This is a genomic window from Methylophaga sp. F7 (genome assembly GCF_056863975.1).
In genome coordinates this window covers 687,672-745,342 of the sequence record NZ_CM166511.1, presented here as the reverse complement: position 1 = coordinate 745,342, position 57,671 = coordinate 687,672, and the positions used below count along the sequence as shown (strand labels likewise).

At 45.3% G+C, this 57,671-nt stretch carries 54 protein-coding genes and 1 pseudogene (2 of these 55 cut by a window edge); 23 read left to right on the top strand and 32 right to left on the bottom strand.

The annotated features are described in order from the left end of the window. The 6 genes and pseudogenes from xerD to ffh all read right to left on the bottom strand — a co-directional run. Positions 1 to 555, bottom strand: the 5' portion of a protein-coding gene (gene xerD / locus AC08OG_RS03840) for a site-specific tyrosine recombinase XerD (RefSeq protein WP_292357919.1). The gene continues 351 nt to the left of window position 1, outside the view; 555 of the gene's 906 nt are visible here — the first part of the coding sequence; the start codon lies at positions 553 to 555; the stop codon falls past the left edge of the window. Between the two features lie 115 nt (positions 556 to 670). Beyond that, positions 671 to 1,015, bottom strand: coding sequence for a 50S ribosomal protein L19 (gene rplS / locus AC08OG_RS03835; RefSeq protein ID WP_292357917.1), 345 nt, complete (start codon positions 1,013 to 1,015; stop codon positions 671 to 673). A 13-nt stretch (positions 1,016 to 1,028) separates the two neighbouring features. Then, on the bottom strand, positions 1,029 to 1,772 hold the full coding sequence (gene trmD / locus AC08OG_RS03830; RefSeq protein WP_292357915.1) for a tRNA (guanosine(37)-N1)-methyltransferase TrmD: 744 nt from the start codon (positions 1,770 to 1,772) through the stop codon (positions 1,029 to 1,031). 9 nt (positions 1,773 to 1,781) lie between these two features. Beyond that, positions 1,782 to 2,303 carry a ribosome maturation factor RimM gene (gene rimM, locus AC08OG_RS03825; RefSeq protein ID WP_104934432.1) on the bottom strand — a complete coding sequence of 174 codons (522 nt, stop codon included), beginning with the start codon at positions 2,301 to 2,303 and terminating at the stop codon, positions 1,782 to 1,784. Positions 2,304 to 2,324: 21 nt separating this feature from the next. After that, positions 2,325 to 2,573, bottom strand: a complete 249-nt coding sequence (gene rpsP, locus AC08OG_RS03820) for a 30S ribosomal protein S16 (protein WP_292357911.1) — start codon at positions 2,571 to 2,573, stop codon at positions 2,325 to 2,327. Between the two features lie 86 nt (positions 2,574 to 2,659). Next, positions 2,660 to 4,029: pseudogene (gene ffh, locus AC08OG_RS03815) on the bottom strand (signal recognition particle protein). 202 nt (positions 4,030 to 4,231) lie between these two features. Between ffh and AC08OG_RS03810 the strand changes: the two are divergent. The 11 genes from AC08OG_RS03810 to AC08OG_RS03760 all read left to right on the top strand — a co-directional run bounded on the left by AC08OG_RS03810 (position 4,232) and on the right by AC08OG_RS03760 (position 14,374). After that, on the top strand, positions 4,232 to 5,032 hold the full coding sequence (locus AC08OG_RS03810) for a cytochrome C assembly family protein (protein ID WP_292357907.1): 801 nt from the start codon (positions 4,232 to 4,234) through the stop codon (positions 5,030 to 5,032). Next, complete coding sequence (locus AC08OG_RS03805; protein WP_292358136.1) at positions 5,033 to 6,325, top strand: HlyC/CorC family transporter; 1,293 nt, start codon at positions 5,033 to 5,035, stop codon at positions 6,323 to 6,325. A 1-nt stretch (position 6,326) separates the two neighbouring features. Further along, a complete protein-coding gene (locus AC08OG_RS03800; RefSeq protein WP_482930044.1) occupies positions 6,327 to 7,178 on the top strand; it encodes a hypothetical protein in 852 nt (283 codons plus the stop codon). Further along, the gene (locus AC08OG_RS03795) at positions 7,175 to 8,254 is read left to right on the top strand and encodes a hypothetical protein (protein WP_482930043.1); all 1,080 of its coding nucleotides are present in this window, start codon (positions 7,175 to 7,177) and stop codon (positions 8,252 to 8,254) included. Before AC08OG_RS03800 ends, AC08OG_RS03795 begins: the two co-directional genes overlap by 4 nt. A gap of 59 nt (positions 8,255 to 8,313) precedes the next feature. Further along, positions 8,314 to 10,782 carry an AsmA family protein gene (locus AC08OG_RS03790; RefSeq protein ID WP_292357903.1) on the top strand — a complete coding sequence of 823 codons (2,469 nt, stop codon included), beginning with the start codon at positions 8,314 to 8,316 and terminating at the stop codon, positions 10,780 to 10,782. 35 nt (positions 10,783 to 10,817) lie between these two features. After that, the gene (gene mutY / locus AC08OG_RS03785; protein WP_482930042.1) at positions 10,818 to 11,609 is read left to right on the top strand and encodes an A/G-specific adenine glycosylase; all 792 of its coding nucleotides are present in this window, start codon (positions 10,818 to 10,820) and stop codon (positions 11,607 to 11,609) included. Next, on the top strand, positions 11,572 to 11,865 hold the full coding sequence (locus AC08OG_RS03780) for an NUDIX domain-containing protein (RefSeq protein WP_482930041.1): 294 nt from the start codon (positions 11,572 to 11,574) through the stop codon (positions 11,863 to 11,865). The genes mutY and AC08OG_RS03780 overlap by 38 nt, the downstream gene beginning before the upstream one ends. Then, on the top strand, positions 11,862 to 12,128 hold the full coding sequence (locus AC08OG_RS03775) for an oxidative damage protection protein (protein WP_292357899.1): 267 nt from the start codon (positions 11,862 to 11,864) through the stop codon (positions 12,126 to 12,128). The genes AC08OG_RS03780 and AC08OG_RS03775 overlap by 4 nt, the downstream gene beginning before the upstream one ends. A 307-nt stretch (positions 12,129 to 12,435) precedes the next feature. Further along, complete coding sequence (locus AC08OG_RS03770) at positions 12,436 to 12,645, top strand: cold-shock protein (RefSeq protein ID WP_014706264.1); 210 nt, start codon at positions 12,436 to 12,438, stop codon at positions 12,643 to 12,645. A gap of 145 nt (positions 12,646 to 12,790) precedes the next feature. Beyond that, positions 12,791 to 13,540 carry a DUF4197 domain-containing protein gene (locus tag AC08OG_RS03765; RefSeq protein ID WP_292357896.1) on the top strand — a complete coding sequence of 250 codons (750 nt, stop codon included), beginning with the start codon at positions 12,791 to 12,793 and terminating at the stop codon, positions 13,538 to 13,540. Between the two features lie 69 nt (positions 13,541 to 13,609). After that, positions 13,610 to 14,374 (top strand): elongation factor-1 alpha, encoded by a 765-nt coding sequence (locus tag AC08OG_RS03760; protein WP_292357894.1) that lies wholly within the window; start codon positions 13,610 to 13,612, stop codon positions 14,372 to 14,374. Between the two features lie 181 nt (positions 14,375 to 14,555). On the opposite strand, the gene uup is transcribed toward AC08OG_RS03760, so the two are convergent. The 3 genes from uup to ung all read right to left on the bottom strand — a co-directional run bounded on the left by uup (position 14,556) and on the right by ung (position 19,107). Further along, positions 14,556 to 16,448 carry an ATP-binding cassette ATPase Uup gene (gene uup / locus AC08OG_RS03755; RefSeq protein ID WP_292357892.1) on the bottom strand — a complete coding sequence of 631 codons (1,893 nt, stop codon included), beginning with the start codon at positions 16,446 to 16,448 and terminating at the stop codon, positions 14,556 to 14,558. 3 nt (positions 16,449 to 16,451) lie between these two features. Then, positions 16,452 to 18,347, bottom strand: a complete 1,896-nt coding sequence (locus tag AC08OG_RS03750; RefSeq protein ID WP_292357890.1) for an ATP-binding cassette domain-containing protein — start codon at positions 18,345 to 18,347, stop codon at positions 16,452 to 16,454. 76 nt (positions 18,348 to 18,423) lie between these two features. After that, positions 18,424 to 19,107 carry a uracil-DNA glycosylase gene (gene ung / locus AC08OG_RS03745; protein ID WP_292357889.1) on the bottom strand — a complete coding sequence of 228 codons (684 nt, stop codon included), beginning with the start codon at positions 19,105 to 19,107 and terminating at the stop codon, positions 18,424 to 18,426. Between the two features lie 233 nt (positions 19,108 to 19,340). Between ung and AC08OG_RS03740 the strand changes: the two genes are divergently transcribed. From AC08OG_RS03740 to AC08OG_RS03715, 6 genes are all read left to right on the top strand, one after another. Then, positions 19,341 to 20,390 (top strand): response regulator, encoded by a 1,050-nt coding sequence (locus AC08OG_RS03740; RefSeq protein WP_292357887.1) that lies wholly within the window; start codon positions 19,341 to 19,343, stop codon positions 20,388 to 20,390. Continuing rightward, positions 20,391 to 23,888 (top strand): transporter substrate-binding domain-containing protein, encoded by a 3,498-nt coding sequence (locus tag AC08OG_RS03735; RefSeq protein WP_482930519.1) that lies wholly within the window; start codon positions 20,391 to 20,393, stop codon positions 23,886 to 23,888. It abuts the gene before it with no gap. Positions 23,889 to 23,946: 58 nt separating this feature from the next. Next, positions 23,947 to 24,351, top strand: coding sequence for a peptide-methionine (R)-S-oxide reductase MsrB (gene msrB, locus AC08OG_RS03730; protein WP_292357884.1), 405 nt, complete (start codon positions 23,947 to 23,949; stop codon positions 24,349 to 24,351). Continuing rightward, on the top strand, positions 24,338 to 24,607 hold the full coding sequence (locus tag AC08OG_RS03725) for a GIY-YIG nuclease family protein (RefSeq protein ID WP_292357883.1): 270 nt from the start codon (positions 24,338 to 24,340) through the stop codon (positions 24,605 to 24,607). Before msrB ends, AC08OG_RS03725 begins: the two co-directional genes overlap by 14 nt. Positions 24,608 to 24,661: 54 nt before the next feature. After that, positions 24,662 to 26,260 carry an ABC-F family ATPase gene (locus AC08OG_RS03720; RefSeq protein ID WP_292357881.1) on the top strand — a complete coding sequence of 533 codons (1,599 nt, stop codon included), beginning with the start codon at positions 24,662 to 24,664 and terminating at the stop codon, positions 26,258 to 26,260. Between the two features lie 364 nt (positions 26,261 to 26,624). After that, positions 26,625 to 27,188 (top strand): BPSL1445 family SYLF domain-containing lipoprotein, encoded by a 564-nt coding sequence (locus tag AC08OG_RS03715; RefSeq protein WP_292357879.1) that lies wholly within the window; start codon positions 26,625 to 26,627, stop codon positions 27,186 to 27,188. Between the two features lie 16 nt (positions 27,189 to 27,204). Here the strand turns inward: AC08OG_RS03715 and AC08OG_RS03710 are convergent, their stop codons facing one another. Together AC08OG_RS03710 and AC08OG_RS03705 are read right to left on the bottom strand one after the other, a co-directional pair. Beyond that, positions 27,205 to 27,414 (bottom strand): dodecin, encoded by a 210-nt coding sequence (locus tag AC08OG_RS03710; RefSeq protein WP_292357877.1) that lies wholly within the window; start codon positions 27,412 to 27,414, stop codon positions 27,205 to 27,207. 12 nt (positions 27,415 to 27,426) lie between these two features. Continuing rightward, positions 27,427 to 28,245 carry a formate/nitrite transporter family protein gene (locus AC08OG_RS03705; protein ID WP_292357875.1) on the bottom strand — a complete coding sequence of 273 codons (819 nt, stop codon included), beginning with the start codon at positions 28,243 to 28,245 and terminating at the stop codon, positions 27,427 to 27,429. Between the two features lie 184 nt (positions 28,246 to 28,429). On the opposite strand from AC08OG_RS03705, the gene AC08OG_RS03700 reads away from it, so the two are divergent. The 5 genes from AC08OG_RS03700 to AC08OG_RS03680 all read left to right on the top strand — a co-directional run bounded on the left by AC08OG_RS03700 (position 28,430) and on the right by AC08OG_RS03680 (position 33,439). Further along, positions 28,430 to 30,238 (top strand): DEAD/DEAH box helicase, encoded by a 1,809-nt coding sequence (locus tag AC08OG_RS03700; protein WP_292357873.1) that lies wholly within the window; start codon positions 28,430 to 28,432, stop codon positions 30,236 to 30,238. Between the two features lie 72 nt (positions 30,239 to 30,310). Next, positions 30,311 to 31,540 (top strand): nucleoside recognition domain-containing protein, encoded by a 1,230-nt coding sequence (locus tag AC08OG_RS03695; protein ID WP_292357871.1) that lies wholly within the window; start codon positions 30,311 to 30,313, stop codon positions 31,538 to 31,540. Positions 31,541 to 31,702: 162 nt separating this feature from the next. Then, complete coding sequence (locus AC08OG_RS03690) at positions 31,703 to 32,344, top strand: 2OG-Fe(II) oxygenase (RefSeq protein WP_292357869.1); 642 nt, start codon at positions 31,703 to 31,705, stop codon at positions 32,342 to 32,344. Beyond that, on the top strand, positions 32,341 to 32,904 hold the full coding sequence (gene def, locus AC08OG_RS03685; protein WP_292357867.1) for a peptide deformylase: 564 nt from the start codon (positions 32,341 to 32,343) through the stop codon (positions 32,902 to 32,904). The genes AC08OG_RS03690 and def overlap by 4 nt, the downstream gene beginning before the upstream one ends. After that, the gene (locus AC08OG_RS03680) at positions 32,888 to 33,439 is read left to right on the top strand and encodes a pyridoxamine 5'-phosphate oxidase family protein (RefSeq protein ID WP_292357865.1); all 552 of its coding nucleotides are present in this window, start codon (positions 32,888 to 32,890) and stop codon (positions 33,437 to 33,439) included. Before def ends, AC08OG_RS03680 begins: the two co-directional genes overlap by 17 nt. Positions 33,440 to 33,441: 2 nt before the next feature. On the opposite strand, the gene AC08OG_RS03675 is transcribed toward AC08OG_RS03680, so the two are convergent. The 5 genes from AC08OG_RS03675 to AC08OG_RS03655 form a co-directional block, all read right to left on the bottom strand. Beyond that, positions 33,442 to 34,494 carry a DUF3549 family protein gene (locus AC08OG_RS03675; RefSeq protein WP_292357863.1) on the bottom strand — a complete coding sequence of 351 codons (1,053 nt, stop codon included), beginning with the start codon at positions 34,492 to 34,494 and terminating at the stop codon, positions 33,442 to 33,444. Positions 34,495 to 34,507: 13 nt separating this feature from the next. Then, positions 34,508 to 35,734, bottom strand: coding sequence for a bifunctional glutamate N-acetyltransferase/amino-acid acetyltransferase ArgJ (gene argJ, locus AC08OG_RS03670; RefSeq protein ID WP_292357861.1), 1,227 nt, complete (start codon positions 35,732 to 35,734; stop codon positions 34,508 to 34,510). Continuing rightward, positions 35,734 to 38,445, bottom strand: coding sequence for a preprotein translocase subunit SecA (gene secA, locus AC08OG_RS03665; RefSeq protein WP_292357859.1), 2,712 nt, complete (start codon positions 38,443 to 38,445; stop codon positions 35,734 to 35,736). Before secA ends, argJ begins: the two co-directional genes overlap by 1 nt. A 136-nt stretch (positions 38,446 to 38,581) precedes the next feature. Continuing rightward, positions 38,582 to 39,019 (bottom strand): M23 family metallopeptidase, encoded by a 438-nt coding sequence (locus tag AC08OG_RS03660; protein WP_482930040.1) that lies wholly within the window; start codon positions 39,017 to 39,019, stop codon positions 38,582 to 38,584. Further along, complete coding sequence (locus AC08OG_RS03655; protein ID WP_482930039.1) at positions 39,016 to 39,501, bottom strand: hypothetical protein; 486 nt, start codon at positions 39,499 to 39,501, stop codon at positions 39,016 to 39,018. The genes AC08OG_RS03660 and AC08OG_RS03655 overlap by 4 nt, the downstream gene beginning before the upstream one ends. Positions 39,502 to 39,526: 25 nt before the next feature. Between AC08OG_RS03655 and AC08OG_RS03650 the strand changes: the two genes are divergently transcribed. Continuing rightward, complete coding sequence (locus tag AC08OG_RS03650) at positions 39,527 to 39,979, top strand: DUF721 domain-containing protein (protein ID WP_292357855.1); 453 nt, start codon at positions 39,527 to 39,529, stop codon at positions 39,977 to 39,979. On the opposite strand, the gene lpxC is transcribed toward AC08OG_RS03650, so the two are convergent. From lpxC to rsmH, 16 genes are all read right to left on the bottom strand, one after another. Continuing rightward, complete coding sequence (lpxC, locus tag AC08OG_RS03645; RefSeq protein ID WP_292357853.1) at positions 39,976 to 40,893, bottom strand: UDP-3-O-acyl-N-acetylglucosamine deacetylase; 918 nt, start codon at positions 40,891 to 40,893, stop codon at positions 39,976 to 39,978. The genes AC08OG_RS03650 and lpxC overlap by 4 nt on opposite strands. Before the next feature lie 73 nt (positions 40,894 to 40,966). Beyond that, positions 40,967 to 42,127 carry a cell division protein FtsZ gene (gene ftsZ / locus AC08OG_RS03640; RefSeq protein WP_292357852.1) on the bottom strand — a complete coding sequence of 387 codons (1,161 nt, stop codon included), beginning with the start codon at positions 42,125 to 42,127 and terminating at the stop codon, positions 40,967 to 40,969. 36 nt (positions 42,128 to 42,163) lie between these two features. Next, positions 42,164 to 43,414 carry a cell division protein FtsA gene (gene ftsA, locus AC08OG_RS03635; protein WP_292357850.1) on the bottom strand — a complete coding sequence of 417 codons (1,251 nt, stop codon included), beginning with the start codon at positions 43,412 to 43,414 and terminating at the stop codon, positions 42,164 to 42,166. Further along, positions 43,414 to 44,199: a cell division protein FtsQ/DivIB gene (locus AC08OG_RS03630; RefSeq protein ID WP_292357848.1), complete on the bottom strand. Its 786-nt coding sequence runs from the start codon at positions 44,197 to 44,199 to the stop codon at positions 43,414 to 43,416. The genes ftsA and AC08OG_RS03630 overlap by 1 nt, the downstream gene beginning before the upstream one ends. After that, positions 44,199 to 45,137: a D-alanine--D-alanine ligase gene (locus AC08OG_RS03625; RefSeq protein WP_292357846.1), complete on the bottom strand. Its 939-nt coding sequence runs from the start codon at positions 45,135 to 45,137 to the stop codon at positions 44,199 to 44,201. Before AC08OG_RS03625 ends, AC08OG_RS03630 begins: the two co-directional genes overlap by 1 nt. After that, the gene (gene murB / locus AC08OG_RS03620) at positions 45,134 to 46,024 is read right to left on the bottom strand and encodes a UDP-N-acetylmuramate dehydrogenase (protein ID WP_292357844.1); all 891 of its coding nucleotides are present in this window, start codon (positions 46,022 to 46,024) and stop codon (positions 45,134 to 45,136) included. Before murB ends, AC08OG_RS03625 begins: the two co-directional genes overlap by 4 nt. Continuing rightward, a complete protein-coding gene (murC, locus tag AC08OG_RS03615; RefSeq protein WP_292357842.1) occupies positions 46,024 to 47,442 on the bottom strand; it encodes a UDP-N-acetylmuramate--L-alanine ligase in 1,419 nt (472 codons plus the stop codon). The genes murB and murC overlap by 1 nt, the downstream gene beginning before the upstream one ends. Further along, a complete protein-coding gene (murG, locus tag AC08OG_RS03610; protein WP_292357841.1) occupies positions 47,435 to 48,514 on the bottom strand; it encodes an undecaprenyldiphospho-muramoylpentapeptide beta-N-acetylglucosaminyltransferase in 1,080 nt (359 codons plus the stop codon). The genes murC and murG overlap by 8 nt, the downstream gene beginning before the upstream one ends. Beyond that, positions 48,511 to 49,650 (bottom strand): putative lipid II flippase FtsW, encoded by a 1,140-nt coding sequence (ftsW, locus tag AC08OG_RS03605; RefSeq protein WP_292357840.1) that lies wholly within the window; start codon positions 49,648 to 49,650, stop codon positions 48,511 to 48,513. The genes murG and ftsW overlap by 4 nt, the downstream gene beginning before the upstream one ends. After that, a complete protein-coding gene (gene murD / locus AC08OG_RS03600; RefSeq protein WP_292357838.1) occupies positions 49,647 to 51,002 on the bottom strand; it encodes a UDP-N-acetylmuramoyl-L-alanine--D-glutamate ligase in 1,356 nt (451 codons plus the stop codon). The genes ftsW and murD overlap by 4 nt, the downstream gene beginning before the upstream one ends. Continuing rightward, entirely contained in the window at positions 50,999 to 52,081 is a 1,083-nt protein-coding gene (gene mraY / locus AC08OG_RS03595; protein ID WP_292357836.1) for a phospho-N-acetylmuramoyl-pentapeptide-transferase, read from the bottom strand. Before mraY ends, murD begins: the two co-directional genes overlap by 4 nt. After that, on the bottom strand, positions 52,081 to 53,433 hold the full coding sequence (locus AC08OG_RS03590) for a UDP-N-acetylmuramoyl-tripeptide--D-alanyl-D-alanine ligase (RefSeq protein ID WP_292357834.1): 1,353 nt from the start codon (positions 53,431 to 53,433) through the stop codon (positions 52,081 to 52,083). Before AC08OG_RS03590 ends, mraY begins: the two co-directional genes overlap by 1 nt. Further along, positions 53,430 to 54,950: a UDP-N-acetylmuramoyl-L-alanyl-D-glutamate--2,6-diaminopimelate ligase gene (locus AC08OG_RS03585; protein WP_292357832.1), complete on the bottom strand. Its 1,521-nt coding sequence runs from the start codon at positions 54,948 to 54,950 to the stop codon at positions 53,430 to 53,432. Before AC08OG_RS03585 ends, AC08OG_RS03590 begins: the two co-directional genes overlap by 4 nt. Then, a complete protein-coding gene (locus tag AC08OG_RS03580) occupies positions 54,947 to 56,656 on the bottom strand; it encodes a peptidoglycan D,D-transpeptidase FtsI family protein (RefSeq protein WP_292357830.1) in 1,710 nt (569 codons plus the stop codon). The genes AC08OG_RS03585 and AC08OG_RS03580 overlap by 4 nt, the downstream gene beginning before the upstream one ends. Then, positions 56,653 to 56,946 (bottom strand): cell division protein FtsL, encoded by a 294-nt coding sequence (gene ftsL, locus AC08OG_RS03575; protein ID WP_292357828.1) that lies wholly within the window; start codon positions 56,944 to 56,946, stop codon positions 56,653 to 56,655. Before ftsL ends, AC08OG_RS03580 begins: the two co-directional genes overlap by 4 nt. Beyond that, a protein-coding gene (rsmH, locus tag AC08OG_RS03570) for a 16S rRNA (cytosine(1402)-N(4))-methyltransferase RsmH (RefSeq protein ID WP_292357827.1) crosses the window boundary here: on the bottom strand, positions 56,943 to 57,671 show its 3' portion. Its footprint extends 210 nt past the window's final position; only the last 729 of its 939 coding nucleotides appear in the window; its start codon lies beyond the right edge, outside the window; it ends in the stop codon at positions 56,943 to 56,945. The genes ftsL and rsmH overlap by 4 nt, the downstream gene beginning before the upstream one ends.

Below are 57,671 nucleotides of genomic sequence, written 5' to 3'. Positions count from 1 at the left end.
TAAAGGGACCAATCTTTCCTTATTGCCTTTACCAATGCAGCGTATTAAGCCCTGACGCATATTGAGTTGTTCAAAGGTTAAAGCCACCAGTTCAGATACCCGTAAGCCAGTGGCATAAAGTACTTCCAACATCGTTCTGTCGCGCATACCCAAGGCTGTCTCAGTATCTGGTTGCGCTAACAGATTGATAACATCTTCTTCTGACAAGCTTCCCGGCAATGATTTACCCAATCTCGGAGACTCAAGCATTGCGGTAGGATCTGAATCACGAATGGCTTCACGACATAAATAGCGGTAAAAACGGCGAAGGCTGGATAACAGGCGTGCATCGCTGCGTACCTTTTTACCCTCTCGCATTCGTTGCTGAAGATAGCGCTGAATATGTTCACGTTGCGCATTGGCCAATGTCACATCAAACGGCTGCAACCAACTGGCAAAAGCCACTAAATCATGTTGATAGGCCGTTACTGTATTATCGCTAAGCCCTGATTCAAGCCATAAAGAATCAAGAAAACTCTGTAAATGACGTTCGTGTTTATCAACAGCTTGTTTCATTGAATTGCTTCAGTTTGACTATAGTGCATGTCGATTTAACCGCATAAAAAAAGGACAAAGCTGAAAATCAACTTTGTCCCTTTTTCTGTAATAACGGATCAATCGATCCGCTGAATTACAATTTTTCTTTAATACGTGCCGCTTTACCAGTCAAATCACGCAAGTAGTAAAGTTTCGCACGGCGAACGTCACCACGGCGTTTCAATTCAACACTGGCGATGGTTGGGCTGTGAGCCTGGAAAACACGCTCAACACCAACACCGTTAGAGATTTTGCGAACAGTGAAAGCTGAATGCAAACCACGGTTACGTTTAGCGATAACAACGCCTTCAAAAGCCTGTTCACGTTCACGCTCACCTTCTTTAATACGAACCTTGACAACAACTGTGTCACCGGCAGAAAAATCCGGAATATCGGTTCTTAATTGTTCAGCGTTAAGCTGATCGATAATGTTACTCATTGTTTGCTCCCAACTAATCCTGCCCGCGCTCGGCAATAAATTCTTCCAATAAAGCAGCCTGTTCTGTTGATAATGTCATCGATTCCAACAAATCAGGTCGCCGTAACCATGTTCGTCCTAAGGACTGTTTGAGGCGCCACTGACGTATTGCCTCATGATTTCCACCTAACAGTACGGCTGGTACTGTCTGGCCATTTAACTGTTCCGGGCGGGTGTAATGTGGATGGTCCAGCAGACCACTCATAAACGAATCCTGCTCAGCAGATTCGGCATCACCCAACACCCCGGGTAATAAACGGGCAATACCATCAATCATCACCATGGCTGCCAGCTCACCCCCACTGAGGACATAGTCACCTATCGACCATTCCTCATCAATTTCCTGTTCAACCAGTCGCTCATCAATACCTTCGTAGCGACCGGCCAGCAAAATCATCGATCCACGTTTGGCCATTTCGCCTAACGCGTGCTGATTCAGCTTTTGTCCCTGTGGTGATAAATAAATGACTTTCACATCATCACCAAGTTGTTGTTTTGCTGTTTTAATCGCATCCAACAAAGGACTGACTTTCATTACCATTCCGGGACCACCACCATAAGGTCGGTCATCCACGGTTTGATGTTTGTCGGTTGTAAACTCTCGCGGGTTTAAATAACTCAGGCTTAATCTGCCCTGTTTTACCGCCCTGCCGGTTACACCATATTCTGTTATCGCCGCAAACATCTCCGGAAACAATGAGATTACTGACAGCTTCATTTTAGTTCATCAAAGATAGTCAGCTTGCCAATCGACCTGAATCTGCTTGTTTTCCAAATCAACTTTTAAAACAGTTCGATCCAGAACAAACGGAATCAGATACTCCGTATCTGGCTCTGTTCCACTTACCACCAGAACATCATTTGCACCTGTTTCTAACAGATGATCAACGATTCCCAGTTTTTCATTTTCAGCATTAATAACTGTCAGGCCAACCAAGTCAGCCCAGTAAAACTCATCTTCATCAGTTTCCAGCAATTGTGAACGTTTTATCGCCAGTTCTGAACCAATCAATGTCATGGCCTGATTTCGGTCAGTGACCTTCTCCAGACTCATCACAACCGCCTTACCCTGTAACTGACCACCATTCACTTCGATTGGTATCCAATCTCCATGACGATGCACATAAAGCGGTTTATATTCCAGAATGTTGTCGCGAGGGTCGGTATATGAAAAAACTTTAACCCAACCCTTTACGCCGAAAACACCTGATATTTTCCCTACCGGGATGTATTCGCTGGCATCAGCCATCACGAGACTCCCGGATAGAAATTAAGCAGACTTTTGTGCTTGCTTGATCAGCTGGGCAACACGCTCAGAGGTTTGTGCACCTTGGCTGATCCAATGTTTAACGCGCTCTAAATCAATGCGTAGCTCTTCTTCCTGGCCTTTAGCAATCGGGTTAAAGAACCCCAGACGCTCGATGTAACGACCATCACGTTTACTACGTGAATCTGTTACGACAATGCCGTAAAAAGGACGCTTTTTTGCGCCGCCGCGTGTCATTCTGATTGTTACCATAAACCTACCCGTTGAAAATCTGGATGGAAAAATAGAGTTATTTTACGCACTTATCCAAGGTTTGCAAAGCTGTAAATGCGATTGTGTTAAAAAGGCATGCCACCGCCGCCCATTGGCAGTTTTCCACCAAGGCCGCGCATCATTTTAGCCATACCACCTTTCTGTCCCATTTTCTTCATCATTTTCTGCATTTGTGAGAACTGTTTCAGTAGGCGGTTAACATCCTGGATCTGTGTGCCAGAGCCAGCTGCAATACGTTTTTTCCTGGAGCCTTTGATTAATTCAGGACGACGCCGCTCTTTCGGAGTCATTGAATTGATCATCGCTTCCATTCTGACCAGTTCTTTATCATTGGCCTGATTTTTAACGGCATCTGGAATTTGTCCCATTCCAGGCAACTTATCCATCAATGTGCCAATGCCGCCCATTTTGCTCATTTGCTGTAGTTGATCGCGAAAATCTTCAAGGTCAAAACCTTTGCCTTTCTTGAGTTTGTTAGCGAGTTTTTCAGCTGAGTCGGTATCAATTTTGCGTTGTGCTTCTTCGACCAGAGAAAGTACGTCGCCCATTCCCAAAATTCGCGAAACAATACGATCAGGATGAAACACTTCCAGCGCAGTAGTCTTTTCACCGACCCCCATAAATTTAATGGGCTTACCGGTGATATGCCGAATGGATAAGGCCGCACCACCTCGTGCATCACCATCGGTTTTAGTCAGAATCACACCGGTCAGTGGCAATGCTTCATTAAATGCCTTGGCGGTATTTGCCGCATCCTGACCAGTCATGCTATCAACTGTAAATAAGGTTTCAGTTGGATTAATTGCTGCGTGGATGCGTTTAATTTCGCCCATCATGTCGTCATCAATGTGCAGCCGACCAGCCGTATCAATAATGACTACATCAACATATTCTAGTTTTGCTTGTGCCACTGCAGCCTGAGCGATTGCTACCGGATCCTGACTGGCATCACTGGGAAAAAACTTGGCTTCAACATCACTTGCCAACGTTTTAAGCTGCTCAATCGCGGCTGGACGATAAACGTCAGCACTGGCGACCATCACCGATTTTTTTGTCTTTCTTTCAGAAAACGGGCCAGTTTGGCCACACTGGTTGTTTTACCGGCACCTTGTAAGCCTGCCATCAAAATAACAACCGGCGGCTGACTATTCAGATTAAGACTATTGTCTTCATCGCCCATAACGGCGACCAGTTCGTCGTTAACTATTTTGACGAAAACCTGGCCAGGACTGAGGCTGCGCATCACATCCTGTCCCATTGCCCGTTCTTTTACTCTATCAATAAATTCACGAACAACCGCTAAAGCAACGTCGGCTTCAAGCAGAGCCATACGCACTTCACGTAAAGTTTCTTTAATATTATCTTCGGTGATTCGACCCTGACCACGTAATTTTTTGAGGCTGCCGGCGAGTCTGTCACTTAGGCTGTCAAACATAATGTATCCTGCATCGTTTCGTTACTGAAAAATCAGTACTATTTGGATAGGGTCTGTTTATTTTCAGAAGCATATGAAAGTTAAACAGACTCTAGATATTGCATTATAACTGATATGATATCCGGTGAAGCAGTTTACCGTTTATGATTAAGCTTGAAGGTTTAACTGGATAATCATTATTGGAACTTAAGGATCTCCCCTCATGGCCATTGCCAACGCATTAGCCTTTCTACTGTATTTAAGTAGCAGCGTTATTTTGATCCGAGACTTTGTCAAACGCGATCATAACGCCAATAAACTTGCCTTACCGATAGGCATATTGACCACTTTAGCGCTGTTATTTCATGCTGCAGATATTTATTTCACCATGAAATTTGCTCAAGGCTGGGATCTCAGTCTGATGAGCATGTTATCTATCGCAGCCTGGTTAATGGCATTTATCGCGATGTTAGCCGGTTTGCGATCTCCCGTAGCCCATCCTGGAATTGTAGTATATCCACTGGTCGCCTTATGTTTAATGTTCAGGGTCGAGGCTCCGGGTAGTAGCCAACAAACTCTTAGTGATCCCGCTTTGGAATGGCATATTTTATTATCACTTACAGCATATGCTCTGCTGGCACTTGCTGCTATGCAATCGATCATCCTGGCGATTCAGGAAAAACAGTTACGTAATAAACATGCCGGCGGCTGGGTCCGTAAACTGCCTCCACTGCAGACAATGGAAAAGACATTATTTCAATTACTTTATGCCGGCTTCATTTTACTGACGTTGGGTCTGATTACTGGATTTCTGTTTGTTGATAATTTCGTCGCTCAGCATCTGGCCCATAAAACCGTTTTTTCAATTATCGCCTGGCTGGTTTTTGCAGGATTGCTATGGGGCCGTAAACAGTATGGCTGGCGAAGCCAGACAGCGGTTAAATGGACTTTATCCGGTTTTGGTTTTTTATTGCTGGCATATGTTGGCAGCAAACTTGTTATTGAATTTTTGATTAAAAGTTAACTGATGGAAGATATTTCTTTAATTGGCCTGTTTATAATTCTGTTTTGTCTATTAGTGTTGTCGGCGTTTTTTTCAAGTTCCGAAACAGCATTGATGTCATTAAATCGCTATCGATTAAAACATCTTGCTCAACAAGGACATCGCGGCGCAATGATTGCCAGCAGTTTGCTAGCCAGACCTGACCGTTTGATTGGCCTCATCCTGCTGGGCAATAACTTTGTGAATATTTTTGCCTCAGCTATTGCTACCGTCATTGGAATTAAACTGCTGGGTGAGAACGGTATTGTGGTAGCAACCTTCACCTTAACGTTGGTCATCTTGTTATTTGCTGAGGTCACCCCCAAAACGCTTGCAGCCTTACACCCCGAGCGAGTCGCTTACCCTGCCAGTTTTGTATTAAAGCCATTATTATTCTTTTTGTATCCCTTGGTATGGTTTACCAGTGCGATTACTAACCGATTGCTGAGCCTATTTGGTGTGTCTCGTGAAGATGCGACGTCTACGGCTATTAACATAGAAGAATTAAGGGTGGCGCTGATGGAAGCAGGCAGTATGATCCCAAACCGCCACAAAGATATGCTAATGAGCATTCTGGATCTGGAGCAGGTTACGGTAAACGATGTAATGGTGCCGCGTAATGAAATTGAAGGTATCGACATCAATCAGCCATTTGCTGAAATTGTAAAGCAGCTTTCACATTGTGGTTACACCAGGTTGCCAGTCTACCGCGACAGTATGGATAACATTGTTGGTATCTTGCATGTACGCAAGGCATTAAATCTGATGACTCAGGACAACCTGAATCAACAAACCTTTGAGAGTATTGTAAAAGAAGCTTATTTCGTTCCAGAGGACACACCTCTGAATACTCAGCTGATTCAGTTTCAGCGTAAATTGCGTCGCACAGGTCTTGTAGTGGATGAATACGGCGATTTACTGGGTTTGATTACATTAGAAGATATTTTTCGGGAGATTGTGGGGGAGTTTACCGCCAATACCATTGATGATGAAAAGGAAATTCATCCACAAAGTGATGGCAGTTATCTGATTAATGGCTCAGCCAATATCCGTGAATTGAATCGAACACTGGATTGGCTATTACCAACCGATGGTCCTAAAACGATCAACGGCCTGGTGCTGGAACATCTGGAAAGCATTCCTGATCCCGGGGTAAGTTTGCGTATTGATGATTACATTATCGAGGTGATTCAAACCGCAGATAATGCCATCAGAACTGTGCGACTACGGCAATTGCAGCCTTCCAAACCAACAGCTGAGACGGAGCAAAGTTAAATTGGCTAATCTGCAGATACGATGCTTCGGCTTCACTGACGCAGATCATCAACAGCTGCAAGCCCTGTTATCGCAGTACAACTCATCATTAAACCACCAATGGCAAATAAGTCGTTTAGGTCATGCTGTTTTGTATTTTTATAACGTTGATAACGCGGAAGGTTTAAAAAGCTGGCAGCAACGTGATGTCGAACTGCTGAATATATACTGTAGCCGGCGCAAAACCACTCATCAGCAAAACTTGCTGCAGATAAAATTACCCTTAACCAGCAGTAATTTATTTTCCCTGTTCGCTTTTGCTGAAAGACATTTTGCTCAATCAAGAAAATTATCCGCTAAAGGGTTTCATTTTCTGCAATCACCGGCAAAAGTGATTAATCCCCGTTTATTCAGTATGTGGCTTGGTAATGCTCTCTTACGTAACCAGTCCAAACCAGCTGCCGATCTCCCCAAACTAAATTTATTGATCTCTGTCGTAACGGATGAACGACGAGGTGACATTATTACTGATCCTGCTTTATTAAAAACCTGGTTATCCCAACTTACCGATGATTTATCTCAACGCCTGTCAATTTTGTTAGCAAATCTGCAGGCAATCAAACATCACCATATCTCTGAAACTCGACAGATAAATCTTTTGGATGTCTATTTCCACGAACTCAAACGTCTTTTACTGACCCGTGACAGCAAAGTTATCGCCGCAGAGTCCAGCCTGAAAAGACCCGCTCAAAAAAACCTGAGCAATTTCAGTCAGACCATACGCTGCCTCGCTGAGTTATATTTCAACCTGGCTGACAAACATTATCAACGTGGTGAACGGCCTGCAAATTCCCCCGTTTTCTATTCTGTTTGAATCGTGGCAGCGAATTAATTTCGTTACAGATTCTGCATGCTTATCTGTATTACAGAGCTGCACCAAAGGATTGCTGGTTACAATTAAACCAATTATTGATATATCTTGAAAAGGCAAAAGCTCTGCAGCAGGAGCCGGATGTTTCGCCACTTGGCAGCAGTGATAATTTTGAGCATATATATAAGCGTATTGCACTAACAGCCATTGCAGATCCCTACAGCTTGTCTAAATACTCCGTCATTCGCCTTTACTCAATGATAGCGGAGGTCGTTAATAAGGCTGTGATTACCGATATCCCCCCTCAACAACAAGTTCTGGAAAATGCTTTTTTATTAACCGGATATTTTTGTGTTGAAGCAGAACAAGATCAAGCGCCAAAAGCCTTGTCGAAAACACCACAATTAACACGCCAGGCGTCTGATAACCGCATGCTACAAACTCAGGATGTTTTAACCATCCTCGGACAAAAACTTATTCTATCCAACAAGCGGGAAAATGCTTTGGATTTGCAACTGATTCGACAGGTAATGCCCCAACTTGCAGCCAATTACCAACGACAATCCCCCAGAAAACAGTTAATTGATAACGGTTCTGTAGAAATCGTCCACGGTTACGACAATATTGTGGATTTTCTTAATGGGGCTTCCAGTAACAGCATGCAGGCAAAAGTGCTGAACGACTCCGAACATGGCAGCTTATTGCTTATCAATAAATGCGAAGACACGATTGATGTAAACGAACTGGTTTTACTGAAACTGCAAAATAAATTGCAATTAGCAACTATTTGCTGGTTCTGTAACGATTGGCAGAACAACGCTCAGGCAGGTCTAAGCTTAATAGAAGGTACGCCGGAAGTTGTAACCTGCCAGCCAATACCCGGAAATTTCCTCTATCCAGGGATACAACTCAACACACAGCCCCCGGCACTTATTACCCAAAAAGGGGTCTTTAGTCCTAAACGCCAACTGACAATATCTAACTCCAAAGAGGCTTCAATCAATGCTGAAACCAAAGACCTGTTTTCAGCGACATTGGACTATGAACGTTTCACCTATATTGTCAAAGCCGGTTCATAAACCCTGTCAAATGACTTATCATCTTGGCAATACACCCATCTAAAGTACAGGATAAAAGCATGCGCACCTTTATCAAAGTGATTATTGCAATAATCATCATCGCTATTGCTGCTCTCGCAGCACTTCCCTTCATTATCGATCCAAATGACTATAAAGATGAGATTGCAGCGCAGGTTGAAAAAACCACAGGGCGTAAATTGACTTTGCAAGGTGATATCGAGCTATCGGTGTTTCCCTGGATAGCTTTAGAACTCGGACCATTATCACTTAGCAATGCCAGTGGCTTTAAAGCCGAATCTTTTGCCAGCGTCGAAGCTGCCGAAATTCGCATTAAACTGATGCCTCTGCTGAAAAAACAGCTGGAAATGGACACCATTGTGCTCGACGGTCTGTTGCTGAATCTGGAGACCAATAAAGAAGGTGTGACCAACTGGGATGATCTGACAAAAACCAGTGATGAAGTAGAACAACCCCCTTCAGCTGAATCTGACAGCGTTTCGGACGAGCCATCCAGTGGATTATCTGCAGTAAAAATTGCCGGCATTAAACTAACCAATGCCAATGTATTGTGGTCTGATGCCAGCAAAGATGAAAACTTCCAGTTACGTAATCTTAATCTGGAGACCGATCCTCTGGCTCCCGGCGATCCCACTTCACTTACAACGTCGTTTGATTTGATCAGCAGTAAGCCTGAAGTCAAAGCACATATCGAACTTGAGAGTAAGGTAATCGTCGATCTTGAAAAGCAGATCTACGCACTGGAGTCACTGAAGCTCAATACCGTTGCCAATAGTTCTGCAATGCCATTGCAACAGGCTAATCTGGACCTTCAAGCTGACATTCATGCCAACATGGCGAGTGAATTGGTGACAATCCAAAATTTAGCAATTAATTTACAAGCTACCGGATCTGAACAAAATATCGACGCCAATATAGAGGGTTTAATCGAAGCCAATCTGGCATCGCAACAACACAGCATTACAAATCTTGTTATCAGCGCGGATATTGAAGATAAAAATCTACCCGGTGGCAAAAGCAAACTGGATGTCACAAGCAACCTCATAGCTAATCTCGCAGATGAAACATTGCAGGTTAATGATCTTGCCATCAAATTTGCAGATCTGACGATGAATGGACGAATACTGGCGGAGAAAATCCTGTCTGATGATCTGGCATATAATGGCAATATCCAGGTGAAACCTTTCAACCTGCGTAAATTAGCCGAAGATTTAAAAATTGAACTGCCTGAAATGGCCGATAATAGTACATTGGAACTGGTTCAGCTGAGTAGTGAAATCAGTGGCAGCAAACAATCGCTTAATACCAAAGATTTACAATTGACCCTGGATCAAAGTCAATTAACCGGTCAATTTGGTATCAACAATTTCGAAAAACCCGCTTACACATTTAATCTGATGCTGGATCAAATTGATGCTGATCGCTATTTACCACCAGCGAAAGAAGAAGTTGAGGATAAAACGGCTAAAGAAGTTTCTACACCTGCTTCATCTGCAGCCGGCGGCTCCAGTGAATTACCATTGGAAACACTGCGGGACATCAACGCCAAAGGCAGTTTGAAAATTGGCAAACTCAAAGTCAGTGGCATTAACAGTGAAAACATTGTCATTACTATTGATGCAAAAGATGGTCTGATCAAACTGAGTCCCCTGGCTGCAGAGTTATATCAGGGAAAGTATCAAGGTAATGTCAATCTTGATGCCCGTGGTGACAATTTGAAGCTTGCAGTAGATGAAAACCTGCAAGGGGTTCAGGCCGGTCCCCTATTAAAAGATCTGACCGGTAATGATCGTATTGCCGGCACAGCAAATGCCAATGTAAAGCTCAATGGCAGTGGTAAAGATATTGATGCCATCAAACAAAGTCTGAACGGTAATGGTGCATTTTCTTTTACGGATGGCGCATTAAAAGGCATTAATATTGCCGAAGCCATTCGCCAGGCTAAGGCTGTTCTGTCCGGACAAAAAGCTGCAGAGACTAACGAACCGGTGCAAACTGATTTCAGCAGCCTGAAAGGCACATTCACCGCCAATGAAGGCATCGTAAATAATCAGGACCTTGAGTTAATGTCTCCATTATTGCGAGTCACCGGTGCGGGTGATATTGATCTCCCCAGAGAAGTCATTGATTATGCTGTTCGCGTTTCAATCGTCGGTTCAGCTGAAGGCCAGGGAGGCAAAACTCTTGAAGATCTGAAAGGGATTACCATTCCGGTAAAAATTACCGGCAGTTTTGATAATCCAAGACCCAAAGTGGATTTGGCCTCTGTCTTAAAAGAACAGGCCACTGGTGAAATTAAAGCCAAAGCTGAAGAAAAACTAAAAGAAAAACTGGGTGATGAGCTTGGTGGATTACTGGGTAAGAAACTGGGTGGCGATTCAAAATCTTCAACTTCTGATGAAACTACTGAAGAGCCTGCTACCGATGAGCAAACATCCGATGAGGCAGACTCTGCAGATGAACCCTCAGAAGAGGACTTGTTGAAGGAAAAACTGAAAAGTTTATTCTAGGCCGTGTTCACAAAGGAACATGGCCTGATTCTATTTTGACTAACAGCTTCAGTGAACGTTTATTAGCCTGGTATGACCATCACGGTCGTAAGGATTTGCCATGGCAGCAAAAACCATCGGCTTATCATGTATGGCTTTCTGAAGTGATGCTTCAGCAAACTCAGGTTGCTACCGTTATTCCGTATTACCAGCGTTTTATTGATCGTTTCCCGGACATTAACGCTCTGGCAGATGCCCATATAGATGATGTCCTCGGCTTATGGTCAGGGCTTGGATATTATGCCCGTGGACGAAATCTGCATAAGGCAGCTGTTCAGATGCAACAGCATCATGACGCAAAGGTGCCAGAGGATTTTCAGGCGCTTTTGGATTTGCCAGGAATTGGTCGTTCTACTGCCGGAGCCATTATGGCGCTGGCCTTTCATCAGCGCTATCCGATTCTGGATGGCAACGTAAAACGCGTTTTGGCGCGATATGATGCCATTAATGTCTGGCCAGGTGAGAAACACGTAGAAGCTGCAATGTGGCAGCGAGCCGAGACATTATTGCCCGAACATCGCATTGCTAATTATATTCAGGCACAAATGGACCTGGGAGCCACCTTGTGCACCCGCAGTCGCCCAGCCTGCCAGCAATGCCCTCTTCAAACTGATTGCCAGGCTTTTGCATCCGGTGAGCCGACTTTATTCCCGGTACGTAAAGCTAAAAAAATCCAACCTGTACGTCAGACCAACTGGTTTATCTATATAGATCAAAATAACCACATATTATTGGAACAACGTCCGCAAAATGGCATATGGGGGGCTATGGAGTTTTCCAGAGGGTAAAACTGCAGAGGCACCAGATAACCGTTTGCCGATAAAAAATACCTTACTGGAATCGTCATTGCCTGAAATCAAACATGTTTTCAGTCACTTCAAATTAACTATAACCCCTTATTTGTTTACTGCTGAGCCAATCCACCTTGTGGCTGAGAATAATAGACATATCTGGGTTAAAATAGATCAGGCGTTAACTTTGGGCTTACCTGCTCCGGTTAAACAATTAATTCAATTTTTATCATCAACCGAGAGGATGCTATGACACGTACTGTGCATTGTGTAAAACTCAACAAAGAAGCAGAGGCACTCGATTTTCCCCCTTATCCTGGTGAACTGGGGAAAAAAATCTATGAAACAGTCTCTAAAGAAGCCTGGCAAATGTGGGTAGCGCATCAAACCATGTTAATTAATGAGTATCGTTTATCATTGGCTGATCCAAAATCCCAGACTTTTCTGAGAACCGAATTAGAGAAATTTTTCTTTGGAGACGGTTCTGAAAAGCCAGCTGATTTCAAGCCGGTTTAGCCTATGTTAAAGGCAAAATCGCGCATTTTATCCGCTTTTACAGCTGCCAAACTGAGATTCAGAATAGTTATTAAAAATGAATTTTTTGAATACTGCCTTACCGGTAAACATAATAGATTCAACGGTTAAGCGTTTTTTTCCGCTTTCTTAACGTGTTTTTTAAGCAAAAAAAAAGTTGTTATGGTCAAAATAAATGTGACTTTTTGTTAAATTTTGGGCGTACAATGCGATTAACCCCTTTTTTAAGGGGTAGTGTAAGCTGACTTAGGAGTTAAGTTAGCAGAAGATTTAAGATATTGAGGTTGATATGGCAGAGCAAGTTACAGGCACAGTGAAATGGTTCAATGACGCAAAAGGATTCGGTTTTATTGAACGCGCCGATGGTCCAGATGTATTTGTACATCACAGCGCGATTAAATCAGATGGTTTTAGAACTCTGAAAGAAGGCCAAGCTGTCACTATGGAAGTGACACAGGGTCAAAAAGGTCCACAAGCGGAAAACGTTGTCCCTAGCTGATAACCAGATCCGATAGACATGAAAAGCCGGTTAAGCAATTAACCGGCTTTTTTTTGTGCGTTATTCCAATTGATAATAATGGATAACTTGACGCTTATAGAGTCATACAGGCACTATCGAAGCTGAACAGGTAAGGATTTACAGCATGAAATTTTCAGTAATGGTTACTTCGGCACTTTTTATATTTTTTTTAATGGCAACATCACCCAGCCATGCTGACTGGAAAAAATTCCTCGAAGACTTCAGTAAATCTGGTACTACCGCGCTGGGCACATCGGAAGACACGGATTTAAGTTCTGACACGATTGCCAACGGCCTAAAAGAAGCGTTAGAAGTCGGCACCAGAAAAGCTGTCGAAAATGTCAGTAAAGAGGGAGGTTATCTAAACAACCCGAAAATCCACATTCCATTACCTCCTCGCGTACAACAAGCAGCTGGATTAATGCGTCAGCTGGGCCTGAATAAAATGGCAGATGATTTTGAACAAAGTATCAATCGGGCGGCAGAAAAAGCCGCACCACAGGCAACCTCAATCATGATCGATGCTATTAAAAGTATGACCATTGACGATGCCCGTAATATTTTGAATGGCGAGAATGATGCTGCCACACGGTTTTTTGAAGATCGTACTCGTGGCAAGCTCGCTGACTTATTTGAGCCTGTAATCGATACATCATTGAATGAAGTGGGTGCAACCCGCTATTACAATCAGCTAAACGATAAACTCAGTTCAGTGCCTGTAGTAGGTCAGGAGTTGGATATGGATCTGCAGGATTATGTAACTGACCAAGCGCTCAATGGATTGTTTGTTATGTTAGCAGAGGAGGAGCAAAAAATCCGTGACAATCCTGCGGCACGTACTTCGGAGATTTTGCAGCAGGTTTTTGGCAAATAAATAGTTTTTTTACTACTCAGTAAAAGCGCTATGTACTAAAATAAACACAATAAAAATAAGGGAAACAACATGGCAAGAAATCACAACCTGAATCTCGCAAGTCAAGGCACCTCATTAAAAGCACTTTTTACCGGTTATTTGGTTGTGGTGGCAGTAGGTTACCTGATGGCAATTGTGCAAATTCAGCTTACCCATGGTCTGGCTGACGGTAAATATGGTCTCTCAGTTGATGATATCGTTTACAGCTATTACGGAAACAGAACTAATTCACTGCTCGAAAATAAACTGCATGGTTCGATGAAACCGATGGCAACCGACGATGAACGTGAAAAAATCATTAGTTGGGTACATGCTGGAGCAACAGAAGAAGCCTATGAAAATGACGGCATCAGACAGATTTTTGATGCCAAATGTATTATCTGTCATAACGCTGAAGCTGGTGGTGCCGTTCCAGACTATTCCGATTTCAAACAGATAAAAGAACGTGCTGTCGTTGATACCGGTGCCAGTATTGCATCACTTGCCCGTGTTTCGCATATTCACTTATTTGGTATCGCCTTTATCTTTATGTTTGTTGGCTTGATATTCAGTTTGGCAGCAGGTGTACCTAAACCTTTGAAAGTTATCGTCATTTCCATGCCATATATCTTTTTGTTAATCGATATCAGCGCCTGGTGGTTGACTAAACTGCATCCTAATTTTGCCTGGTTCGTTATCATTGGTGGTGGCGCAATGGCATTATCATTTGCATTTATGTGGGTGGTATCCATGTATGAAATGTGGATCTTGCCACGCATCCGCGAAGATAATCGTGATGCGTTATTAGACGAATAAAATAACAAAAAAGAGCCGCTGTCTTGTTACCAGGACAGCGGCTTTTTTATTTTAGGGCTTGTTTATCTTTCATCTCCGCCTCTGGTGTGAGCTGAAAAAGCGTCAATCAAGGCACGAGGAGCGCCTTTTGTGAGATACATCCATGTATCTCCCCCATTGGCTTGCGTCTGTAAATTTCAGATTAGGCGTTTTGCAACGCTTCCAGTTCTGCCCATTTATCAAAGGCTGCTTCCAGAGATTTTTCTAACTCTGCCATCTGTGTTTGAACTTGTTTAATCTTATTAGCATCCTGCTGATAAAAATCAGCTGCTGCCATTTTTTCTGTTAACGCCGCAATTTGTTGCTCCAGTCGTTCAATCTCTAGCGGCAACGCTTTCAAATCCAGTTGCTGCTGATACGTTAGTGTCGACTTTTTCTTAACCGATTTTGCAGCAGAAGCAGGTTCAAGTTTGGCTGCAGGCTTTTCCTGTTTAACAGTCTTTTGGCGTTGTGCCAGCCAATCATCATAACCACCAACATATTCACGGACCTGTTTATCTTCATCGAATACGATACAACTGGTCACCACATTATTCAGAAAGCTTCGATCATGGCTGACCAACAGCATGGTGCCGGTAAAGCCCAGCAACAAGTCTTCCAGCAATTCCAGCGTTTCCGCATCCAGATCATTGGTTGGCTCATCCAAAACCAATAAATTGGCTGGCTGAGTAAATAATTTTGCCAGTAAGAGACGGTTACGCTCACCGCCAGACAAGGCTTTTACCGGTGTTCTTGCACGATCTGGGGTGAACAGGAAATCTTGCAGATAACCAATCACATGTTTAGGACTGCCATTAATTTCAACAAAGTCTCTACCCTGCCCGACGTTATCTACAACACTGGCCTCTTCATCCAACTGGCTACGTAATTGATCAAAATACGCCACTTGCAGATTAGTACCTAAGCGCACCGTACCCGATTGAGGTTCAGCCCGACCCAGTAGAATCGACAGCAACGTACTTTTACCACAGCCATTGGGTCCGATAATACCAATGCGATCACCGCGCTGAATGACCGTTGAGAAATCTTTGAATAACTGTCGGCCATCAAAGGCCTGACTGATATTCTCAACTTCGACCACCAGCTTGCCACTCCGATCGCCTTCCTGGATCTTCATCGACACATTGCCTAACACCTCACGGCGTTGACCACGTTCCCGGCGCAGCTTCTCCAACGCTCTCACCCGTCCTTCATTACGTGTGCGACGTGCTTTGATGCCCTGACGAATCCAAACTTCTTCCTGAGCCAGTTTTTTATCAAACTGTGCATTTTGCTCTGCTTCGGCCGACAGTAAAGCTTCACGTTTCTCCAGAAAGCTTTTGTAATCACCCGGGAAACTCACCAGTTGCCCACGATCCAACTGCACAATACGGGTGGCCAAGGCCTGTAAAAAGCTGCGGTCATGTGTAATGAACAATAAGGTACCACCATAACTTTTCAGAAAACCTTCTAGCCAGGTGATAGAACTGATATCCAGATGGTTGGTTGGCTCATCCAGTAATAAAATATCCGGTTGGCGTACCAGTGCCTGAGCCAGGAGAACCCGTCTTTTCATCCCGCCGGATAAACTGGAAAACTCAACATCTGCATCCAGCGATAAACGGGAAATGACGGTTTCAACCTGCTGTTCCAGACTCCAGCCATCCACTGCTTCGAGTTTATGTTGAGCTTTTTCCAGCTTGTTGAGGATTTGTTCACTGCTATCGTGTTCGAGTTGCTGAACAATATGGTGATATTCCACTAGCAGAGGCCCAACTTCGCCCAGTCCGGCAGCGACAACATCAAACACACTGCCAGCCGTGCCAGCCGGTACTTCCTGCTCCAGCCGGGCAATTTTCAATTCTTGCAAGCCCACCATCTCACCACCATCAGGGGTGATCTCTCCCGCAATGACTTTCATCAAGGTGGATTTACCAGCGCCGTTACGGCCAACCAGACAAACCCGTTCACCTTTATCGAGCTGAAAGTCGACTTTATCAAGTAAATTTGGGCCACCATAACTGACGGTCAGCTGTTTTAAAGACAATAATGCCACGGATTAAACCTCTGCAGTTTCTGCGTTTTCAAGTATTTCACTGGCTTCAAGCCAGTCCATTTCAGCCTGTTCCAATGCCGCCTTGGTGGCAGCTTGCTGTTGTAACAGGTCTTTGAGCTTTTCTTTATTGGCCGCTTCATACAGCGTTGTATCAGCGAGTTGTAATTCAATTTTGGCAAGTTCAGCATTCTGTTTATCGAGGACTTGCTCTGCCTTTTTAACCTGGTTACGCAAAGGCTGTAATTTCTGACGCTGTTGTGCTGCCGCCTGTCGATCCAGTTTTTTGCCATTGTTGACGGCAGGACTTTTATCAGCAGAAGCATTAACCGTTTCACGGCCTAAACGCAGCTGCCGGTAATCATCAAGGTCACCTTCAAAAGCAGCGGCTTTGCCATCAGCTACCAGCCAGAGATCATCGGTGACATTGCGCAGGAAATAGCGATCATGCGAGACCACCACTAATGCTCCTTCGTACTCCTGCAAAGCCATGGTCAACGCCAGCCGCATTTCCAGATCAAGATGATTGGTAGGTTCATCTAATAACAATAAAGCCGGACGCTGATAAACCAGCAGGGCCAGAACCAGCCTGGCTTTTTCGCCACCAGAAAATGGTGCAACCGGTTCCAGAGCAGTATCACCATTAAAGCCAAAACCGCCCAGAAAATTACGGCAATCCTGTTCGGTCGCCATGGGGTCCAATCGCTGCAAATGCTTCAACGCACTCTCATCAGGACGTAATTGTTCTAATTGGTGTTGGGCAAAATAGCCGATAACAATATCTTTGCCTTCCCGACGTTTGCCACTGAGCGGTTCCAGTTCACCGGCAATCAGTTTGATTAATGTCGATTTACCGGCACCGTTTGGGCCTAACAAACCAATACGATCGCCGGGAGCAAGGTGGAGCTTGATATTATCAATTAACGGTGTTTGCTGGTAACCAACACTGGCTTTATCCAGCGCTAAAATTGGAGTGGTTAAACGTCGCGGCTGAAAAAAGCTGAAATGAAACGGCGAATCAACATGCGCCGGAGCGATCTTTTCCATGCGCTCCAAGGCTTTGATACGACTTTGAGCCTGCTTGGCTTTAGTCGCTTTTGCCTTGAATCGATTAACAAAATCACGGATGTGGGCGATTTCAGATTGTTGTTTCTGATAAGCCGACTGCTGATTTGCCAGATGCTCGGCACGAGCGATTTCAAAGTCAGAATAATTACCGGTATACAGTTTGATGCGTTGTTGTTCGATATGGGCGATATGGGTAACCACTCGATCGAGAAACTCACGATCATGGGAAATTACCAGCAGCGTTCCCGCATAACTGCGTAGCCATTCTTCTAACCAATAGACAGCTTCGAGATCCAAATGATTGGTGGGCTCATCCAGCAACAATAAGTCACTACGGCACATCAATGCCTGGGCAAGGTTAAGTCGCATACGCCAGCCACCTGAAAAGGTTCTGACCGGGTGTTCCTGCTGCTCAGCAGTAAACCCTAATCCATGCAATAATTTTGCAGCCCGGCTTCTTCCGGTGTATCCATCAATCAAGCCTATTTTGTCATGCAGCTGGGTTTGCAAATGACCATCATTGTTCTGTTCTGCTTGTGCCAATTGTGTGAGAAGTTGACTCAGTTCAGCATCGCCCTGCAACACATAGTCAAGAGCAGTTGTATCAACCGCGGGCGTTTCTTGTGCAACATGAGCAATCACCCAGGATTCAGGAAACGTCAGATCACCGCTGTCAGCATGTATTTCATTGCGGATCATCGCAAACAGACTGGATTTACCGGTGCCATTGGCGCCGGTCAAACCGATACGTTGTCCGGGATGAATCACCAGATTGGCAGCTTCAAACAGTAGTCGGGGTCCGCGGCGTAAAGAAAGTTGGCTGAAATTTATCATGGCGCGAATTGTATCAAGCCTGCCCATCGGCTGTATTGGATAAATCTCTGCTGTTGGTTAAATCTAAACAAAAAATCTAAACTGATGACGGTAACTGCCAATCAATAGGTGTTTGTCCGTGTTGCTGTAAATAGTCATTAGCCTGGCTGAAATGCTTGCAACCGAGAAAACCGCGGTGAGCTGACAATGGTGATGGATGCGGTGCTTTTAAAACCAGATGCCGCTGGTTGTCAATAGCAGCCCCTTTTTTCTGGGCATAACTGCCCCACAGCATAAACACCACATTATCACGCTGTTGATTGACCACACTGATCACTCGATCAGTAAATTGTTCCCAACCTTTTCCCTGATGCGCATTGGCTTGTCCATGTTCCACCGTCAATACAGCATTCAGTAATAAAACACCTTGCTTGGCCCAAGCTTCCAGGTAACCATGTTTTGCAGGAGCAATACCAAGGTCATTATTCAGTTCTTTATAGATATTCATTAACGAAGGTGGAATTGCCACACCGGGTTTGACTGAAAAGCATAAACCATGCGCCTGTCCTGGCTGGTGATAGGGATCCTGTCCGAGAATGACAACTTTTACGTTAGATAGCGGCGTTGTTTCCAGGGCATGAAACCAGTTGGATGAGTGAGGATATATCACTTTCTGCTGGTTTTTCTGCTGCTGTAAAAAAGCCTTTAGCTGCTGCATATAAGGCTGTTCAAATTCCCTCTCAAGTAAAGCCTGCCATTCAGGCGCTTTCTGCAGAACCATTTTTGCTACCCACCCCAAAGTTAAAATCACATCATACTTGCTTCGATTTTATTACTCATCATTGCAACTCAACTATCAGGTTTTCAGTCAGAGCTTATTAATTTGCAACAATTTGATTTACCCCAGATTATTGAGACGGATAGACAAGTAATATAGTTACTGTTATTTTCAGCAGCTACCATTTGCAGTCAACAAAGGATTGCCGCAACAGTATCTGCACACAAGGAATCGCGATGGATAATAGCGCCAATGTTTTAATCGTCGATGATGTACCTGACAATATTCAGGTAGCGATGAATTTTCTTAAGGAAGAGCCTTACAACCTGTCATTTGCCACCCGAGGTCAGGAAGCCCTTGCGCTAATGAAAACGCATGAATATGACCTGATTCTGCTTGATATTATGATGCCTGAAATGGATGGTTATGAAGTTTGCCGACGCATCAAGGCAGAACCCCGCCTTCAGGATATCCCGATTATTTTTGTTACGGCCAAGGTCGACGTAGATTCGATAAGCCAGGGATTTCATGCTGGCGCAGTCGACTACCTCTGTAAACCGTTTCATGCCGAAGAACTGCTGGCCAGAGTCAATACTCATCTTTCTTTATATCGCGCTAAAAAACTCCTGCAACAAAATAACCTTTCTCTACAGCACAAATACGAACAGAATCAGCAACGGCTGATGACCGAGCTGGAACAGAATCAACTGGAAATGATTTATGTGCTGACTGAGTTAATGGAGTCAACTTCAGATGAAACCGGCAAACATATTCGTCGGGTAGCCGAGTGTTCCAGGTTATTAGCGTTATATCATGAAAGTCTGACAGACGAAGATGCCGATATCCTGTTTCATGCCGCGCCAATGCATGATATTTGTAAAATCACTATTCCCCACTCGATTTTGCATAAACCCGGTAAACTCACTGAAGATGAATTTGCCATCATGAAAACGCATACCACGCGTGCCTTTAAAATTCTTCATAATTCCAAACGCAAATACACCAAAGCTGCCGCTATCATCGCTCACCAGCACCATGAAAAATGGGATGGCAGCGGTTATCCCCAAGGACTCAAAGGACAGGATATTCATATCTACGGTCGTATCGTTGGTTTGATTGACGTGTTTGATGCGTTAATGCATAAACGGGTCTACAAAGAAGCCTGGTCCCTTGAAGACACCTTGGACTACATCAGGAAACACAGCAGTAGCCAGTTTGATCCCTATCTGGTGAGCATACTGCTGGAACATATTGATGAATTTGTGGCTATTTCCGATCAAAACTAACTGGTTATTATTTTTTTCCTGCTGTTTATCAGCTGCCGATTATCGGCACTGACATTTACTGAACAAGAACAGGCCTGGATTGCCGCTAATCCTGAAGTCACACTGGGTGCCGATTTCAGTTGGGCACCCTATGATTTTCTCAATGAAGAAGGCGAACATGATGGTATCGCCTCTGATGTGTTAGCGCTCATTAGTGAAAAAAGCGGTCTTAAAATCACCGTGGTAGCTGATGTCTGGGCCAACACCATGGAAAAAATGCGAGCAGGCGAAATCATGGGCCTGAGCTGCGCCGCGGCGACTCAACAACGTCAGGAATTTTTGTTATTTTCCAAGCCCTACGTGAGCCTCTCACTGGGTATTATTGTTCAGCAACATCGTGATGATATTCAGTCAATGGATGATTTGATTGGCCTTACTGTTGCTGTAAATGAAGATTCCTACCTGCATACCTGGCTGAACATCAATTACCCGAATTTGGATCTGCTGCTGACTGATTCCAATGATGAATCACTGGAAGCCGTTTCGTTTGCTCAAGCCGACGCCTATATCGGGAATATTGCTGTTGCTACCAATGTCATCAAACAGCGTTACCTTTCCAATCTTCGAGTGGTCGCCAAAGTACCGAGCTTCACAACAGATACCTCCGTCGCAATTGATAAACGTTATCCATTACTGCATAGCATTATTGATAAATCGTTATCGGCAATTACCGCGGCTGAAAAACAGCAAATTATTGACAAATGGTACGCAGTTGTCAGTGATAGCAGTGCATTTGAAGTCTTACCTTATGAGCAAAGCCGACTGGATTTAACCGAAAAAGAACAACAGTGGATAGACCAACACTCCGTTGTCAGGATTGGGGTTGATCCGTATTGGCCACCATTTGATTTTATTGATAAAAATGGTCAGCACAAAGGCATCAGTGCTGACTATCTAAATCTCATCAGCAAACAGACCGGCCTGCAATTTCAGCTCGAACCCTTCACTGACTGGCAGTCTGTTATTGATGCAGCCCAAACCAAAGAGATAGAGCTCATTGCCGCCCTTTCACGCAATACGTTTCGTGAAACCTTTCTCGATTTATCGATTCCCTATCTGGATTACCCACTGGCCATCGCTACAACCAAATTCGGTCATCTCACCAGCCTGGCTGACTTCAGTAACAAACCTGTCGGTGTGGTGAAAGGTTATTTTGCTGAATCTATTTTGCTGGCCTATTACCCGGAAATCGATATTGTTTATGTCCCTTCTGTACGTGAGGGACTGTCGATGTTAGCTGCCGAAGAAATAGATGCCTATTTTGATATTATCGCAACCATCACCTATACCGCCAGTCAATCCGGATTAACACATCTCAATACCAGCATTATCAGGGAATACTCTCCTGCTTTGCATATGGGCATCGTCAAGGGGCATCCCGAGCTATTAACAATTATCAATAAAGCCCTTGCATCAATTACAGCCGAAGAGAGGCGCACAATCGATCAGCAATGGATGTCAGTTAATACCATTGAACGTACCAATTACACGCTGTTGATCCAGGTTGTAACAATCTTGCTGATTTTCCTGCTTGCCAGCTTCTACTGGAATCGTCGCTTACGTGCTGAAGTAGATAAACGCCTTATTTCAGAGCAGAAACTTCGGGATAGTGAGGCGCAGCTATTGCATTTGATTAATGTGATGCCAATGAGCCTGATGGTTACTTCCGCAGAGGATGGCCATATTCTGCTAGCCAATGAGCATTGTTATGAAGAATTAGGATTTTCAGCTAAGTTACAGAAAACCATCAAAGTTCAGGAGTTTTATGCAGATATTACGCAACGTAAACAAGTCCTGGAACAGCTTGCTTCGGAGGGCGAAATTAATGGAATGATGCTCAAAATCAAAACTCGGAATGGACAGATCATCCAGGGATTATTTTCAATAATTTCGATTCAATATCAAGGCAAGCCGGCTTTTCTGGGTTTTTTCATGAATATGGATGATCGTATTGCACTTGAAGATTCACTAAAAGAATCCAAGACCCATGCTGAAGCAGCGAATTTGGCCAAATCACAATTTCTCGCCAATATGAGTCATGAAATCCGCACCCCAATGAACGCTATTCTGGGGTTTACCGAACTGCTGGACGAGCAGGTTACAGAGCCCAGGCTTAAATCATTTATTAAAACCATCCGCAGTGCAGGTAATACCCTTTTACTGCTGATCAACGATATTCTTGATTTATCGAAGATTGAAGCCGGAAAACTGCAACTCAATAAATCCGCTACCGATCCTCATCAGCTGTTTGATGAAATAGCCAATATGTTTGTTCTGCAAATCCGCAATAAGGATTTGGCGTTACATTTAGATATAGATCCCGATTTACCCCATGGCCTGTTACTCGATGCCACTCGTCTCAGACAGGTGTTATTTAATTTAATCAGTAATGCTGTCAAATTCACTGATACCGGTCATATACGTATTCACGTTCATGCCGATAATGTAGATGATCATCTCAGTAAACTGGATTTACATATCCGGGTTGAAGACACTGGTATTGGTATTCCCGAAGCTGAGGTTGAACATATATTTGAAATTTTTGCCCAGCAATCAGGCCAGGATGTTCGCAAATACGGTGGGACCGGTCTTGGCTTGTCAATCACCCGCCGCTTGATTGAGATGATGGGTGGTCATATCCATCTGCAGAGTAAAAGTGGTGAAGGGTCAGTATTCAGTATTGATTTACCAGGAATTGATATTGCCGCCATTGCCAGTGACAAAATTCGTCAGCAGGCGTTAGCTTTTGATGCCAGCCATATACGTTTTGAGCCGGCCCATATGCTAATCGTTGATGATGTCGCGCATAACCGGGAACTGATACGTCAGCATTTTATCAACAGCCTTATTCAAACCAGTGAAGCTGAAAATGGTCAGCTGGCTGTGGATTTTGTTAAAAAGAATCCGGTAGACCTCGTGTTGATGGATATTCGTATGCCAGTGATGGACGGTTATGAAGCCGCAAAACAAATCAAAATGATTAAACCGGATTTACCTGTGGTTGCACTGACAGCTTCAGTAATGAAAGACGCCTATGAACAGGATAGATTGGACCATTTTGATGCCTATCTGCGAAAACCTGTTTTACGCAACGAACTGTTTCATGCGCTGAGCGTATTTTTACGATACCAGACGGTTGACGTTGACGTTATAAAAGCACCACAGCAGGATTGGTCAATGCTGGACAAAGAACAGCTGTTATCGATTTTTAATCATTTTCAAACCGATATCGATGAAATATGGCGTTTAGCCACCCAAAGTAACAGCATGACCGACATTAAAAACTTTGCCCACGAAATCGCCAGACTGGCTGGCAATCATCAAATTGACACACTGGATCGATATGCCAGCCAGTTGCTGGAACGGATTGATGCGTTTGATATTGAGGGCATGCAGATTTTGTTAAAACAATTTCCTTCAATGCGCAGCGCGATCCAACAGGCGATCCGAAGTCATTAGCACACAAGTGTGCTTTGCTTTGCAGTTTTTTATACAATGCCCGACACGTTGCAATGAGATGAGCAAAATGAACTCTGATTTAAAAACGGATGCACAGTGGCGCCAACAACTTAACGAAGAACAATATCGCATCACCCGGCAGGCGGGCACAGAACCAGCTTTTTCCGGGGAATATGTCGATCACGATGAGAATGGGTGTTATCACTGTGTTTGCTGTGGCCAGGCCTTATTTGCTTCTGATGACAAATTTGATGCCGGTTGCGGTTGGCCAAGTTTTTCCTCACAGCTTGAGCATGGAGTGGTGACTCATCATCCGGATTACAGCCACAATATGGATCGTACCGAAGTTCGCTGTCAGCAATGTGAAGCCCATTTGGGTCATGTATTTGATGACGGCCCCGCCCCTACTGGCCTGCGCTATTGTATTAATTCGGTGGCGCTTGAATTTAATGACAAAGACTGAATGGACGCTGTATATCATTCAAGCTGCTAATGGTTATCTTTACACCGGTATAACCACTGATTTAGAACGTCGTTTAAAACAGCATCAAAACCATAACGGTGGGGCGCGTTTTTTTCATACCAGTGATGCTCACAAAGTGGTGTATCAGGAACAGCATCCTGATCGCAGCAGTGCCAGCCGTCGGGAAGCTGCAATCAAGAAACTCAGCAGGCAACAAAAACTGAACCTTATCGGTAACCCATCAGACCATGTATAATGGCGGGTTTTTTCAGCACGTCTGAATTTCTCCTTTAGATACAGGATTTTAACTTTGTTAAGCACTGCTAACATTACCATGCAATTCGGGGCCAAGCCCCTGTTCGAAAACGTCTCGGTCAAATTCGGTGGTGGCAATCGCTACGGTCTGATTGGCGCCAATGGTTGCGGGAAATCGACGTTTATGAAAATTCTGGCCGGCGTCCAAGAGCCCACCTCCGGTAATGTGAGTTACGACCCCAATGAATCTTATGCCGTATTAAAACAGGATCAGTTTGCTTACGAGGATCAACGCGTTATTGACGTGGTGATTATGGGGCAACCTGATTTATGGGATGTGCATCGTGAGCGCGATCGCATTTATAACTTGCCGGAAATGAGTGAAGAAGATGGTCTGAAAGTCGCTGAACTGGAAGGTCAATATGCGGAAATGGACGGTTACACTGCTGAATCCCGAGCTGGAGAATTATTATTAGGCGTCGGTATTCCGGTTGAACAGCATTATGGCCCGATGAGCGAAATCGCTCCCGGTTGGAAACTACGTATTCTGCTGGCTCAGGTACTGTTTGCTGATCCCGATATTATGTTGCTCGATGAGCCGACCAACCATTTGGATATCAACACTATTCGCTGGCTGGAAGAGGTATTAAGCCAACGTAGCAGCACCATGATCATCATTTCGCATGATCGCCATTTCCTCAATCGTATCTGTACTCATATGGCCGATATGGATTACGGCGAATTACGTATTTATCCAGGAAATTATGATGAATACATGATTGCTTCCACCCAGGCACGTGAACGTCTGCAATCAGACAATGCGAAGAAAAAAGCGCAGATCAAAGAGCTGCAGGAATTCGTCTCACGATTCTCTGCCAATGCTTCCAAAGCAAAACAGGCAACGTCCCGTCAAAAACAAATGGAAAAAATTCAGCTGGATGACATTAAACCTTCCAGCCGGGTGAATCCGTTTATTCGTTTTAATCAGGAAAAGAAACTGTTCCGAAATGCACTGGAAGTCAGCAAGCTGACACAGGGCTACGATAACGAAAAACCGCTGTTTGAAAACTTCAGTTTTATGGCAGAAGTGGGTGAAAAAATTGCCGTGATTGGTCCTAACGGTATCGGTAAAACCACCTTTGTGAAAACACTGGTCGGTGAACTGGCCCCAAAATCCGGCAATGTAAAATGGTCGGAAAATGCCAATATCGGTTATTACGCACAGGATCATGATCATCTGTTTAAAAACAATATGACTCTGTTTGAGTGGATGTCCCAATGGGGTAGCCCTGAAGATGATGAACAGGTTATTCGTGGCACTCTAGGCCGCCTGCTGTTCTCCGGTCATATGATCGATAAAAAGGTCAATGTGCTGTCTGGTGGTGAAAAAGGCCGCATGTTGTTCGGCAAGCTTATTTTGCAAAAACCCAATATTCTGGTGATGGATGAGCCGACCAACCATATGGATATGGAATCTATCGAATCACTTAACCTGGCATTGGAAAATTACGAAGGCACATTGATCTTCGTCTCCCATGACCGTGAATTTGTATCGTCATTGGCAACACGTGTGTTTGATATGGAAAATGAAGGTATCACTGACTTTACCGGCAGCTATGATGAGTACCTTAAAAGTCTTGGTATTAATAACTAGGGCTTGTTGGTCTTACATCTCCGCCTCTGTTGTGAGCTGAAGGGCTGTGACTATTTTTGCGGCCGCCTGCGTTGTATGAAATACATCCCTGTATTTCACCGCTACGCGGCCAGCTAAGCTGTTCAAATGAGTTCCAGACTCATTTGTCAATCACTTATGTAGGAAGGCTACACTGCGTGCTTTCCGCCTTGTCGGACACAAAAATAGCCGCCAGCAGTGGTGGATATGAAAGAGCAACAAACCCTAGGCTCGACACTTCTAATCCGGGTCAATGCGCTTTATCGGCGCATTGACCGACCTACTTCCCTGTATTCATTTCGCATGCTATTTTGAAATCCCAATAACGTCGTTGAGGATTTTCAGCATGTTATACCGACAAATGTTTTATCTCCCTGTTTTATTAGCGATATTTTTCGCTTTTGCATTGTTTACTCTATCTGCACCATCCCAAGCAGCATCTGCCACTGAAATTGATATCAAAGTCGATGAAGCTCTGAAACGTTTCAAGAGTGAAGTTTCTGGTGGAGATCGTTTCCTCGAAAAAGCAAAAGGCGTATTAGTTTTTCCGGATGTCATTAAAGCCGGATTTGGTATTGGCGGTGAATATGGTGAAGGTGCACTTCGCATCGGCGGCAGCACTGTGGATTATTACAATACTGCGGGTGCCTCGATCGGCTTTCAATTGGGAGCCCAACAAAAAACGGTGATCCTGGTATTTATGAATGATCAGGCTTTAAAACAATTTCGTGACAGCGAGGGTTGGAAAGCCGGGGTTGATGGTTCGGTAGCAGTAGTTGAATGGGGCGTGGGTGAAGATATCAATACTACTGATATCAAAGATCCGATTGTTGGCTTTGTCTTCAGTAACAAAGGGTTGATGTATAACTTGACGCTCGAAGGCGCCAAGTTTACCAAGCTCAATAAGTAGTATTGGAGGCCTGTTTTTAGCCTTCGATACGAAAACCGATTTTGATAGTGACCTGCCAGTAACGGACTCCGCCGTTTTCGATATAACCGCGAGTGTCCGTTACTTCAAACCAATGCAGGTTTTTAACGGTCTCAGCAGCTTTTGCAATCGCGTTCTCAATGGCTTTATCTGAACTTTCAGCAGAGCTGCCAGTGATTTCAATATGTTTATAAACATGTTCAGTCATAATAATTCCTTGTTATTTGCGTAAATAGATAAACCAGTAAAACAGGCCGACAAAGATACTGCCTCCCAGCATATTGCCCAATGTCACCGGGATCAAGTTATGCCAGAAAAAACCACCAATCGTTAACTGTTCTGAGATGACGAGTGAGGTTTCTGCTTGTGTTTCTGCCAGTAACCCAGCCGGAATAAAAAACATATTAGCAACAGAGTGTTCAAATCCAAGAGCGACAAAGGCGGTAATAGGAAAAATTACTGCCAGCACTTTATCAGTCACACTGCGCCCCGCCATACACAACCAGACGGCTAGACATACAAGGATATTGCACAATACACCACGAGTGAACGCCTCAATCCAGCTCAGATTCACTTTACTGTCAGCAATCGCCACCACTTTATGGCCAAGAGCCCCATCGCCCTGCCACCATAAGCCACTTAAATACATCAACAATAAAATGCCCATTGCCCCCATAAAATTGCCAATATAAACAATTGCCCAATTCTGAATCAGTTGCCTAAAACTAATCAGGCCATCGATACAGGCCATCACCAATAAGTTGTTACCGGTAAATAATTCTGCCCCGGCAACCACCACCAGAATCAATCCCAGGCAAAATGCCAATCCGCCAATTAGTCGCATAATTCCAGCAGGCATATTGCCAACGTCAAAGGTCACCAGTGTAAAGAATGCCGCTCCCAGCGCGATAAACGCTCCAGCTAATAATGAGAGAGCAAAAACTCTTAATGGATCCACAGTACATTTGCTCATACTGATTTTTTCCAGACGACGAGCAATTTCTGCCGGGGTATAAGCATCAACTGAAAATGGATCCATGATATTTTCCCAATTATGAAAAACAAGTTAGATGATAATCACATACATGTGCTTACAGCACCATGCCCATCGAAATAAATGAATGATTTTGCTATCTTTTCATTGAGTGGGCACGTATAATTGCATGCTCGCAAATGTCACTTTTACAGCTTTGTTTCCAAAGCTGCCCATCACAGGTTATTCAATGTCCACACCAGAAAACGATTCAACACCCTCATTCGCTGAGTTAGGGTTAGCTGCTCCAATTTTACAAGCTGTACAACAAGCCGGTTATGAAACACCTTCGCCAATTCAGGCGCAAAGTATTCCACCTTTACTTGCTGGTAGAGATTTACTTGGTCAGGCCCAAACCGGTACCGGTAAAACCGCTGCCTTTGCCTTACCGCTGTTAAGCCGTATAGATCTGAAAAACAAAGCCACCCAAATGTTGGTGTTAGCACCGACTCGTGAATTGGCTATTCAGGTTTCAGAAGCGATCCAAAGCTACGCTCGTCACCTGAAAGATTTCCATATTCTGCCAATTTATGGCGGTCAAAGCATGGGCATCCAATTACGCTCATTACAACGTAAACCACAAGTTGTTGTCGGTACGCCGGGTCGTATTCTGGATCACATTCGTCGTGGCACATTGAAGCTGGATAAACTTGAAGCATTAGTGCTTGATGAAGCTGATGAAATGCTGCGTATGGGCTTTATTGATGATGTAGAAACCATCCTTAAAGAAACCCCCGAAAAACGTCAGGTAGCTTTATTCTCCGCTACCATGCCTGGTCCTATTCACCGTGTTGCACAGAAATATCTGAAAGATCCGGTGGATGTACGCATTCAATCCAAAACATCAACTGTCACCACCATTAACCAGCGTTACTGGCAAGTAACCGGTATGCACAAACTGGATGCGTTAACCCGCATTCTGGAAGTCGAAGACTTTGATGGCATGATCATCTTCGTGCGCACTAAAAACGCCACTGTTGAGCTGGCTGAAAAGCTGGAAGCTCGTGGTTATTCTGCTTCGGCGATTAATGGCGATATGAATCAGGCATTGCGTGAAAAAACCATCGAACGCATGAAAAAAGGCAGTATTGATATCCTGATTGCCACCGACGTCGCTGCACGTGGTCTGGATATCGAACGCATGAGCCATGTGGTCAACTACGATATTCCTTACGATACCGAGTCCTATGTGCATCGTATTGGCCGTACCGGTCGTGCTGGTCGTAAAGGTGAGGCCATTCTGTTTGTCTCCCCTCGCGAAACACGTATGTTAAGTGCCATCGAGAAAGCCACGCGCCAGGTAATTACCAAAATGCAATTACCGAGCAGTGAAGATATTGCTGATCGCCGTGTTCTGCAATTCATGGAACAACTCAGTGAAACCATTGAGTCTCAGGAACTGGCTTATTTCGAAACCTTAATCAGTCAATATCAACAGGAACATAATGCCGACCCGATTGAAATCGCTGCCGCATTAGCCTTTTTGGTACAGAAAGACCGTCCGTTAAAACCGGTTAAACATGTTACACAACGACCAGCTCGTGAAGAACGCGAACGCGGACCACGTCAGGAACGTGGTGAACGTCCTGCCCGGGGCAGCCGTGAAGACCGTCCACCAAGAGAAAAACGGGCTCCACGTCCACATCCAAATGAGCCGGATATGGATACTTACCGTGTTGAAGTCGGTCGCGCCGACAAAATTGAACCACGGAATCTGGTAGGCGCAATTGCTAATGAGTCAGGTATCGAAAGTCAATTTATCGGCCGTATTACCATTAATGAGGATCATAGTCTGATTGACTTGCCACAAGGCATGCCAAAAGATATGTTCCAGCAAATACGCAAGGTTTGGGTCAATAACAAACAACTGAATATGAGCCTGGCGACTGATGAAGCTGTTGCGGAAAGTGCGGCAGCCCGCCCATCACGCCGTAACTTCAGCAAAGATCGTAAAGACGGTCCAAAAAGCAAACCAGCCAGGAAGTTTAAGAAAAGCTAAAAACTAAACTCTCTCAATAATAAAAAGTCACTGCCAGCAGTGACTTTTTTTGAGCATGCCACAATAGCGTTCATGCTGAATATCATCTGGGTCGCCTTTTTTCTCATTGCCTTTGCAGTGGCTTTATTTAAGCTGCTGGTGTTAGGCGACACCGAAATTTTCAACCAGATCATGCAGGCAATGTTTGCCCTGTCCAAAACAGCTTTTGAAATTGCACTTGGCCTGACCGGTATTCTTGCCCTGTGGCTGGGTATTATGAAAATTGGCGAACGCAGTGGCTTTGTCGAATTATTGACCCGAGGATTATCCCCGCTTTTTACACGGCTGATGCCAGAGGTACCAAAGAATCATCCGGCCCTCGGAGCGATGGTGATGAACATCTCAGCCAATGCGCTTGGACTGGATAATGCCGCGACCCCATTAGGTATTAAAGCAATGCAGGAACTGCAAAAGCTTAATCCGTTAAAAGATACCGCCAGTAACGCCCAGATCCTGTTTCTGGTAATTAATACCTCTGCCGTTACGTTATTTCCAGTCACTATTTTTACCTATCGCGCTCAGATGGGTTCTGCCAATCCTACAGACGTATTTATACCATTGTTAATTGCCACCTATTTTTCCACCTTGATTGGTTTAATCACTGTGGCGGCAGTACAGAAAATTAACCTTCTGGACCGGGTAGTGTTGATGTATCTGGGGGGATTCAGTGCCTTTGTATTTGGTCTGTTAGCCTATTTTTCCAGTCTGGAACAATCACAGATGCTGGTGCAATCCGCCATTATCAGCAATGTCGTCATTTTTTCATTGGTCATCGCATTTATAGTGGCGGCGGCATGGCAACGGGTCAATGCTTACGAGGCTTTTATTGAAGGGGCCAAAGAAGGTTTCTCGACGGCAGTAATGATTATTCCCTATCTGGTTGCCATGTTGGTGGCAATTGGCGTTTTCCGTGCCAGTGGGGCGCTTGACTTGATTGCAGATGGTATTCGTTCCGGCGTACTGGCGCTGGGAATGGATGATAGGTTTGTCGATGCATTACCCACTGCGTTAATGAAGCCTTTCAGTGGCAGCGGGGCTCGTGCCATGATGATCGATACCATGGAAGTACATGGGGCAGATTCATTTGCCGGAAGACTTGCTTCAATAGTTCAGGGCAGCACTGAAACCACTTTTTATGTGTTGGCGGTTTATTTTGGTGCGGTTGGAATTCAGAAAATCCGTCATGCTGTTGCCTGTGGACTGGCAGCAGATGTTGCCGGCATCACCGCAGCCATTCTGGTCGCCTACTGGTTTTTCGGTTGAAAGATTATTGCCTGATTTTTTTTGCTGCCAGCAATAACGACACCAGCACAAAATAATCCTTCAAAGAAAATCAAATTCTGCTACATTCTATCGCCCGTTCAATGGCTTAGCTATGTCAATTAACCATAACAAAGTTACTCACTCTTCTGGAGAATCGCTTCTTTGAACGCTCAGTCTGTTGTTGATTATGCCGTATTTGATCTGATTGCTGATGCGCTGACCACCCACGGTTATTGTATCCTGCCACAATTATTGCCTCCCGCTTTAACCCATGATCTATACCGCAGAGTTGCCCGTCTGGATGAGCATAATGACTTAAGTCAGGCCGGAATAGGCCGGGAACGACAACATCAGCTAAATGAGAAAATCCGCACCGATGAAACCCGTTGGCTAGACCCGGATAATAGCATCGACCTGGCATATCTCACCCATATGGCAGATTTCCGGCTGGCAATGAATCAACGGTTGTTTCTCGGCTTGTTTGATTATGAATCACACTACGCCCATTATCCTTCAGGGGCCTTCTACAAACGTCATGTCGATGCATTTAAAGGTCAGTCCAACCGTGTATTAACAACGGTGATGTATTTAAACCCATTCTGGCAAACTCAGGATGGTGGCCAATTGCAGATCTATGACATCAATGATGATAATCTGATTCTATCTGTTGAACCTGAAATGGGCACATTTGTGGTTTTTTTAAGTGAGCAGTTTCCGCATGAAGTTCTCCCCTCGAAACGGGATCGTTACAGCATTGCAGGCTGGTTCCGGATTCAGGATCCATTGCAGGCCCCGATAATATGAACACATCTTTTAACATTCTGGAATTAGGTCAGGATGATTTACGTCGAATTGCCCAGCCGGTATCCGAGATAAACGACCCTGTATTACAACAAAAAATTGATGATCTGATCACCTTTGTTCAACAGCGTGGGGGTATGGGGATTGCCGCCACGCAAGTTGGTATTAACCAACGCTTTTTTATTATGTCGAGTCATCCTAATGAGCGTTATCCCTATGCACCCGAGATGCCGGCAACCTGTGTAATAAATCCCGAAATTGTCTGGCACTCAGCGCATACAGAAAAAGACTGGGAAGGTTGTTTGAGTGTTCCCGGTCTTCGAGCTCTGGTACCACGTTATCAGCAAATACAAGTGCGCTACTGGTTGCGTGATGCTACTCAGGTTGAAACCACATATGAGGGCTTTATGGCTCGATTGTTTCAACATGAACTGGATCATCTGGACGGAAAAGTTTTTGTCGATCGGGTGGAATCGACAATGGAAATGATGACCGAATCCAGCTGGCGTTCAATGCTGGCTGAAAAATCCAAGGGCAGAGACAATAATGGCACAACAGTTTGATTCGCTATCTGATCGTTTGATTCAGTTTATTCATCAACAACATCTGTTTTTTGTAGCAACAGCGACGGCTGACAGCCGTGTTAATGTTTCCCCAAAGGGAATGGACTCGTTAAGAGTTTTAAACAGTAATCGTTTAGTCTGGCTGAACGTGACCGGTAGCGGCAATGAAACAGCTGCGCATATTGAGGAATCCCCTCGAATGACCATCATGTTTTGTGCATTTGAAGGAAAGCCATTGATTCTACGAGTCTATGGTCAGGCTCGTGCAATACATCAAAAAGATCCTGAGTGGCAGAGTCTGTATGGCTTATTTGATCCATTACCTGGTGCCAGACAGATTTTTATTCTGGATATCGATCTGGTTCAGACCTCATGTGGTATGGCTGTACCTTATTTTGAATTTGTCGGTGAACGCGAACTACTGAATAACTGGGCTGAACGCAAAGGTGAAACTGGTATTAAAGAATATTGGCGGGAAAAAAATCAATTCAGCCTGGATGGAATTGAAACTGATATTGTAAAAAAGAATATTTGATCCTATTGACCGAACATTTCCCCAACGGCTTTTGCCAGAGTTTCCGAACGTTTTGGATTACGCAAAGCCTGCATAACCGGCTCTCGCATCCCTGGTATAAATAACAGATCGGCCAATAACTGGCTGAAACCGGCCTGGCCAGCATCGTTATGAGCAAGTTGCTCAAGATACAGCTCACAGATTGGCTGTTTGGCCAGTGCCAACCAGATTCGACCACTTACTATTGCCAGCACTTCAATTTCGCGACTGCAACGATGTTTCAGCACCTGAGTCACCATACGCTCCACTAAACCACGAGCAGGACTATTGGAAGCTGCCCGTAAACAGGAAATGATTTTGGCTGTATCGGGTTGTTTTTCCTGTAACTGATTATCTACTTGCTGTGCCAATACTTCGACTACCCCTGCTGCAGGGCTTGCATGCTCCAGCAAAACGCATAAATTATGAAATGGTTCCTGAGGCAATTTAGGCAATGTATTAATCAATCCTAATGTACCTTCATTGGTATCCAGACGAATAGCAAAATCAGCTAATCCCTGCATCGCCAAGCCAGGCCATTTATCCAAAGGGAGATCGCCAGTGAAGTAACGATAGGCGGCATCGTAATATTTGGAGGGGCGCTGTTTCAGTGCATGCGTAGCGTGAGCATTAAATGCGGCCATTCGATCCTGACGTGGCTGAAAGGTGAACGGACTGTCCTGCAGAGCTCCCTGAATTTTTTCACCATCGGCGGCGGCCAACATTGCTTCGCCGAGCCTTTCCAATAACATCATCAGAAAAGCATCACGGGCATCTGGAACCAGTAATCCCTGCTCATCCAGCGGAAACTTAAGAAACCATACATAGTGATTTTCTGGGGCATCCGGATGCCAGAAGATAATGCCTATTTGGGCGTGACGTTTGAAAGGATAAGGGTAAGGCTGCTGGCAATTATCAAAACTGACAAACTGTTCCGGGGTTAATTTACCAACCCGGCGCCCCATATCAAACACCCGGTATTGTGCACCACTTTGCCTGAGAAACTTGCTAAGTGTGTTGAACTGTCCAATATCCATATCCTGCTCCGTATCAGGTACGGTATTCTGCGTTTATCTTGACGTAATCGTAAGAAAAATCACAGGTCCAGACTGTTTTGGCAACGTTGCCTCTACCCAGTTTTACCCGAATGGTTATTTCAGATTGTGACATGACCTGCTGGCCTTTTTCTTCAGTATAGTCAGCAGCAGGCTGGCCCCCATCGACAATACATACGTTATCCAGGTAAATGGCGATTTTCGATAAATCCAGACTGGGCAAGCCACTTCGACCGACCGCTGCCAGAATTCGCCCCCAGTTTGGGTCAGAGGCAAACAATGCAGTTTTTACCAACGGTGAATGAGCAATGGTATAGGCGACCTGCCGACATTCATCTGCATCAGCACCCTGTTGAACATCAATGCTGATAAATTTGGTTGCGCCTTCACCATCGCGAACAATGGCCTGGGCCAGGAAGCGACTTAAACTATTTAAGGCCTCAATAAATTGTTGTGCATCACTGCTATCAATATCATCAATAATCGAATTACCTGCCAGACCAGTAGCAATCAAGACACAGGCATCATTGGTTGAGGTATCGCCATCAACGGTAATACTGTTAAAAGACTGCTCCATCGAAACGTCAAGCATCTTTTGTAATGTGGAGGCACTTATAGCGGCATCCGTGGCGATATAAGACAACAAGGTCGCCATATCTGGTCGAATCATGCCTGAGCCTTTTGCGATGCCTGTCAGTGTGATTGGCTGTCCATTTAACGACAGTTCAACTGAACGCGCTTTGGCAATGGTGTCGGTGGTCATGATGGCGTGTGCTGCAGCAAACCAGTTATCAGCAGCTAGTTTGGTAAACGCCTCAGGTAACGCATTGGTAATTTTATCAACAGGTAACGGCTGCCCTATAACGCCGGTGGAAAATGGCAATACAGCACGGGTATCACATTCTGCTAGCTGAGCCACCGCCTGGCAACATGCTTTTGCTGCCGCCATACCCGCGTCACCGGTTCCAGCATTGGCGTTTCCAGAATTGATCAGTAAATAGCGTGTAGATGATTGTTGCTGATGCTCTCTGGCTAATAATACCGGGGCTGCACAAAATGCATTACGGGTATAAACCGCTGCGGTATGACTTCCAGATGCCAGTTCAATTAAAACCACATCCTGACGCCCTGGCTTTTTAATCCCAGCGCTCGTAGTGGCAAGGCGAACACCTTTTACAGGCTTTAATTCAGCAGCAATTGGAGCAGATAAATTTACTGCCATTATTTGACAGCGCCGTGGCAATTCTTGAATTTTTTACCACTTCCACATGGGCATGGATCATTACGACCAACTTTTTTACCATCTCGCGTTAGCGGCTGGTTCGCAGTAGGATGTTCTGCCTCGGCTTCTGCTTCAGAGGAGGCACTTTCATGCTGATACTCCACATCAGCAGATTGACGGCGTTGCTCATCAACCGCCGCGACATCTTCCGGCGCACGCACTTTAACACGGGAAATCAGGCTGATAACTTCATGTTTCAGGCTGTCCAACATAGCAGTAAACAACTGGAAAGCTTCACGTTTGTATTCCTGCTTGGGATCTTTTTGGGCATAACCACGCAGATTGATACCCTGACGTAAATAATCCATTTGAGCCAGATGTTCTTTCCACTGCGTGTCCAGAGTTTGCAGCATGATGGCTTTTTCAAAATGACGCATCAACTCAGCCCCGACAGTAGCTTCTTTTGCCTGACAGGCTGCTTCGGCTTCCTCGATAATTCTTTCACGCAAACTTTCTTCGTGCAGATTATCATCTGCCTCCAACCAGCCGCTGATATCTAATTCCAGAGCGAAATCATCGCGTAAAGCCTGTTCCAGTCCACTGACATTCCATTGTTCATCAATACTATTAGGTGGAATGTACAGACTGATAACGTCGTTAATGACGCTGCTACGCATTGAAACAATTGTTTCTGATACATCATCCGCAGCCATTAATTCATTGCGCTGCTCATAAATTACTTTACGTTGATCGTTGGCAACATCATCAAACTGCAGTAACTGTTTACGAATATCAAAGTTGTGTCCTTCAACCTTACGTTGAGCATTTTCAATGGCTCTGCTGACCCATGGATGCTCAATAGCTTCACCCTCTTCCATACCCAGTTTCTGCATCAATCCGGCCATGCGTTCAGAAGCAAAAATCCGCATCAGGTTATCTTCGAGCGACAGATAAAAACGGGTTGAGCCCGGATCACCCTGACGACCGGAACGACCACGCAGCTGATTATCAATACGACGTGATTCATGTCGTTCGGTACCGATAATATGTAAACCACCCGCTTGCAAAACCAAATCATGACGTTGTTGCCATTCGGCTTTCACTTTAGCTTTAGCAGCTTCATCAGCCTCTTCACTCAGCTTGTCCAGCTCTGCTTCAAGACTGCCACCGAGAACAATATCTGTACCACGACCCGCCATATTGGTTGCGATAGTGACTGATCCCGGTTTACCCGCTTCAGCGATAATATGTGCCTCTTTTTCATGAAATTTTGCGTTCAGAACTTCATGTGGAATTTTGGCTTTGGTCAGTAATTTATCCAGATATTCTGAGCTTTCAATTGAGGCCGTACCGACAAGAACAGGTTGTTTTCGCTGCACACAGTCCTGAATATCAAGCAATATCGCATCAAACTTTTCTTTTGCTGTCAGATAAATTCTATCGGCTTCGTCTTTACGCTGCATTGGACGATGTGTCGGAATAACCACAACTTCCAGACCATAGATTGACTGCAATTCATAGGCTTCAGTATCCGCTGTACCGGTCATGCCGGACAGCTTTTTGTAAAGACGGAAGTAATTCTGGAAAGTAATGGAAGCGAGGGTCTGGTTTTCGTTTTGAATTTTGACCCCTTCCTTGGCTTCAATAGCCTGGTGTAAGCCTTCTGACCAGCGACGTCCGGGCATGGTACGACCGGTAAATTCGTCGACAATGATTATCTGATCATCCTGAACAATGTATTCAACATCCCGATGAAATAATACATGTGCACGAAGCGCTGCAGTTACGTGATGCATCAAACCAATATTGGCCGCATCATACAGGCTGGCATCTTCATCCAACAGGCCTGTTTCGGTTAATAAATGCTCAATTTTTTCATGGCCAGCTTCGGTAAAATGTACCTGTTTGTTTTTTTCATCAATGGTGTAATCACCCGGCACGGTGATATCTTCATCTTCACCTTCCTGCCGGGTCAGACTGGGAATCAACTTGTTTATCTGCACATAACGCTCAGAACTGTCCTCAGCTGGCCCAGAGATAATCAATGGCGTGCGGGCTTCGTCAATTAGGATGGAGTCAACTTCATCGATAACAGCAAAATTTAATGGACGCTGCACTCTATCTTCGAGACGAAAGGCCATGTTATCGCGCAGGTAATCAAAACCAAATTCGTTATTGGTACCGTAGGTAATATCTGCAGCATATGCTGCACGCCGTTCGTCACCACTCAGTCCACTGACAATGACGCCTGTGGTCAAACCGAGGAAACCATAAAGTTTGCTCATCCAGGCCGCATCACGTTTGGCAAGGTAATCATTGACGGTAATAACATGGACGCCTTCCCCGCTCAGGGCATTCAAATATACTGCGAGCGTAGCTACCAGCGTTTTACCCTCGCCGGTTTTCATTTCGGCAATTTTTCCGTCATTCAGCACCATACCGCCTATCAACTGCACGTCAAAATGGCGCATTTCCATAATGCGTTTACCGGCTTCACGTACGACAGCAAATGCTTCTACCAGGATATCATTCAGTGTTTGCCCATCATCCAGTCTTTGTTTGAATTCTATGGTTTTGGATTTTAAAGCGGCATCGTCAAGCTTTTCATACTCGCTTTCCAATTCATTGATGAGGCTGACCTGTTTTTGCAGTTTTTTGATTACACGATCGTTACGACTGCCAAAAACCTTACTGAAAAACTTGCCTACCATGACTTAAACTACCTGTTGAATGTGCCGAATTGACGACAGTTTGATTAAACGCGTGATTATAACGCGTACTGTTGGGAAGATCGAAGACTCACCGCATTTTTTTAAGTGGTGTCTGATTTTTCAAATACAAGAGGAATTATTCGATGTAATTAAACGGATTAACGGATTTACCGTCTCTTAATACTTCGAAATGAACATGAGGTCCAGTTGAACGACCAGTTGATCCCATCAGCGCAATAACATCTCCTTTGTTAACACGATCTCCGGTACTGACATTGATGGTTTTGTTATGCGCATAGCGGGTTACATAGCCATTTCCATGGTCAATTTCAACCAGTCCACCGTATCCACCACGCATGCCCGCCCAGCTGACAATTCCATCCGCCACAGAAATCACTGAGCTACCGGTTTTTCCGGCAAAATCGAGTCCATCATGGAAAGCTTTTTTCCCATTAAATGGATCAACGCGATAGCCATAGAAAGAAGATAACCAGCCATCAACCACAGGACGACCACTTGGTATGGCTCCGGCGATATTCTCATTTGTAATCAGAAACTCTTGTAATGCCGTCAAGGTATCCTGTTGATCAGCAAAATCCTGTGAGAGACGAACCAGACTTTCTTCAAATTCGGCGTTTGATAACCAGTCACCGGAATTTTCAATACCCCCATCCCGGGAGCAAATTCCAAATCAAAGTCAGAAAGTTCAAAACCTGCAATTTCAGCTAATCGCTGACTAAGCATTTTCAGACGAATGGCCTCAGCCTGTAAGCCCCCTAACTGCTGCGCGTAAAAACCCTGAATGGCTTCATTTGCGGTTGTGTCATCACTGATAGAGAGGGGATCGGTTTTCGGGGTGAGGAGTCGAGCGGTTGGGAAAAATTTTGAGTCTACTGTATCGTTAATAGCTGTCTTATCTTTTATATAATTCATTGTAGAGACAGTTATCGCAATCGTCATGGTTAATAGAAATGTGACTAGCAGCATCAATTTCGTTCGGCTTAAATGCCAATGCTTGTGGCCGGTATTGTCGGCGGATATTATGATAATCTGCATACTTATCCTCGTCCCGGATTGAGACATGTCAAATAAACCGCTTCATTTCAGTACTGTTTGCCAGGCAAACCAGCAATTACAACAAATTTCGAAGCGCGCTCAAAAATTAACCCAGCTTAACAGCATTCTGCAAGAAATTTTACCTTCGCAGTTCGCAGGACATTGCCAGCTGGCGAATATGAAAGACAATAAAATCATCATACATACAGAAAACGCGGCAATTGCCAGCTTATTACGCTTTCATTCCGCTACTATTTGTAAAACATTTTCCAGCGAGTTGTCTACGCAAATTGAACGTGTTGAGGTAAAAGTAAAACCTCAGCACCCGACCGAGAAGTCGGCAAAATCTAATATGATCGATATGTCTAATAACAACGCAGCGCTGATTGCTCAGACCGCCGCCGGGTTAGACGATGGTCAGCTCAAAACAGCGCTGCATAAACTCGCTAAGCGAGGTAAAACTCGTGACAACTCCTAGCTGACAATTGAAGCGGCAGGCCGACTGAACACAATAGGTGCATCAGCATCTTCTTCAAAAGTTACCAGTTCCCAACAATCTTCCTGAGCAATGAGTTTGCGTAACAGTCGATTGTTCACTTCATGACCGGATTTATGTCCGACGAATGCACCGATCAGACTATGGCCCAACAGGTATAAATCACCGATCGCATCAAGTACTTTATGACGGACAAACTCGTCTTCATAACGAAGACCATCTTCATTTAAAACACGGAAATCATCTACAACAATGGCATTATCCATACTACCACCCAGCGCCAGATTCATTTCCCGCAGTTTTTCGATATCTTTCATAAAACCGAAGGTTCTGGCACGACTGACTTCACGAACAAATGATGTGGAGGAGAAATCAACATCAACCTGTTGTGGTCTGCCGGTAAAGGCCGGGTGCTCAAAATCAATGGTAAAAGAGACTTTGAATCCCTCAAATGGCTCGAACTTGGCCCATTTATCACCATCTTCCAGTAATACAGGCTTTTTAATACGGATAAATTGCTTAGCAACTGCCTGTTCTTCAATACCTGCAGATTGCACCAGAAACACAAAAGGTCCGGCACTGCCGTCCATGATAGGAACTTCTGCTGCATTGAGATCAATATAAGCATTATCGATACCCAGCCCGGCAAAGGCTGAAAGTAAATGTTCCACTGTTGAGACCCGCTGACCATTCTGAATCAATGTGGTTGACAGGGCTGTCTCACCCACATTTTCAGCTTTGGCCTCGATTTCAACAACCGGATCCAGATCGACTCGTCGGAAAATAATGCCAGTATTAGGGGCAGCCGGACGCAGCGTTAAATAGACCATTTCACCGCTGTGCAATCCCACACCTGTGGCACGAATCACATTTTTCAATGTTCGTTGCTTTATCAAGGTGCTTTACCCCCTTTTCTAGTTTAATTATCTGACAATAATATCATAGGCTTATACGACTTCACCATCTACATTAATCAGCCTGTCTTCGCAAAAATGCCGGAATGTCCAGATAATCCATGTTGACATCACCATTAGCCACTTGTTTATGTTCGTTGTTACGACCATTTCGTAAAACAGTTGGTTCATCATAGTCAATGTCAACCGGCTTCTTAACAATTTCGATTTGCGGTGCTGCGGTTGTCGTCTCAACGGGTTTTGCTACTGCCGCTCTTGCAACGCCCAACCCGGTTGCCACTACGGTTACCCGTAACTCATCGGTCATATCAGGATCAATCACCGTACCAACCACTACTGTTGCGTCCTCTGAAGCAAATTCTTTAATAGTGTTACCCACTTCTTCAAATTCACCAATACTCATATCCAGGCCAGCGGTGATATTAACCAGTACGCCACGCGCACCCGCCAAATCAACATCTTCCAGTAACGGGCTTGAAACAGCCAGTCTGGCGGCTTCTGCAGCGCGGTTTTCACCTGAAGCCCGGCCGGTTCCCATCATAGCCATACCCATCTCAGACATAACTGTGCGTACGTCAGCAAAGTCAACGTTAATCATACCTTCACGGGTAATCAGTTCGGCAATACCCTGAACTGCACCCAGCAGGACATCATTAGCTGATTTAAACGCATTAAGCAGGCTCATTTCCTTACCCAACACTTTCAGCAGTTTTTCATTTGGAATAGTAATCAGTGAATCTACATGCTGACTTAACTCTTCAATACCAGCGGTAGCCACTTTCAGTCTTTTGCCGCCTTCAAAAGGAAATGGTTTGGTGACAACTGCAACCGTTAAAATTCCCATCTCTTTAGCAACTTGTGCGACTACTGGCGCAGCTCCGGTACCTGTACCGCCGCCCATACCAGCAGTGATGAAGACCATATCAGCGCCGCTGATGACTTCCATAATACGTTCACGGTCTTCCAATGCAGCTTGTCGACCTACATCAGGGTTGGCACCGGCACCCAGCCCTTTAGTAATATCAGTACCTAATTGTAAATGTGTAGTGGCATTACTTTTACGTAAAGCCTGTGCATCCGTATTGGCACAGATAAAATCAACACCTTCGATTTTATTGGCCACCATGTGTTCCAAAGCGTTACCGCCACCGCCACCTACACCGATGACTTTGATAACCGCATTTGCTGTATATGTATCAATCAATTCAAATGTCATGATTTTCTCCCCTCTTTATTTACTAACAAGGCTTGCTCAGAAATTGCCCTGAAACCAACTTTTCATTCTGGCAAGCATTCCTTTAAAACCATCCGAGATCACAGATTCACTGTGTCCGGTACTCACTTGTTCATTTCCAAACAGTAATAAACCCACACCTGTGGCGTGGATTGGATTACGTACTACATCTACTAAACCACCAACATGCTGGGGTACACCAAGCCTTACCGGCAAATGGAAAACTTCTTCTGCCAGTTCGATTGCACCTTCCATTTTTGAACTGCCTCCGGTCAATACCACTCCGGCAGCTAACATTTCTTCAAAGCCACTGCGACGCAGTTCAGCCTGTACCAGCATTAATAATTCTTCATAACGTGGTTCAACCACTTCGGCCAGTGTCTGTCTCGCCAGTTGACGAGGAGGTCTGTCTCCGACACTTGGCACTTCTATGGTTTCATCTTCCCGTGCCAGTTGTGTCAGTGCACAGGCATATTTGATTTTGATTTCTTCGGCATACTGGGTGGGCGTACGTAAGGCCACCGCAATATCATTAGTAACCTGATCGCCAGCGATCGGAATCACAGCGGTATGACGTATGGCACCATCAATAAACACGGCAATATCCGTTGTACCTCCACCGATATCGACGATGCAGACACCGAGTTCTTTCTCGTCCTGTTCCAGTACCGAGTAGCTGGAAGCCATCTGTTCCAATATGATTCCATCAACAATCAATCCACAGCGCTCGATACATTTGGTGATGTTTTGAGCGGCACTGACAGCCCCGGTAATCAGATGCACTTTGGCTTCCAGCCGTACTCCTGACATGCCGATAGGCTCACGTATACCTTCCTGGTTATCGATAATGAATTCCTGAGGCAATACATGCAGTAATTGCTGATCGCCAGGGAAATGAACTGCCCGAGCGGCATCCAGTACCCGGTCCAAATCGCCCTGTGTCACTTCCTTATCTCGAATGGCTACGGTGCCATGTGAGTTCAGACTACGAATATGACTCCCGGCAATCCCGGCAAATACAGAGTGGATCTGGCATCCAGCCATCAGCTCGGCTTCTTCTACCGCTCGCTGAATGGATTGCACAGTAGATTCAATATTGACCACTACCCCTTTTTTCATGCCTCTGGCCGGATGCGAACCGATACCGATAATTTCCAGTTTATTGTCATTGGGACCGGCATCCAGAATCGGCGCTGCCACGATCGCTACCACTTTGGAAGTGCCGATATCCAGTCCGACAATCAGTTCTCTTTCAATTCGTTTCGACATTACACAATTCCATTAAAATCAGGTTGCTTACCGGTTTTCCAAACAACTGCAAGTCCGTTGGTGTAGCGCATATCCACAATTTTGATTTGATCGCGGTAACTGGCCAACGGGCCTTCAAATACTCGAATAAATCGGGCTAATCGCTGCTCACTTTCTGCACGTCCCAATTGCAGCTGCATATCATCTGTAAATTTCACCTGCCAGGAACGGCGCTCATCCATGGTCAGACTTTTCACCCTTAATCCAAGCGAATCTACAGACTGCTGAATAGTCACCAGTTGCCGTGACATCAACTCACTGCTGCCTTCAGGCCCAAATAACTGAATAAGTCCGGCAGGCATTTTTCCGCTCTCGGGATAAAACACCTGGCCACGTGTATTGACCAGACCATCTTCATTCCACAATGCAATTGCCTGATGCTCACTGACCATTAAATGCAAGGTATCCGGCCAAACACGTCTTACCTGTATTTGTGATACCCAGGGAAGTGCTTCACCTGCCGCACGAATTCCTGCCACGTTTACATCAAGGAAACTACCGGTCACATATGGGGTTACCGCCTCAATCAAATCCTGTTTATCGGTATTGATTAATTCACCTTCTACCGTGACATGCTGAATCGGCAGCGTATCTGTGTTGTTTAAATAAACGACACCGACAATCAGTATCAACAGAACCAACACAGTACTGACATTTCGCAAGTTACTTTGCCAGTTCATTTGTTCGCGTGGTTTCACCACACGGGTCCGTGTTGCTCCGGCTTTTGGACGTTGTCTGATAGCCATCAGCGTTTGCCCTCCAGACTGCTCTTTAATACCTGCCCAACCAGATTTTCAAAACTGATTCCTGCCTGACGAGCTGCCATTGGCACCAGGCTGTGGTCAGTCATACCGGGCACACTATTCGCTTCCAACAAGTAAAAATCACCTTGCTGATCCGCCATAACATCAATGCGTCCCCAGCCAGACATGTTGAGCGCATTGAAAGCGTTGATTGCCAATTGCTGACAGCGTTTTTCATCAGCATCACTTAAACCACACGGGCACAAATATTCGGTTGAATCCGCCAGATACTTGGCTTCAAAGTCGTAAAACTCTCTGGGTGTTGTTAATCGAATAACCGGCAGCGCTTCTCCATTCAAAATGCTCACCGTGTATTCCGCCCCATGCACCCATTGTTCAGCGATAACTTCATCGTCATAGTCAAAAGCAAGGCTGATGGCTTGTTGCAGTGCTTCGGTTGATGTCACCTTACTCATACCGATGCTGGAACCTTCGTTGACCGGCTTGATGACTATCGGCAAACCCAATTCTTCAACAATTTTCTGAGGGTTGGACTGACGATTTAAGCGCACATATTTTGGTGTTGGTAAACCCTGACTTTGCCAAATCTGTTTGCTCAAACGTTTATTCATTGACAGTACCGCACCGGTGATGCCGCTACCGGTATAAGGAATTTGCAATGACTGCAAAACACCCTGAATTTCACCGTCTTCACCGCCACGGCCATGCAGGATAATAAATGCCCGATCAAATTTATCCTGACGCAAACGTTCACTAACCGTTTTATCTACATCCAGCTCAACAGCATTGACTCCGAGTGACTGTAAAGCAGCTAATACCGCACGGCCGCTTTTCAACGAAATCTCACGTTCTGCTGAACGTCCACCCATCAACACAGCAACCCGACCAAAACTTTGTGGAGTAATATTTATTTCACTCATGCGTGCTCTCCGATAATGTGAACTTCGGGGATCAATCGCACTTTTGTCTCTGCTTCTACACGTTGTCTGACTAAATTAATCAAATCTTCAATATCAGCCGCGCTGGCAGCCCCGTCATTGACAATAAAGTTGGCATGTTTTGGCGACACACTTGCCCCGCCAACTCGCAATCCCTTCAAACCGCACTGCTCGATTAAGCGCCCGGCATAATCGCCTTGTGGATTACGAAATACTGAACCGGCACAAGGTTGATTAGTGGGTTGGCTGTCGTTGCGTTTTTTCAGTAGCTGTTTAATTAATGCAGTTTCAGCTTCTGCATCTCCCAGCTGTAGCTCCAATGTGGCTGAGACAAACCATTCTTTTTCTGGCAGTTCGACATGACGATAGGCAACCTTAAAGTCACTGGCTGAACGCTTTTTCAACTCGCCCTGACGCGTTACGGTTGTTGCCTCTTTGACCAACTGCCAGGTTTCCCAGCCATGAGCACCGGCATTCATCGCCAATGCACCACCAAATGTGCCTGGAATACCTGCCAGAAAGGCTGCACCACTTAAACCCTGTTTGGCGGATTGCTTGGCAACTTTGCTGCAGTAAACACCTACTTCTGCGGTAACTCTTTGATCATCTATATCCAGCGCCTGCATGGTTCCGGCCATGCTGATAACCGTGCCAGCAAAACCGCCATCGCGTATTAATAAATTGCTCCCCAAGCCTAACCATAATAAGGGTTCATCAGCTGGCAACTGGCGTAAAAAAGACGCCAGATCATTTTTATCTTTTGGCTGATAAAAACGCTTTGCTATTCCGCCAACTCGCCATGAAGTGTGCTGAGATAACGGCTCATTTATTTTCAATTCGCCTTGCAACTCGTTAAACATGGAGACCATTAGCTCATCTCCTCAAGTTGTTGATCCAACTCTTTAGCGATGGTTCCGATATCGCCCGCACCAAGGGTAAGCAATAGATCCTGATCCTTTAGTAATCCCGGAAGAACAGAAAACAAGGCTTGTTTATCTTCCACAAATACCGGTTCAACCTGTCCACGCAATCGTATGGCACGGCATAAACTGCGAGCATCAGCACCCGCAATTTTATTTTCGCCTGCAGGGTAAACTTCCAGCACAACCAAAACATCTATCGTTGACAGCACACGGGCAAAATCTTCGAACAAATCACGCGTTCTGGTATATCGATGTGGCTGGAAAACAACCACTAAACGACGATCCGGCCAGCCCCCGCGGCTAGCGGCAACTGTCGCTGCAATTTCTGTAGGATGATGACCATAATCATCTACCAGTAACACCTGCCCCTGGCCGATGGTTTTCTCGCCAAGAATATTGAAGCGTCTGCCAACACCATCAAACTTCAATAGCGCCCGTTGGCAAGCGGCTACGTCAACACCCAAGTTACGGGCGACGGCTAAAGCAGCTGTCGCATTGAGTGCATTGTGCAGACCGGGCATATTTAAACGAACCTGATATTGCACACCACTTTGAGCTTCACTGACTGTAAACTCACTTTGCCCCTGGTACTGCTGCAGATCACTGATTCTAAAGTCGGCTCTTTCATCCTGGCCATAGGTTGTAATGGGACGAGTCACTTCAGGCAATATGCTCTGAACCTCTTCATCATCTATGCATAACACCGCAAGACCATAAAACGGCAAGTGATGCAGAAATTCAATAAAAGTGGCTTTAAGCTTTTCAAAATCCCCTTCGTAGGTCGCCATATGATCATCATCAATATTGGTCACAATGGCGATCATCGGCTGCAGGTATAAAAAGGACGCATCACTTTCATCTGCTTCAGCGACTAAATAACGTCCGGTACCTAATCTTGCATTGGACCCCGCACTGTTTAATCGACCACCTATCACAAAGGTTGGATCCAACTCGCCTTCACTTAACAATGCAGCAGTTAAGCTGGTTGTAGTGGTTTTACCATGCGTACCCGCCACGGCAATGCCATAACTGAAACGCATTAATTCAGCCAGCATCTCTGCACGAGGCACTACTGGAATACGCTGTTCACGAGCCGCCATAACTTCAACGTTGTCAGCGCTCACTGCGGTTGTTACTACTACCACATCAGCACCTTTAAGGTATTCCGCGTCATGACCAATCATGATGTTGGCTCCAAGCTGGCGCAGGTGTTGAATCAAACTGTTTTCATTCAAGTCCGAACCACTGACCTGATATCCCAGATTCAGCAGTACTTCGGCAATTCCGCCCATACCGACACCACCAATTCCGATGAAATGGATATGTTTGACCCGACTTTGCATTGCTGAGGTTAATTTAGCCATTTGCCCACTCCAGACAGATATCTGCTATCTGCATTGCTGTTCCGGGGTTTGCCAATGTTCTTGCCTGTATTGCCATTTGTTCCAAATGTTTTCGGTTTGCCAGTAATGGCCGTATTACTGCTGCCAGATCTTTTGCGTTAAGTGCTGAATCGGCTATAAGTAATGCAGCGCCTGCGTCTTTTAATGCCTGAGCATTGTGAGTCTGGTGGTCATCTACTGCATACGGATAAGGCACCAGAATTGCCGCGATACCTGTTGCTGCGACCTCGGCCACGGTCAGTGCACCTGCCCGGCAAATTATCAGATCTGCCTCGCTATAGGCTTTCGCCATATCGTCAATAAACTGGGTGACCGTACCCGCTACTCCTGCCTGTTCATAAGCAAGCTGACAGTCAGCCAGATGTTTTTCACCACATTGATGAATGACATTGATTGTGTGTTCTTTACTGAGTAATGCCAGCGTCTGCGGTACAACCTGATTTAAACTTTTTGCTCCCAGACTGCCACCTAGCACCAATAGTTTTAACGGTTTCTGAGCCCGTGCCTGATAGCGAATCTGTGGCTCAGGTAACTGTTCAATTTCTTTTCTAACTGGATTGCCAACCCATCTGGTTTTCTTACTGCTAACAAAACTGTTTTCAAATCCCTGCAATACCTGTTTGGCAATTTTTGCCAGCAAGCGATTTGTTAATCCGGCAATAGCATTTTGTTCATGTATCAATAACGGTTTGCCGGAAAGCCATGCTGCCAGACCACCTGGGCCTGAAGCAAAACCTCCCAGGCCGATCACCACATCAGGCTGAAAACGTTTAATCACTTTTCTGGATTCGAGCACTGCACGTAAGATCCTTAACGGCGCTACCAGCCAACCGAAAAGGCCATTGCCACGTAAGCCTTTAATCGGAATTAAATTTAATTTAAAGGAAGCTGCTGGTACTAAACGGGATTCAATACCACGCTCTGTGCCAATCCATTCAACATCCACCGAACGTGAACGCAGTTCTTCAGCCACAGCTAATGCTGGAAATACATGTCCGCCAGTTCCACCAGCCATAATTAATACGCGAGTCATCGTTTGACCCTCGCTGACGCTTTTTCTGGTTGACGGGTTTCCAGATCTACTCGCAATAACAGGCCAATGGCAACACAAACAATAACCAGACTACTACCGCCATAACTCATTAATGGCAATGTGAGGCCTTTGGTAGGTAACACGCCCATATTGACGCCAATATTGACGCAAGCTTGTAACCCCAGCCATACCGAAATGCCAAAGGCGACTTGTGCGCCGAATAATTGACCCGCTTCTTCTGCTGCTCGGCCTATCGCCAACGCACGCCAAATCATGGTCAGAAACAAAGCGATTACTGCCACAGCACCAATCAACCCGAGTTCTTCTGCCAGAATTGAAAATAAAAAATCTGTATGTGCTTCGGGCAGATAAAACAATTTTTGCATGCTGCTGCCTAAACCCACTCCCAGCCAATCACCGCGACCAAATGCAATTAGTGCCTGCGTTAACTGGAAACCGCTTCCAAACGGATCGGCCCAGGGATCCATAAAACTTTGTAGACGTTGCAGACGGTAAGGCGCCAGCCAGACCATCATAGTAAACAACCCTGCCAGAATGGCGATCAATCCAATAAATACGTCTAATCTGGCACCGCCCAGAAACATCATCACCAATACGGTGGACAAAATGACGACGATGGAGCCCATATCAGGCTGCATTAACATCAATACTGCTGCTACGCTCAACAAAAGTAATGGAGACAATACCTTTAATAAGGATGTGTTTAGTTGTCCATGATGGCGTTGCAGATAATCTGCCACGTAAATAATGGCAAACAATTTAATCAGTTCGGCTACCTGAAGGTTGACTGGCCCCAAAGGTAACCAACGTGAACTACCGTTAACTTCTCTGCCGATCCCAGGAATCAAAACCAATACTAATAGACCAACACCAACCATCAACAACATCGGTGCCATTTGTTGCCAATGAGACAATCTTATCGACATCACACACCAGGCAAAAAACAATCCAAGCCCGGCAAAAGCCAGTTGCCTGATAAAGAAATATAATGGTTGTCCGGTTTTGTTCTCAGCAATGGTAATGGAAGCTGAACACACCATAATCAAACCAATCAACAATAAGGCCAATGCGGCCATTAAAAGCTTTGAATCGAAGTAGGTGCTTACACGACTCATGCCGCCAACTCCCTGACAGCCTGTTCAAAATGGTCGCCACGATCAGCGTAATTGGCAAACTGATCAAAACTCGCGCAGGCTGGTGAAAGCAGAACCTGTTGACCCATTTGTGCAGAAATATTTGCCGCCTGAACTGCAGCTTTCATATCTGCTGCAAAATGGACCTGAACCGTTTCCGGTACATGTTTGGCTATTTCTTCAGCAGATTGACCAATCAACACGATAGTGCTGACATAGTCATTGAGGATCGGTCTTAACGGCGCAAAATTCTGTCCTTTGCCAACACCACCGGCAATCAAAACAATCTTGCCATTCTCTGCAATACCCTCTATTGCAGCGATACTGGCGCCAACGTTAGTGGCTTTAGAATCATTAAACCAGCGTACTCCGTGTAATTCGCGTACAAACCGACAGCGATGTGGCAGCCCTTTGAACTCTTTTAAGGCTTTTAACATGGCATCCATCGGCAGGCCCATTACAGACCCCAGAGCTAATGCCGCCAATGCATTGGCAATATTATGGCTACCGGCAATTTTCATATCACTGACCAGCATTAACGGCGTATCGCCTTCAGCCAGCCAGAGATGTCCTCTCTGGGTCAGTACACCAAACTCATAACCGGTTGATTCATGCAGACTGAAACCAAGCTGATCTCTTCCAGCCTCAGCCATCGCAGAGACAATAGGATCATCTCGGTTTATCACCATGACACCGCTACCGTTATAAACCCTTTGTTTAGCACGCTGGTAATCTTCGATCGAATCGTAACGATCCAGATGATCGGGACTGACATTGAGTATCACTGAAGCAAATGCATTCATAGAATGCACTGTTTCCATCTGAAAACTGGACAACTCAAGTACATAGAAATCTGGAGCAGGATCAGTCAACAAATCCAATGCCGGTGTACCAAGATTCCCGCCAACTGCAACTTTTTTATCGGCCATTTGTGCCATTAAACCGACTAAGGTGGTGACGGTACTTTTACCATTCGAACCGGTTATTGCAATGATGGGGGCGTTGGCGTGGCGTGCAAATAACTCAATATCACCAATAATCTCAATCCCGGCTTCTGCTGCCTGTTTAATCTGGGGCAAACGCGGATCAACGCCGGGGCTCAATACAATACTGTCAGCTCGCATTAACCAATCGGCAGGGATACCACCCGTTTTCACGACAACTTCTGGATAGTCTTTTTGCAGAGCATTCAGACAGGTAGGTTTTTCACTGCTATCAATTACCGCCACAGCATTACCCTGCTGCAATAAAAACCGTGCGCATGACAATCCTGTCTGCCCAAGTCCAACAATCAGGCTGTAATGAGAACTATGTTGCTGTAATTCTGCTGTCATCGTATTTTCAACGTCGCTAAACCGACCAGCACCAGAAATACGGTGATGATCCAAAATCGAACAATAATGCGGGGTTCCGGCCAGCCTTTTAATTCATAGTGATGATGAATTGGCGCCATCAAGAACACTCGCTTGCCACGTAATTTATATGAGGCCACTTGAATCATTACTGACAGAGTTTCAATGACAAAAACCCCGCCCATAATCAGTAATACCAATTCCTGGCGTACCAGAACCGCAACCGTTCCCAGCGCTGCGCCCAGTGCCAAAGCACCGACATCACCCATAAAAACCTGGGCTGGATAGGTGTTAAACCAGAGGAATCCCAATCCAGCACCCACCATTGCGGCACAGAATACGGTTAATTCTCCAGCCCCAGGGATATGTGGAATTTGCAGATAATTGGCAAACTCAAAGTGTCCTGCAACATAACTGAATAGCCCTAACGCTGCCGCGACCATTACCGTAGGCATAATCGCTAAACCATCGAGACCATCTGTCAGATTCACAGCATTACTACTGCCAACTATGACCAAATAGACCACCAGCAGATACCATGCCCCCAGAGGGATAATGATTTCTTTAAAAAATGGCACGATAAGCTGCGTTTCGGCGGGTGTCTGTACTGTCATGTACAGAAATATTGCAGCCCCCAAACCCACTACTGATTGCCAGAAATATTTATAACGGCTTAACAGTCCTTTGGGATCCTGACGAACCAGCTTGATGTAATCATCAACAAAGCCAATTGTGCCAAACAGCAGCGTAACCAGTAACACCACCCAAACGTAACGGTTTGTCAGATCAGCCCACAGTAGGGTACTGACGGCAATTGCAACCAGTATTAAAGAACCGCCCATGGTGGGCGTACCGGTTTTACTGATATGGGATTCAGGTCCATCATTTCTGACCACCTGGCCAATCTGTCTGAAACTGAGATGTCGGATCATCGTAGGACCCACAATCAGGGCAATTCCCAATGCGGTCATTACCCCTAAAATGGCCCGTAATGTCAGATATTGAAAGACATTAAAGCCGGTGTAATACTGGCTCAGATATTCACTCAGTATTAACAGCATCAGGCTTCTCCTCCAACGGCCAGTGCATCCGCCAGCTTATCCAGCTTCATAAAGCGAGAGCCTTTAATCAAGCACGCCACATCTTTATTCAGTGCATTTTTCAGTTCCGCTTCCAACTCTGACAGCTCATTGAAATGCTGTGCATTATCAGCAAACTCTGCCGAGGCCAGCTGGCTTTGCTGCCCAATGGTAAACAACCGTTTCACACCAGCTGCCTGTGCATCTCGACCTAACTGTTGATGAATAGCAGTACTTTCTGGTCCGAGCTCGCCGAAATCACCCAGTACCAACCAATGTTCCCCCGGGAACTGCATCAAAGTTTGCAGGGCCTGACGAAACGATCCGGGATTAGCATTGTAGGTATCATCAATCACTAATGCGTTATTAACCGCTTCGCGTAATTGCAAGCGATGCGGAACAGCTTTGATTGCAGCCAAACCTTTAACAATTGCTTCCGGCTCAATGCTGAGCGCTGAACATACCGCAATGGCCGCTAAGGCATTGCTGACATTATGAATTCCGGGTAACGGTAAAAAGATAAAATGACAAACCCCATCCAGTCGCACCATAAAATGACTACCGGTAATGGCTAACTGCAGGTCTAATGCGACAATATCTGCGGGTTGCTGCAGCCCAAAGCTGATGTGTTGGCGCGCTCCGAGTATTTGTTTCCATAAATCGCCATAAGGCATATCGGCATTGATTACCGCAACGCCATCAGCTTTCAGGCCGGCATAGATTTCACCTTTTGCTTCAGCCACGCCCTGCAATGAACCAAAACCTTCGAGATGCGCTGCGCCGACATTATTGATTACAGCAACATCGGGCTCCGCCATGGCAACCAGAGTGGCAATCTCACCTGAATGATTTGCGCCCATTTCGATCACCGCATAATCGTAGCTATCATTAAGACGCGTCAGGGTAAGCGGAACACCAAGATTATTATTCAGATTTCCTTTTGTAGACAAAACGTTGCCAGATTGCGCCAGAATGGATGAAATCATTTCCTTAAGCGTGGTTTTACCGTTACTACCTGTTACCGCGACAACTTTTGCATGACTGTTTTCCCGCCATAGTCTGGCAATCGCTCCGTAGGCTTTGGTGACATCATCAACCACAATCTGAGGCAGTTCATTGGCAATATACCGATTAACTAATGCCCCACTTGCACCCGCCAAACGTGCCTGCTCTATAAAATCATGGCCATCCATATTCTCGCCGGACAGCGCGACAAACAAATCACCATTTTCAATCTGACGGCTATCAATCTTGCTGCCTGTCATCACGGCATCTTCGCCGTGTAACTCGGCGTTCAGTTGCTCAGCAATTTTGCTCAGGTGAATAGTGGTCATAAAGTTACCCTTGTTGCTGAGTGACGTTTGTGTATGGCCTGCATCGCTATCTCGTTATCATTAAAAGGTGTTTTTACGCCAGCGACTTCCTGAAATTGTTCATGGCCTTTTCCGGCTATAAGGACCATGTCATCAAGAGCAGAATCGATAATGGCGTATTCGATCGCTAGCTTTCTATCAGCTTCAATATGAATATCTGCTTGTTTGTGGCAACCAGCCAGGATCTGCTCGATGATTTTCATACTTTCCTCACCACGCGGGTTGTCATCAGTAACGACCAGTTTGTCGGCTAACTCACTGACGATTTTCCCCATCAAAGGCCGTTTGCCTTTGTCGCGTTCACCGCCACAACCAAATACACACCAGAGTTTCGAACGACTTTCCATATGTTGACGCATACCCAGCAGAGCTTTTTCCAATGCATCTGGAGTATGGGCAAAATCAATCACAACTGATGGTTGCAGACTGCTCGCCAACAGTTGCATGCGTCCATTTACACTGGTTAATTGATTTAATCCGTCGGCAATTTCATCCGTTGACCAACCAACTAACGCAAGTACACCGGCGGTTGCCAATAGATTTTCGACATTGAATCTGCCGAGTAAACGGGTTTGAATGGCCACTGTTTGCTGCGCATTATGTAAATTGAATTGCAAGCCATTAGTTGTCGCCTGAATATCACTGGCAAACACATTTGCTTTGGAATTACTGCAGCTATACTCCACACTGTTAATCTGATTTTTTTTAAGTAAAGACAATATCTGCTGACCAAAGTCATCGTCAGCATTGACTACTGCAGCCTCTAGCGATGCAAAATCAAATAAACGTTGTTTTGCCGCCGCGTACTCCAACATACTCTGGTGATAATCAAGATGATCCCGACTTAAATTGGTCAATACGGCATAGTTAATATCAACAAAATTCAGCCGTCCCTGTTCCAAAGCATGTGAAGATGCTTCCAGAGCGACGTACTGGATTCCGTTGTCACGCATTTCTGCAAGCATTGCTTGTAAACGCACGGGGTCCGGCGTTGTCATGCCGTGATCTTTTATCTCAGTTAGTCTTCCACTGCCCAATGTTCCTATAACACCACAAGGTTGACCGGCGTTTTCCAGTGCCTGAGCGATAAACTGGGTGACAGAAGTTTTACCATTGGTACCGGTGACCGCTATGACCGTCATTGTTGCCGAAGGATATTGATAGAATGCCGCAGCCAGGCGAGCGGTTTGCTCCTTCAAATCATTAACAGCAACCATTTCAATTTGCCGTTGTTGCAGATGTTTTCTCAGCTCTGGTTTCAAAGGTGCTTCTGCTGAATAGCAAACAGCTGCAATTTCGGCTTTAGCTGCCTGCTTAATATGTTGGTCTCGGATTTCCAGATCTGTAGCTAAGGCAAAAAACAAATCTCCTGATTTGAGCCGACGGCTATCCAGACTCAGACCGCTAACCACTGTTGTCGACACCGTGTCACTATCAACCAGTTGCATTAAATCAATAAGACGCATTTGATAGTTCATTGATGCGCCACCTGTAATTGCGTTTGGGGAAGTGCATCAGGCGCAATATTCAGTAAACGCATGGCACCCACCATAACATCAGCAAATACTGGTGCGGCTACTGCACCACCGTAATACTCTTCGCCTGTTGGTTCATCAATCACCACCACCATTGCCAAGCGGGGATTTTTGGCCGGTATCAAACCAGCAAACAGCGATTGATACTCACTCTCGGTATACCCTCCCGCCATAGCTTTTTTAACCGTGCCGGTTTTTGCGGCTACACTGTAATTTGGTACCGCCGCCCGTTGGGCAGTCCCACCTGGAAGCACAACCAATTCCATCAAACCGCGTACGGTTTCCATTAAATCTTTGGAAAAAACTCGACGTCCCTTGGGTGTTTTATCCTGTTTGATAAACGTGACATTGCGCATAATGCCGCCATTACCAATGATGGTATAAGCTCTGGCGAGTTGTAACGTATTTGTTGCCAATCCATAACCGTAAGCCAGCGTGGCCCGATCCAAGGTTCGCCATGTCCGCGGATCAGGTAAAGTTCCCATGGCTTCCCCCGGGAAATAGGCGCCACTTTCAGCGCCCATGCCAAAACTGGCAAAATCCTGCCACAATTCCATTGGTTCAAGTTCCAACGCAATTTTGCTGGCCGCAACATTACTCGACTTTTGAATTGATGTGGCCAAATTAATGATGCCGTAATCGCGGAAATCACGGATAGTATGCCCACTGACCCGCATCGTACCTGGATGTGTATTGATCATCGTGTTGAGATCAAATTTGCCTGATTTCAAACCACTGGCAACGGTAAAAGGTTTTACTGTTGAACCTGGTTCAAACAGATCGGTCACAGCACGATTACGTAAGTCAGCCGACTGCACACCATAACGATTATTTGGATTAAAAGCTGGTTGATTAACCATCGCTAAGACTTCACCAGTCTGAACATCCAGAATCACCGCAGAGCCTGATTTCGCACCATGCTTATCAACCGCGTTTTTAAGCGCGTTATAACTCAGATACTGCAAACGCAAATCGATACTTAACTGGATGTTTTCACCAGCTTTTGCCGGGCGAATAGGATCGCCACCACCAACAAAATTACCTTTACTGTCTCGCACCATGCGACGCAGTCCAGGTACACCGGTCAGTAATGGCTCGTAGGTAAGTTCCAGTCCTTCCTGACCAACATCATCAATATTGGTAAAGCCCACCACATGGGCTGTTACTTCACCTGTTGGATAATAGCGTTTGTATTCGCGTTGCAACGCAACGCCACCAATTTTTAATTGTTTTACCTGATCCGAGATTTCCGGCTTGACCCGACGTTTTAAATAAAGAAATTCACGTTCAGGGTTCTGATAAATCCGTTGACGAATATTATTGGCATCAATGCCCAGAATAGAAGCTAATTTGGTCAGCTTTGGATCTTCTGCATCTGTTACCTGAGGGTTTAACCAAACAGAATGGACTGGGGTACTTATCGCCAAAGGTTCGCCATGACGATCCAGAATCATTCCCCGATGGGCCACAATTGGAACATTACGCAGATGCCGGGCATCGCCTTGGTTACGCAGAAAATCAGGGTTTAACACCTGAATATCCACCAGTCGCCATAACAGACCCAGACCAATCAGGATAAAGGACAGTCTGACCAGATTCAGCCGCCAGCTGCCGGTTTGCTGATATCCGTTTTGCTTGCGCCGACTCATGGTTTGACCACCACGGTTTGTTCATTACTGGGTACCTGCATATTCAGGCGGGTACGGGACTGCTGTTCAACTCTGGCTGGACTGGCCCATGTGCTCTGTTCCAGTAACAATTTGCCCCACTCTTCATTCAATTGATCACGTCTGTTTTCCAATTGCTGCAACGCGACAAATTCGCTACGACCCGCATGCTTGGTATAGATCACTGCAACTGATGAGACCAGCACCAATAAAGTCATGACTAGCACAGGCAAATCAATACGGATATGTTCGAAAAACGTAGGCCAGATCATGCAAGTTTCTCCGCCACACGTAAGACCGCACTGCGAGAGCGAACATTCACCGATAACTCAGCTTCATCCGCTTTGATGGCCTTGCCGATAATTCTAAGACGAGGATTTAATTGGTCTGCTGTCACCGGAAAATGCGCGGGCAAATCATCACCTTTCGCCTGGTCGCGGAAAAAACGTTTGACGATGCGATCTTCCAGCGAATGAAAACTGATAACGACCAATCTACCGCCCACAGCCAGGATCTCTAAAGCCTGTTCCAGTGCACTGGTTAATTCTTCCAGTTCACTATTGATGAAAATACGAATGGCCTGGAAAGTACGCGTCGCCGGATGTTTGAATTTATCGCGGGTTGGACTCGCTTTATCCACCAAATCAGCCAACTGTTTTGTTGTGGTGATAGGGGTATGTTCACGTGTTTCCACAATGGCGGAAGCAATACGTTTACCGTAACGTTCTTCACCCAGCGTTTTAATCACAGTAGCAATTTCGCTCATTTCAGCACTGGCAAGCCATTCGGCCGCACTCATGCCGGATGTCGGATCCATCCGCATATCCAATGGGCCATCATGTTGAAAACTGAATCCACGTTCAGCCTCATCAAGTTGTGGTGAAGACACACCGATATCCATCAAAATACCGTTTACCTTCCCTTGCCAGAGCCGGGAATGGATAACCGTTGAAAGTTCAGAGAAAGCACAATGTTCAATCGCAAAGCGCGTATCCAT

Excerpts from the sequence above, each read along its gene's own strand:
- rplS (WP_292357917.1), bottom strand. The coding sequence starts at position 1,015 with ATGAGTAACATTATCGATCAGCTTAACGCTGAACAATTAAGAACCGAT.
- trmD (WP_292357915.1), bottom strand. The coding sequence starts at position 1,772 with ATGAAGCTGTCAGTAATCTCATTGTTTCCGGAGATGTTTGCGGCGATA.
- rimM (WP_104934432.1), bottom strand. The coding sequence starts at position 2,303 with ATGGCTGATGCCAGCGAATACATCCCGGTAGGGAAAATATCAGGTGTT.
- rpsP (WP_292357911.1), bottom strand. The coding sequence starts at position 2,573 with ATGGTAACAATCAGAATGACACGCGGCGGCGCAAAAAAGCGTCCTTTT.
- AC08OG_RS03810 (WP_292357907.1), top strand. The coding sequence starts at position 4,232 with ATGGCCATTGCCAACGCATTAGCCTTTCTACTGTATTTAAGTAGCAGC.
- AC08OG_RS03790 (WP_292357903.1), top strand. The coding sequence starts at position 8,314 with ATGCGCACCTTTATCAAAGTGATTATTGCAATAATCATCATCGCTATT.
- AC08OG_RS03780 (WP_482930041.1), top strand. The coding sequence starts at position 11,572 with ATGGCATATGGGGGGCTATGGAGTTTTCCAGAGGGTAAAACTGCAGAG.
- AC08OG_RS03775 (WP_292357899.1), top strand. The coding sequence starts at position 11,862 with ATGACACGTACTGTGCATTGTGTAAAACTCAACAAAGAAGCAGAGGCA.
- AC08OG_RS03770 (WP_014706264.1), top strand. The coding sequence starts at position 12,436 with ATGGCAGAGCAAGTTACAGGCACAGTGAAATGGTTCAATGACGCAAAA.
- AC08OG_RS03765 (WP_292357896.1), top strand. The coding sequence starts at position 12,791 with ATGAAATTTTCAGTAATGGTTACTTCGGCACTTTTTATATTTTTTTTA.
- AC08OG_RS03760 (WP_292357894.1), top strand. The coding sequence starts at position 13,610 with ATGGCAAGAAATCACAACCTGAATCTCGCAAGTCAAGGCACCTCATTA.
- AC08OG_RS03750 (WP_292357890.1), bottom strand. The coding sequence starts at position 18,347 with ATGATAAATTTCAGCCAACTTTCTTTACGCCGCGGACCCCGACTACTG.
- ung (WP_292357889.1), bottom strand. The coding sequence starts at position 19,107 with ATGGTTCTGCAGAAAGCGCCTGAATGGCAGGCTTTACTTGAGAGGGAA.
- AC08OG_RS03740 (WP_292357887.1), top strand. The coding sequence starts at position 19,341 with ATGGATAATAGCGCCAATGTTTTAATCGTCGATGATGTACCTGACAAT.
- msrB (WP_292357884.1), top strand. The coding sequence starts at position 23,947 with ATGAGCAAAATGAACTCTGATTTAAAAACGGATGCACAGTGGCGCCAA.
- AC08OG_RS03725 (WP_292357883.1), top strand. The coding sequence starts at position 24,338 with ATGACAAAGACTGAATGGACGCTGTATATCATTCAAGCTGCTAATGGT.
- AC08OG_RS03715 (WP_292357879.1), top strand. The coding sequence starts at position 26,625 with ATGTTATACCGACAAATGTTTTATCTCCCTGTTTTATTAGCGATATTT.
- AC08OG_RS03710 (WP_292357877.1), bottom strand. The coding sequence starts at position 27,414 with ATGACTGAACATGTTTATAAACATATTGAAATCACTGGCAGCTCTGCT.
- AC08OG_RS03705 (WP_292357875.1), bottom strand. The coding sequence starts at position 28,245 with ATGGATCCATTTTCAGTTGATGCTTATACCCCGGCAGAAATTGCTCGT.
- AC08OG_RS03700 (WP_292357873.1), top strand. The coding sequence starts at position 28,430 with ATGTCCACACCAGAAAACGATTCAACACCCTCATTCGCTGAGTTAGGG.
- AC08OG_RS03695 (WP_292357871.1), top strand. The coding sequence starts at position 30,311 with ATGCTGAATATCATCTGGGTCGCCTTTTTTCTCATTGCCTTTGCAGTG.
- def (WP_292357867.1), top strand. The coding sequence starts at position 32,341 with ATGAACACATCTTTTAACATTCTGGAATTAGGTCAGGATGATTTACGT.
- AC08OG_RS03680 (WP_292357865.1), top strand. The coding sequence starts at position 32,888 with ATGGCACAACAGTTTGATTCGCTATCTGATCGTTTGATTCAGTTTATT.
- AC08OG_RS03675 (WP_292357863.1), bottom strand. The coding sequence starts at position 34,494 with ATGGATATTGGACAGTTCAACACACTTAGCAAGTTTCTCAGGCAAAGT.
- argJ (WP_292357861.1), bottom strand. The coding sequence starts at position 35,734 with ATGGCAGTAAATTTATCTGCTCCAATTGCTGCTGAATTAAAGCCTGTA.
- secA (WP_292357859.1), bottom strand. The coding sequence starts at position 38,445 with ATGGTAGGCAAGTTTTTCAGTAAGGTTTTTGGCAGTCGTAACGATCGT.
- AC08OG_RS03655 (WP_482930039.1), bottom strand. The coding sequence starts at position 39,501 with ATGCAGATTATCATAATATCCGCCGACAATACCGGCCACAAGCATTGG.
- AC08OG_RS03650 (WP_292357855.1), top strand. The coding sequence starts at position 39,527 with ATGTCAAATAAACCGCTTCATTTCAGTACTGTTTGCCAGGCAAACCAG.
- ftsZ (WP_292357852.1), bottom strand. The coding sequence starts at position 42,127 with ATGACATTTGAATTGATTGATACATATACAGCAAATGCGGTTATCAAA.
- ftsA (WP_292357850.1), bottom strand. The coding sequence starts at position 43,414 with ATGTCGAAACGAATTGAAAGAGAACTGATTGTCGGACTGGATATCGGC.
- AC08OG_RS03630 (WP_292357848.1), bottom strand. The coding sequence starts at position 44,199 with ATGGCTATCAGACAACGTCCAAAAGCCGGAGCAACACGGACCCGTGTG.
- AC08OG_RS03625 (WP_292357846.1), bottom strand. The coding sequence starts at position 45,137 with ATGAGTGAAATAAATATTACTCCACAAAGTTTTGGTCGGGTTGCTGTG.
- murB (WP_292357844.1), bottom strand. The coding sequence starts at position 46,024 with ATGGTCTCCATGTTTAACGAGTTGCAAGGCGAATTGAAAATAAATGAG.
- murC (WP_292357842.1), bottom strand. The coding sequence starts at position 47,442 with ATGGCTAAATTAACCTCAGCAATGCAAAGTCGGGTCAAACATATCCAT.
- murG (WP_292357841.1), bottom strand. The coding sequence starts at position 48,514 with ATGACTCGCGTATTAATTATGGCTGGTGGAACTGGCGGACATGTATTT.
- ftsW (WP_292357840.1), bottom strand. The coding sequence starts at position 49,650 with ATGAGTCGTGTAAGCACCTACTTCGATTCAAAGCTTTTAATGGCCGCA.
- murD (WP_292357838.1), bottom strand. The coding sequence starts at position 51,002 with ATGACAGCAGAATTACAGCAACATAGTTCTCATTACAGCCTGATTGTT.
- mraY (WP_292357836.1), bottom strand. The coding sequence starts at position 52,081 with ATGCTGTTAATACTGAGTGAATATCTGAGCCAGTATTACACCGGCTTT.
- AC08OG_RS03590 (WP_292357834.1), bottom strand. The coding sequence starts at position 53,433 with ATGACCACTATTCACCTGAGCAAAATTGCTGAGCAACTGAACGCCGAG.
- AC08OG_RS03585 (WP_292357832.1), bottom strand. The coding sequence starts at position 54,950 with ATGAACTATCAAATGCGTCTTATTGATTTAATGCAACTGGTTGATAGT.
- AC08OG_RS03580 (WP_292357830.1), bottom strand. The coding sequence starts at position 56,656 with ATGAGTCGGCGCAAGCAAAACGGATATCAGCAAACCGGCAGCTGGCGG.
- ftsL (WP_292357828.1), bottom strand. The coding sequence starts at position 56,946 with ATGATCTGGCCTACGTTTTTCGAACATATCCGTATTGATTTGCCTGTG.